This is a genomic window from Enterobacter cloacae complex sp. 2024EL-00227, from assembly GCF_043945315.1.
GTDB classification, from domain to species: domain Bacteria; phylum Pseudomonadota; class Gammaproteobacteria; order Enterobacterales; family Enterobacteriaceae; genus Enterobacter; species Enterobacter roggenkampii.
The window spans coordinates 1-56,917 of sequence record NZ_JBIMQP010000016.1 but is presented as its reverse complement, the minus strand read 5'-3'; the positions used below and the strand labels follow the sequence as shown (position 1 = coordinate 56,917).

Annotated in this window: 52 protein-coding genes and 6 tRNA genes (1 of these 58 cut by a window edge); 15 read left to right on the top strand and 43 right to left on the bottom strand. The window is 56.6% G+C overall.

The window, feature by feature from the left end:
- Positions 1-420, bottom strand: partial view of a sugar/pyridoxal phosphate phosphatase YigL gene (yigL, locus tag ACHH0Z_RS21510; RefSeq protein ID WP_045408961.1) — the 5' portion only. The gene continues 381 nt to the left of window position 1, outside the view; the window shows 420 of its 801 coding nt (coding positions 1-420); the start codon lies at positions 418-420; the stop codon falls past the left edge of the window.
- 31 nt (positions 421-451) lie between these two features.
- Complete coding sequence (pldB, locus tag ACHH0Z_RS21505; RefSeq protein WP_045408963.1) at positions 452-1,444, bottom strand: lysophospholipase L2; 993 nt, start codon at positions 1,442-1,444, stop codon at positions 452-454.
- A gap of 109 nt (positions 1,445-1,553) precedes the next feature.
- Here pldB and rhtB point away from each other — a divergent pair, with 109 nt between their 5' ends.
- Positions 1,554-2,174: a homoserine/homoserine lactone efflux protein gene (gene rhtB, locus ACHH0Z_RS21500; RefSeq protein WP_008501533.1), complete on the top strand. Its 621-nt coding sequence runs from the start codon at positions 1,554-1,556 to the stop codon at positions 2,172-2,174.
- Here the strand turns inward: rhtB and rhtC are convergent.
- The 3 genes from rhtC to pldA form a co-directional block, all read right to left on the bottom strand.
- Positions 2,171-2,791: a threonine export protein RhtC gene (gene rhtC / locus ACHH0Z_RS21495; protein ID WP_010426287.1), complete on the bottom strand. Its 621-nt coding sequence runs from the start codon at positions 2,789-2,791 to the stop codon at positions 2,171-2,173. The two genes, rhtB and rhtC, sit on opposite strands and share 4 nt — an antisense overlap.
- A 61-nt stretch (positions 2,792-2,852) precedes the next feature.
- Positions 2,853-4,682 carry an ATP-dependent DNA helicase RecQ gene (recQ, locus tag ACHH0Z_RS21490; protein WP_045408967.1) on the bottom strand — a complete coding sequence of 610 codons (1,830 nt, stop codon included), beginning with the start codon at positions 4,680-4,682 and terminating at the stop codon, positions 2,853-2,855.
- Between the two features lie 90 nt (positions 4,683-4,772).
- A complete protein-coding gene (gene pldA / locus ACHH0Z_RS21485; protein ID WP_008501537.1) occupies positions 4,773-5,642 on the bottom strand; it encodes a phospholipase A in 870 nt (289 codons plus the stop codon).
- A 163-nt stretch (positions 5,643-5,805) separates the two neighbouring features.
- On the opposite strand from pldA, the gene yigI reads away from it, so the two are divergent.
- Both yigI and rarD read left to right on the top strand, forming a co-directional pair.
- Positions 5,806-6,273, top strand: a complete 468-nt coding sequence (gene yigI / locus ACHH0Z_RS21480) for an acyl-CoA thioesterase YigI (protein WP_008501538.1) — start codon at positions 5,806-5,808, stop codon at positions 6,271-6,273.
- A gap of 51 nt (positions 6,274-6,324) precedes the next feature.
- Positions 6,325-7,221, top strand: a complete 897-nt coding sequence (rarD, locus tag ACHH0Z_RS21475) for an EamA family transporter RarD (protein ID WP_008501539.1) — start codon at positions 6,325-6,327, stop codon at positions 7,219-7,221.
- A gap of 84 nt (positions 7,222-7,305) precedes the next feature.
- Here the strand turns inward: rarD and corA are convergent, their stop codons facing one another.
- From corA to ACHH0Z_RS21435, 8 genes are all read right to left on the bottom strand, one after another.
- Complete coding sequence (gene corA / locus ACHH0Z_RS21470) at positions 7,306-8,256, bottom strand: magnesium/cobalt transporter CorA (protein ID WP_008501540.1); 951 nt, start codon at positions 8,254-8,256, stop codon at positions 7,306-7,308.
- A 150-nt stretch (positions 8,257-8,406) separates the two neighbouring features.
- Positions 8,407-8,463: a YsgD/CorL family protein gene (gene ysgD / locus ACHH0Z_RS21465; RefSeq protein ID WP_212743980.1), complete on the bottom strand. Its 57-nt coding sequence runs from the start codon at positions 8,461-8,463 to the stop codon at positions 8,407-8,409.
- Between the two features lie 149 nt (positions 8,464-8,612).
- Positions 8,613-10,775 carry a DNA helicase II gene (gene uvrD, locus ACHH0Z_RS21460; RefSeq protein WP_021242849.1) on the bottom strand — a complete coding sequence of 721 codons (2,163 nt, stop codon included), beginning with the start codon at positions 10,773-10,775 and terminating at the stop codon, positions 8,613-8,615.
- 107 nt (positions 10,776-10,882) lie between these two features.
- The gene (gene yigB / locus ACHH0Z_RS21455; RefSeq protein WP_008501542.1) at positions 10,883-11,599 is read right to left on the bottom strand and encodes a 5-amino-6-(5-phospho-D-ribitylamino)uracil phosphatase YigB; all 717 of its coding nucleotides are present in this window, start codon (positions 11,597-11,599) and stop codon (positions 10,883-10,885) included.
- Complete coding sequence (gene xerC / locus ACHH0Z_RS21450; RefSeq protein ID WP_008501543.1) at positions 11,599-12,501, bottom strand: tyrosine recombinase XerC; 903 nt, start codon at positions 12,499-12,501, stop codon at positions 11,599-11,601. Before xerC ends, yigB begins: the two co-directional genes overlap by 1 nt.
- Positions 12,498-13,205, bottom strand: coding sequence for a DUF484 domain-containing protein (locus ACHH0Z_RS21445; protein ID WP_008501544.1), 708 nt, complete (start codon positions 13,203-13,205; stop codon positions 12,498-12,500). Before ACHH0Z_RS21445 ends, xerC begins: the two co-directional genes overlap by 4 nt.
- Positions 13,202-14,026 (bottom strand): diaminopimelate epimerase, encoded by an 825-nt coding sequence (gene dapF / locus ACHH0Z_RS21440; protein WP_045408970.1) that lies wholly within the window; start codon positions 14,024-14,026, stop codon positions 13,202-13,204. Before dapF ends, ACHH0Z_RS21445 begins: the two co-directional genes overlap by 4 nt.
- Positions 14,027-14,061: 35 nt before the next feature.
- On the bottom strand, positions 14,062-14,265 hold the full coding sequence (locus tag ACHH0Z_RS21435; RefSeq protein WP_021242847.1) for a lipoprotein: 204 nt from the start codon (positions 14,263-14,265) through the stop codon (positions 14,062-14,064).
- Positions 14,266-14,400: 135 nt separating this feature from the next.
- Between ACHH0Z_RS21435 and cyaY the strand changes: the two genes are divergently transcribed.
- Positions 14,401-14,721, top strand: a complete 321-nt coding sequence (cyaY, locus tag ACHH0Z_RS21430) for an iron donor protein CyaY (RefSeq protein ID WP_032654016.1) — start codon at positions 14,401-14,403, stop codon at positions 14,719-14,721.
- 91 nt (positions 14,722-14,812) lie between these two features.
- On the opposite strand, the gene cyaA is transcribed toward cyaY, so the two are convergent.
- Positions 14,813-17,356, bottom strand: coding sequence for a class I adenylate cyclase (cyaA, locus tag ACHH0Z_RS21425; RefSeq protein ID WP_008501547.1), 2,544 nt, complete (start codon positions 17,354-17,356; stop codon positions 14,813-14,815).
- Between the two features lie 349 nt (positions 17,357-17,705).
- Between cyaA and hemC the strand changes: the two genes are divergently transcribed.
- From hemC to ACHH0Z_RS21400, 5 genes are all read left to right on the top strand, one after another.
- Positions 17,706-18,647: a hydroxymethylbilane synthase gene (gene hemC, locus ACHH0Z_RS21420; protein ID WP_045408972.1), complete on the top strand. Its 942-nt coding sequence runs from the start codon at positions 17,706-17,708 to the stop codon at positions 18,645-18,647.
- Positions 18,644-19,384 carry a uroporphyrinogen-III synthase gene (gene hemD / locus ACHH0Z_RS21415; RefSeq protein WP_021242845.1) on the top strand — a complete coding sequence of 247 codons (741 nt, stop codon included), beginning with the start codon at positions 18,644-18,646 and terminating at the stop codon, positions 19,382-19,384. Before hemC ends, hemD begins: the two co-directional genes overlap by 4 nt.
- 20 nt (positions 19,385-19,404) lie before the next feature.
- On the top strand, positions 19,405-20,601 hold the full coding sequence (gene hemX / locus ACHH0Z_RS21410; RefSeq protein ID WP_044597487.1) for a uroporphyrinogen-III C-methyltransferase: 1,197 nt from the start codon (positions 19,405-19,407) through the stop codon (positions 20,599-20,601).
- Between the two features lie 2 nt (positions 20,602-20,603).
- A complete protein-coding gene (hemY, locus tag ACHH0Z_RS21405) occupies positions 20,604-21,803 on the top strand; it encodes a protoheme IX biogenesis protein HemY (RefSeq protein ID WP_045408974.1) in 1,200 nt (399 codons plus the stop codon).
- Between the two features lie 172 nt (positions 21,804-21,975).
- On the top strand, positions 21,976-23,187 hold the full coding sequence (locus ACHH0Z_RS21400) for an MFS transporter (protein WP_045408975.1): 1,212 nt from the start codon (positions 21,976-21,978) through the stop codon (positions 23,185-23,187).
- 506 nt (positions 23,188-23,693) lie between these two features.
- Here ACHH0Z_RS21400 and ACHH0Z_RS21395 read toward each other — a convergent pair.
- From ACHH0Z_RS21395 to trxA, 17 genes are all read right to left on the bottom strand, one after another.
- Positions 23,694-23,770: transfer RNA gene (locus ACHH0Z_RS21395), tRNA-Pro, on the bottom strand.
- A 45-nt stretch (positions 23,771-23,815) separates the two neighbouring features.
- Positions 23,816-23,901 (bottom strand) — tRNA-Leu (locus ACHH0Z_RS21390).
- A gap of 21 nt (positions 23,902-23,922) precedes the next feature.
- Positions 23,923-23,998: transfer RNA gene (locus ACHH0Z_RS21385), tRNA-His, on the bottom strand.
- A 67-nt stretch (positions 23,999-24,065) separates the two neighbouring features.
- Positions 24,066-24,142: transfer RNA gene (locus ACHH0Z_RS21380), tRNA-Arg, on the bottom strand.
- A gap of 102 nt (positions 24,143-24,244) precedes the next feature.
- Positions 24,245-25,630: an amino acid permease gene (locus ACHH0Z_RS21375; RefSeq protein WP_008501553.1), complete on the bottom strand. Its 1,386-nt coding sequence runs from the start codon at positions 25,628-25,630 to the stop codon at positions 24,245-24,247.
- Between the two features lie 197 nt (positions 25,631-25,827).
- Positions 25,828-26,568, bottom strand: a complete 741-nt coding sequence (gene wecG, locus ACHH0Z_RS21370; protein WP_032675636.1) for a lipopolysaccharide N-acetylmannosaminouronosyltransferase — start codon at positions 26,566-26,568, stop codon at positions 25,828-25,830.
- 12 nt (positions 26,569-26,580) lie between these two features.
- Positions 26,581-27,933: an ECA oligosaccharide polymerase gene (gene wzyE, locus ACHH0Z_RS21365; protein ID WP_021242840.1), complete on the bottom strand. Its 1,353-nt coding sequence runs from the start codon at positions 27,931-27,933 to the stop codon at positions 26,581-26,583.
- Positions 27,930-29,009 carry a TDP-N-acetylfucosamine:lipid II N-acetylfucosaminyltransferase gene (locus ACHH0Z_RS21360; protein WP_045408977.1) on the bottom strand — a complete coding sequence of 360 codons (1,080 nt, stop codon included), beginning with the start codon at positions 29,007-29,009 and terminating at the stop codon, positions 27,930-27,932. Before ACHH0Z_RS21360 ends, wzyE begins: the two co-directional genes overlap by 4 nt.
- Complete coding sequence (gene wzxE, locus ACHH0Z_RS21355; protein WP_008501558.1) at positions 29,006-30,256, bottom strand: lipid III flippase WzxE; 1,251 nt, start codon at positions 30,254-30,256, stop codon at positions 29,006-29,008. The genes ACHH0Z_RS21360 and wzxE overlap by 4 nt, the downstream gene beginning before the upstream one ends.
- Position 30,257: 1 nt before the next feature.
- A complete protein-coding gene (gene rffA / locus ACHH0Z_RS21350) occupies positions 30,258-31,388 on the bottom strand; it encodes a dTDP-4-amino-4,6-dideoxygalactose transaminase (RefSeq protein ID WP_008501559.1) in 1,131 nt (376 codons plus the stop codon).
- A gap of 4 nt (positions 31,389-31,392) precedes the next feature.
- Complete coding sequence (rffC, locus tag ACHH0Z_RS21345; RefSeq protein WP_045408979.1) at positions 31,393-32,070, bottom strand: dTDP-4-amino-4,6-dideoxy-D-galactose acyltransferase; 678 nt, start codon at positions 32,068-32,070, stop codon at positions 31,393-31,395.
- Positions 32,067-33,329, bottom strand: coding sequence for a UDP-N-acetyl-D-mannosamine dehydrogenase (gene wecC / locus ACHH0Z_RS21340; RefSeq protein ID WP_045408981.1), 1,263 nt, complete (start codon positions 33,327-33,329; stop codon positions 32,067-32,069). Before wecC ends, rffC begins: the two co-directional genes overlap by 4 nt.
- Entirely contained in the window at positions 33,326-34,456 is a 1,131-nt protein-coding gene (gene wecB, locus ACHH0Z_RS21335; RefSeq protein ID WP_045408984.1) for a non-hydrolyzing UDP-N-acetylglucosamine 2-epimerase, read from the bottom strand. The genes wecC and wecB overlap by 4 nt, the downstream gene beginning before the upstream one ends.
- 56 nt (positions 34,457-34,512) lie before the next feature.
- Positions 34,513-35,559: an ECA polysaccharide chain length modulation protein gene (wzzE, locus tag ACHH0Z_RS21330; RefSeq protein WP_008501563.1), complete on the bottom strand. Its 1,047-nt coding sequence runs from the start codon at positions 35,557-35,559 to the stop codon at positions 34,513-34,515.
- Positions 35,560-35,572: 13 nt separating this feature from the next.
- Positions 35,573-36,676: a UDP-N-acetylglucosamine--undecaprenyl-phosphate N-acetylglucosaminephosphotransferase gene (wecA, locus tag ACHH0Z_RS21325; protein WP_032654049.1), complete on the bottom strand. Its 1,104-nt coding sequence runs from the start codon at positions 36,674-36,676 to the stop codon at positions 35,573-35,575.
- A gap of 242 nt (positions 36,677-36,918) precedes the next feature.
- Positions 36,919-38,178 (bottom strand): transcription termination factor Rho, encoded by a 1,260-nt coding sequence (rho, locus tag ACHH0Z_RS21320; protein WP_008501566.1) that lies wholly within the window; start codon positions 38,176-38,178, stop codon positions 36,919-36,921.
- Positions 38,179-38,523: 345 nt separating this feature from the next.
- Positions 38,524-38,853, bottom strand: coding sequence for a thioredoxin TrxA (trxA, locus tag ACHH0Z_RS21315; RefSeq protein WP_006179218.1), 330 nt, complete (start codon positions 38,851-38,853; stop codon positions 38,524-38,526).
- A gap of 144 nt (positions 38,854-38,997) precedes the next feature.
- Between trxA and rhlB the strand changes: the two genes are divergently transcribed.
- Entirely contained in the window at positions 38,998-40,266 is a 1,269-nt protein-coding gene (gene rhlB / locus ACHH0Z_RS21310; RefSeq protein ID WP_021242834.1) for an ATP-dependent RNA helicase RhlB, read from the top strand.
- Between the two features lie 6 nt (positions 40,267-40,272).
- Positions 40,273-41,757 carry a guanosine-5'-triphosphate,3'-diphosphate diphosphatase gene (gppA, locus tag ACHH0Z_RS21305; RefSeq protein WP_021242833.1) on the top strand — a complete coding sequence of 495 codons (1,485 nt, stop codon included), beginning with the start codon at positions 40,273-40,275 and terminating at the stop codon, positions 41,755-41,757.
- Between the two features lie 51 nt (positions 41,758-41,808).
- Here gppA and rep read toward each other — a convergent pair whose 3' ends face one another.
- Positions 41,809-43,833: a DNA helicase Rep gene (rep, locus tag ACHH0Z_RS21300; RefSeq protein WP_008501569.1), complete on the bottom strand. Its 2,025-nt coding sequence runs from the start codon at positions 43,831-43,833 to the stop codon at positions 41,809-41,811.
- An 85-nt stretch (positions 43,834-43,918) separates the two neighbouring features.
- Between rep and ppiC the strand changes: the two genes are divergently transcribed.
- Entirely contained in the window at positions 43,919-44,200 is a 282-nt protein-coding gene (ppiC, locus tag ACHH0Z_RS21295) for a peptidylprolyl isomerase PpiC (RefSeq protein WP_008501570.1), read from the top strand.
- A gap of 85 nt (positions 44,201-44,285) precedes the next feature.
- On the opposite strand, the gene ilvC is transcribed toward ppiC, so the two are convergent.
- Positions 44,286-45,761, bottom strand: a complete 1,476-nt coding sequence (gene ilvC, locus ACHH0Z_RS21290; protein ID WP_008501571.1) for a ketol-acid reductoisomerase — start codon at positions 45,759-45,761, stop codon at positions 44,286-44,288.
- A 152-nt stretch (positions 45,762-45,913) separates the two neighbouring features.
- Between ilvC and ilvY the strand changes: the two genes are divergently transcribed.
- Positions 45,914-46,804 carry an HTH-type transcriptional activator IlvY gene (gene ilvY, locus ACHH0Z_RS21285; RefSeq protein ID WP_023293577.1) on the top strand — a complete coding sequence of 297 codons (891 nt, stop codon included), beginning with the start codon at positions 45,914-45,916 and terminating at the stop codon, positions 46,802-46,804.
- Positions 46,805-46,849: 45 nt separating this feature from the next.
- Here the strand turns inward: ilvY and ilvA are convergent, their stop codons facing one another.
- From ilvA to ilvL, 7 genes are all read right to left on the bottom strand, one after another.
- Positions 46,850-48,394 (bottom strand): threonine ammonia-lyase, biosynthetic, encoded by a 1,545-nt coding sequence (gene ilvA / locus ACHH0Z_RS21280; protein WP_039267211.1) that lies wholly within the window; start codon positions 48,392-48,394, stop codon positions 46,850-46,852.
- 2 nt (positions 48,395-48,396) lie between these two features.
- On the bottom strand, positions 48,397-50,247 hold the full coding sequence (gene ilvD / locus ACHH0Z_RS21275) for a dihydroxy-acid dehydratase (RefSeq protein ID WP_044597480.1): 1,851 nt from the start codon (positions 50,245-50,247) through the stop codon (positions 48,397-48,399).
- 60 nt (positions 50,248-50,307) lie between these two features.
- Positions 50,308-51,237 carry a branched-chain-amino-acid transaminase gene (gene ilvE, locus ACHH0Z_RS21270; RefSeq protein ID WP_014885677.1) on the bottom strand — a complete coding sequence of 310 codons (930 nt, stop codon included), beginning with the start codon at positions 51,235-51,237 and terminating at the stop codon, positions 50,308-50,310.
- Between the two features lie 18 nt (positions 51,238-51,255).
- Positions 51,256-51,519 (bottom strand): acetolactate synthase 2 small subunit, encoded by a 264-nt coding sequence (gene ilvM / locus ACHH0Z_RS21265; RefSeq protein ID WP_003860184.1) that lies wholly within the window; start codon positions 51,517-51,519, stop codon positions 51,256-51,258.
- Positions 51,516-53,162, bottom strand: coding sequence for an acetolactate synthase 2 catalytic subunit (ilvG, locus tag ACHH0Z_RS21260; RefSeq protein WP_045408985.1), 1,647 nt, complete (start codon positions 53,160-53,162; stop codon positions 51,516-51,518). Before ilvG ends, ilvM begins: the two co-directional genes overlap by 4 nt.
- A 2-nt stretch (positions 53,163-53,164) precedes the next feature.
- The gene (gene ilvX, locus ACHH0Z_RS21255) at positions 53,165-53,215 is read right to left on the bottom strand and encodes a peptide IlvX (protein WP_192930497.1); all 51 of its coding nucleotides are present in this window, start codon (positions 53,213-53,215) and stop codon (positions 53,165-53,167) included.
- A gap of 86 nt (positions 53,216-53,301) precedes the next feature.
- Positions 53,302-53,400, bottom strand: coding sequence for an ilv operon leader peptide (gene ilvL, locus ACHH0Z_RS21250; protein WP_001311244.1), 99 nt, complete (start codon positions 53,398-53,400; stop codon positions 53,302-53,304).
- Positions 53,401-53,740: 340 nt separating this feature from the next.
- On the opposite strand from ilvL, the gene ACHH0Z_RS21245 reads away from it, so the two are divergent.
- Positions 53,741-55,261, top strand: coding sequence for a YifB family Mg chelatase-like AAA ATPase (locus ACHH0Z_RS21245; RefSeq protein WP_045408988.1), 1,521 nt, complete (start codon positions 53,741-53,743; stop codon positions 55,259-55,261).
- 30 nt (positions 55,262-55,291) lie between these two features.
- On the opposite strand, the gene ACHH0Z_RS21240 is transcribed toward ACHH0Z_RS21245, so the two are convergent.
- Positions 55,292-55,630, bottom strand: coding sequence for a DUF413 domain-containing protein (locus tag ACHH0Z_RS21240; protein WP_008501577.1), 339 nt, complete (start codon positions 55,628-55,630; stop codon positions 55,292-55,294).
- A 118-nt stretch (positions 55,631-55,748) separates the two neighbouring features.
- Between ACHH0Z_RS21240 and hdfR the strand changes: the two genes are divergently transcribed.
- Complete coding sequence (gene hdfR, locus ACHH0Z_RS21235; protein WP_021242824.1) at positions 55,749-56,570, top strand: HTH-type transcriptional regulator HdfR; 822 nt, start codon at positions 55,749-55,751, stop codon at positions 56,568-56,570.
- 99 nt (positions 56,571-56,669) lie between these two features.
- Here the strand turns inward: hdfR and ACHH0Z_RS21230 are convergent.
- Together ACHH0Z_RS21230 and ACHH0Z_RS21225 are read right to left on the bottom strand one after the other, a co-directional pair.
- Positions 56,670-56,745 (bottom strand) — tRNA-Trp (locus ACHH0Z_RS21230).
- A gap of 53 nt (positions 56,746-56,798) precedes the next feature.
- Positions 56,799-56,875 (bottom strand) — tRNA-Asp (locus ACHH0Z_RS21225).
- Positions 56,876-56,917: the final 42 nt, after the last annotated feature.

The following is a 56,917-nucleotide window of genomic DNA, read 5'->3' as shown; positions in this document are numbered from 1 at the left end:
CTCCAGCAGGCCTGGCTCGTACAGGGAGTAGTTGAATACGGCTTCCTTGAAGAAACGCATCTCATCCGGGTGGTGGCGGTTCATGAACCAGTCGTCGTCGCGGTAAACGTTCGTAACGATAGCCGGGTTGTTGTGCACCACGCCGAACAGATCGGCGGCAATATCGCGATCCAGGTTGTGGGTAAAAATCAGGTTGCCGTCGGTATCATGCACACGCGCACCGTTGGAGGTGATCATGTACGATTTGATCTCAAGATTATCGCGGATCTGCCCCACGTCGACGTGGTGGCGGCCGGTGGCAAATACGAAGTTCACGCCACGGGCGGTCAGAAGCTTCAGGGTCTCTTTCGCGTAAGGCGACAGGGTGTGGTCAGGGGAAAGCAGCGTGCCATCTAAATCAGATGCAACAACCTGGTACATAGGGATTTCAACCTCTGGTGGAAAACAAAAATCAATTATGCCTGTTGAAAAATTCAACAATGGCGATGAGCGCGACTGAGCGCATAGCGTCCTTTTCAAAAAGGATCTCATGGTACGCGCCGTTAATGACCAGCGGTTTTCCCCCTTCACAAGGGTGACCGGCGGCAGCGCGCAGTTCACAATAGCGGTCATGCATGCGGTTACCCACCACACGCTCTTCTTCCGCCTGAATCAGGAGTGTTGGCGTGTCGTCGTTGTCGACACCAGCCAGCACCTGCTCACCGGCAAGGATACCTTCCCGTACCCAGTGATATGTCGGGCCACCCACGCGCAGGCGGGGCTCATCGGCATAAAAACGCAGGTTACGACGATAGCGCTGGCGACTGTGCGTCAGCACGTTCATCGCGAACGGCAGCGCCCGCCAGCGTCCCGTCCCGATGGCATAGCCTTCCCGAATGCGCTGATGGCCCTCAGCCCAGTCGAGAATATGGCGTACCATCCAGTCAGGAAAGCGCATGACGATGCCATACATCGGCGCGGTGAGCGCAATGGCGTCGCACTGGTGAGCGTGGCGCTGTAAAAACAGCGTTGAAATCGCACCGCCCATTGAGTGCGCCAGAATATAGCGCTTCCGCCAGGGACCTGGCTCGACCTCCTGCTGCCAGAACGCGGCGAGATCGTCGACGTAATCGCTGAAGTTATCCACGTGGCCGCGATGGGTATCCGATAACAGGCGCCCTGACAGCCCCTGCCCGCGGTGATCGATAATCAGCACATCGAAGCCCAGATGGAACAGGTCATAGGCCAGTTCGGCGTATTTGATGTAGCTCTCAATACGTCCGGGGCAGACCACAATGACCCGGTCATTTTTCTTGTCGTGAAAACGCACAAAGCGTACTGGAATATCGCCGACGCCCGTAAACTCATCTTCCTCACGCTGGCGCCAGAAATCGGTCAGCGGCCCCATGGAGAAAGCAGCAAATGCGTTTTCTCGTGTTTCCCAGTCCTTTTTCTGCTGAAACATCGGGTTTCTACTCACCTAAGCCAAGGAATATCGTTTTTTCGTAACCGGTCACAAAATGACTCAACAATAGCGTATTGTGGCATAAAAACAGACAATTCGGGAGTTTCAAATGACCTTCGAGTGGTGGTTCGCTTACCTGCTGACATCCATCATCCTTAGCCTTTCACCGGGCTCGGGCGCCATTAACACCATGACCACCTCCATCAACCACGGCTATCGCGGCGCGGCGGCGTCCATTGCCGGTTTGCAGACCGGGCTGGGCATTCATATCGTGCTGGTCGGGATTGGTCTGGGCACCCTGTTCTCCCGCTCCGTACTGGCCTTTGAAGTGCTGAAATGGGCCGGGGCGGCCTATCTGATTTGGCTCGGCATCCAGCAGTGGCGCGCGGCAGGCTCCATTAACCTGAATACGCTCGCGCAGACGCAAAACCGCGGTCATCTGTTTAAGCGTGCAGTTTTCGTCAACCTGACCAACCCGAAGAGCATCGTTTTCCTCGCCGCGCTGTTCCCGCAGTTTATCGTGCCGCATCAGCCGCAGGTGATGCAGTACGTAGTGCTGGGCGCGACCACCATTATCGTCGATATTATCGTCATGATTGGTTACGCGACGCTGGCGCAGCGGATTGCGGCGTGGATTAAAGGGCCTAAGCAGATGAAGGCCCTGAATAAAGTCTTTGGTTCGCTGTTTATGCTGGTTGGCGCGCTGCTTGCGTCAGCCCGTCATGCTTAGCGAGAAATGATGAGATGAATGCCGAAGCCGGCGAACAGCGCGCCGGCGAAGCCGTCGATCCACTTCGCAATACGCTGGTAGCCGCGGCGCATCGCCGGTAAGGCGAACAGACTGGCCACGATGGTAAACCAGGCAAAGGTTTCAACGACGATCAGCAGGAAGATGCCCCAGCGTGCGCCCGCACCGACGCTATCACCCACAAACAGCGAGAACACGGAGCCGAAATAGATAATCGCTTTCGGGTTCGCCAGGTTGGTCAGCAGCCCTTTTACAAAGCTGCGGCCGCCCGTTGCCAGCTCGACCTTTGGCTCTTCCGGTTTTTTCTCTTCTTTTTTCAGCGCCCCGCGCAGCATCTGGTAACCCATCCAGCACAGGTACAGCCCGCCGCCGACCATAATGATGTTATGCAGCCAGGCCATCTTCGCCAGGATCAGGTTCAGACCGAGCAGCGCAACTGCCGCCCAGACCATAACGCCCATGGTGATACCGAGCACACCCATCATCGCCTCCTTGCGGGAGCGGCTGACGGCCGTTTGCGACACGAAGAAAAAGTCAGGTCCCGGGCTCATCAGCGCAACGATGTGCACTAACGCCACGGTGAGAAATAGCATTAACATAATTAGCTCGCGGGGAAATAATTCAGTGAGTCATCATCCTGGCACTTTTTCGCCCGGCTGACTACTCCTCATCATCACCATCAACGTGGGAACGGATGAGTGCCATAAACTCTTTACCGAAGCGCTCCAGCTTGCGCGTGCCGACGCCGTTGACGCTGAGCATTTCGCTGGCGCTGAGCGGCATCTGCTCGGCCATCTCAATGAGCGTGGCGTCGTTGAACACCACGTAAGGCGGGATATTCTCTTCATCGGCGATGGCTTTACGCAGCTTGCGCAGTTTGGCGAACAGCTTGCGGTCGTAGTTGCCGCCGTACGATTTTTGCATCACCCGCGGCTTGAGGGCGACCACACGCGGCACGGCGAGCTTCAGTTGAACGTCACCGCGCAGCACCGGACGCGCCGCTTCGGTCAGCTGTAGCGCAGAGTGCTGAGCAATGTTCTGCGTGGCAAAGCCGAGGTGGATCAGCTGACGAATGATGCTGACCCAGTGCTCGTGGCTCTGGTCCTTGCCAATACCGTAGACAGGCAGCTTGTCGTGGCCCATGTCGCGGATACGCTGGTTATTGGCACCGCGCAGCACTTCCACCACGTAGCCCATCCCGAAGCGCTGGTTCACGCGGTAAATGGTCGAGAGCGCCTTACGCGCGTCCATCAGGCCATCGTACTGTTTCGGGGGATCCAGGCAGATATCGCAGTTACCGCACGGCTCCTGCCGCCCTTCACCAAAGTAGTTGAGCAGCACCAGACGACGGCAGGTTTGCGCTTCGGCAAACGCGCCCATCGCGTTGAGCTTGTGGCGCTCGATATCCTGCAGCTGGCCCTGCGGCTTCTCTTCCAGACAGCGGCGCAGCCACGCCATATCGGCCGGATCGTAAAACAGCATCGCTTCCGCAGGCAAGCCGTCACGCCCGGCGCGACCGGTTTCCTGATAGTAGGATTCGATATTGCGCGGAATGTCGAAGTGCACCACAAAGCGCACGTTGGGCTTGTTGATCCCCATCCCGAACGCCACCGTCGCGACGACGATTTGCAGGTCGTCGCGCTGGAATTTTTCCTGCACGTCGGCGCGGATGTGGTTCTCTAACCCGGCATGGTATGCCGCCGCGCTAAAGCCACGGTTTTGCAGACGCGCAGCGGTGTCTTCCACCTTTGCGCGGCTGTTGCAGTAGATGATGCCGGACTTGCCGCGCTGCTCCTGGACGTAGCGCAGGAGCTGATCCAGCGGCTTGAATTTTTCCATCAGCATGTAGCGGATGTTCGGGCGGTCGAAGCTGCTGACCTGAATATACGGGTCGTTCAACCCCAGCAGGCGAACGATATCCAGGCGCGTGGTGTCATCCGCCGTGGCGGTAAGCGCCATAAACGGCAGCTCGGGGAAGCGCTGACGCAGCTGGCCGAGGGCGGCGTATTCCGGGCGGAAATCGTGCCCCCACTGGGAGATACAGTGCGCTTCATCCACCGCCAGCAGAACCGGATTCCAGTGCGCGAGATGGTCGAGGAAGTTATCCAGCATCAGGCGTTCCGGCGCGATATACAGCAGGCGGATCTGCCCGGTGCGGCACCCGGCCATCACCTCTTGCTGCTGCTCCCGGGTTTGCGTCGAGTTCAGACAGGCCGCCGCGACACCGTTGGCGAGCAGCTGATCAACCTGGTCTTTCATTAGCGAAATGAGCGGGGATACCACGACCGTCAGGCCGTTAAGCACCAGCGCAGGCACCTGATAACAGAGGGACTTACCGCCGCCGGTCGGCATCACCACCAGGCAGTCACGGCCTTGCAGCACCGTTTCAATGATGGTTTCCTGGCCAGGGCGGAACTGCTGGTAGCCAAAGGTTTCATGCAAAACCTGTTTAGCCAGCGACTCCTGATTCAATACTTCCGCCTGCGCCACATTAACCCCATATGCGAAAAATAAAACAGGCGCTATTTTCAGCGCCTGAGAGAGAAACTTCAACGTTTAACGCAAAAACATTCGAGCAACCTAGAGAATATCGTTCAGCATCACGCCCACGCCGACGCGGGTCTGGTTGAAGTTGTAATCGATAAGCGACTCGCCGTAACCGCTGTAGACCTGCGTATAGATGCGAACGTGCTTCGTCATAGGATAGCTTAAGCCCACTTCCGCGCCGCCGTAACCGGTATTCCAGTTATACTGCCCCTTCGCGCTCAGTACGGCATCGCCCAACTGATAGCCGACTTTGAGCTGGTAGTAGCCCATGTATTTGGTGATGTCCGGGTTGTCATCAGTGCTGCCGACCACATACCACGGCTTCACCTCCACCATCCAGTTACCGTTCTGCGCCATCAGGCGCGTATAGGCGCGGTTCCAGCTACGGGATGTCGGATCGGAACGTCCGTTAGAATCATGGTTAAAGCCCACTTCGACGTCACGCAGCGTCCAGCCGGCGAATTCATAATCCGTTGCGAAGCCGAGGAACAGCTGCGGCTCGTAGTTGGTTTCGCGGAACGGCGAGGATTCCCCGCTGTTAGAGAGCTGCCACCAGGACTTCTGCGTGTAAGACGCACCAAGCACCGAGTTCGGCCCCAGAATGCCGCGCCAGAACGGGAACGCGAGGCTGAGCTGGAACTTCACCTCATCTTTACGCGCATTATCAGACCAGTTATAGGAGCTTATCGCCTCTTTGTTGAGGTCGCTGGTCTGGGTGTAAATCACGTAGTTGGTGTCGTACGGATAGAGCGTGAACGGATTGTCATGCTCCTGAAGAAGGTTCGCGATAATGCTACCGTGCACGGCAGGCTTATCATGCACCTCTTTAATTGTCGCTTCCTGCGCATAGGCTGTGAGGGGCAGCGAAATCGCCGCCAGTAACCAGGCCAGATACGTCCGCATCGGTGGTGTTCTCCTGCAAAAGAGTAAAATTACCTGAATAGTTATGTGGCGAACATTCTACAGACTTCTGCGACAACTGCTGCATCCTCGTTTCTGAAAGTAGCATTCCTTGTTGCTGAGGCATAAAATCAACATTTCGTTAACAATAAGGATGTGATGCCTCATGTCAGCCATGCTTACCGCCGAAGAAGTGTTAAAACTCGTGGGCGAGATATTTGTTTACCATATGCCGTTTAACCGTGCGCTGGGACTGGAGCTGGAGCGTTACGAGAAAGACTTTGCCCAGCTGAGTTTCAATAACCAGCCGATGATGGTCGGGAACTGGGCGCAAAGTATTCTGCATGGCGGGGTGATTGCCTCCGCGCTGGACGTGGCGGCAGGACTGGTCTGCGTGGGCAGTACGCTGACGCGCCATGACACCATCAACGAAGACGAACTTCGCCAGCGTCTGGCGCGCATGGGCACCATTGATTTGCGCGTCGACTATCTTCGCCCAGGGCGCGGAAACCGCTTCACCTGTACCAGCAGCCTGCTGCGCGCCGGGAATAAAGTTGCCGTGGCGCGCGTGGAATTACACAACGAAGAACAGGTTTATATCGCCAGCGCAACCGCCACTTATATGGTGGGTTGAGGCGGCAAAATCGGGTAAAATTGATTCACTTTTTTGTAACGGATTTTCCCGATGGATGCTAAACAGACGCGGCAGGGCGTTTTACTCGCCCTTGCCGCTTATTTTATTTGGGGTATCGCCCCGGCGTACTTCAAGCTAATCGCCTACGTTCCGGCTGATGAGATCCTCACTCACCGCGTCATCTGGTCGTTTTTCTTTATGATTGCGCTGATGAGCCTCAGCCGTCAGTGGTCGGGCGTCAAAACGCTGCTGCAGACCCCGAAGAAGATCTTCCTGCTGGCGCTCTCTGCCGTGCTGATTGGCGGTAACTGGCTGCTGTTTATCTGGGCAGTGAATAACCATCACATGCTCGAAGCGAGCCTGGGGTACTTCATCAATCCGCTGGTGAACATCGTGCTGGGGATGATTTTCCTCGGTGAGCGCTTCCGCCGGATGCAGTGGGTGGCGGTGATTCTGGCCTTCTGCGGCGTGCTGGTGCAGCTGTGGACGTTCGGCTCGCTGCCGATTATCGCCCTCGGTCTGGCGTTCAGCTTTGCCTTCTACGGCCTGGTGCGTAAGAAGATTGCGGTGGAAGCGCAGACGGGGATGCTGTTTGAAACCCTGTGGCTGCTGCCGGTGGCGGCGATTTATCTCTTCGGCATTGCCGACAGCCCAACCAGCCACATGGGCAGCAATCCGTGGTCGCTGAACCTGATGCTGATGGCGGCGGGCGTAGTAACCACCATTCCACTGCTGTGCTTCACCGGTGCAGCGACGCGCCTGCGTCTCTCCACGCTGGGCTTCTTCCAGTACATTGGCCCGACGCTGATGTTCCTGCTGGCAGTGGTGTTTTACGGCGAAGTGCCGGGTGCGGATAAGATGGTGACGTTCGCCTTTATCTGGGTGGCATTGGCGATCTTTGTTGCGGATGCGATTTATACCCAGCGCAGGGGGCGCAAAGGGCTGTAGTGCCTTTTTGCCGGATGGCGGCTGCGCCTTATCCGGCCTACAAGATCTGTAGGCCCGGTAAGCGTAGCGCCACCGGGCGGATTCTCAAAGCCAGTTACGACGCTTAAAGTACAGATACGGTGCCAGCCCGGCGAGGATCATAAAGATAATCGCCCCCGGGTAGCCAAAGCTCCACTTCAGCTCAGGCATAAACTCAAAGTTCATCCCGTAGCTGGACGCCACCAGCGTCGGCGGCAGGAACACCACGGACACCACCGAGAAGATCTTGATGATGCGGTTCTGCTCGATGTTGATAAAGCCCATCGCCGCCTGCATCAGGAAGTTCACTTTCTGGAACAGGGATTCGTTGTGCGGCAGCAGGGATTCGATATCGCGCAGGATCTCACGCGCCTGCTCCAGCTGACCGCCAGGCAGACGCGCCTTGCGCACCAGGAAGTTCAGCGCGCGCTGGGTATCCATCAGACACAAGCGCACCTTCCAGCCGATATCTTCCAGCTCCGCCAGCGTTGAGAGCGCTTCGTCGTACTCATCGCCCTGATGGCCTTCCATGATCACCCGGCTCAGCTTTTCCAGATCGCTGTAGATGTTTTCAATCTCGTCTGCCAGCTGTTCAATTTTGGTCTCGAACAGATCGAGCAGCAGTTCATAGGCGTTGCCGTCCACCATCGCCTGGCTGCGGGCGCGCATGCGGTAGAGGCGGAATGCCGGTAGCTCACGCTCGCGCAGGGTAAACAGGCGGCCGTCGCGAATGGTAAATGCCACGGTGGAGTTGCCCGCGTGGTCTTCGGCATCTTCGAAGAAGAAGAAGGAGTGAATGTGCAGGCCGTCTTCGTCTTCAAAAAAACGGGCGGATGCTTCGATGTCTTCCAGTTCCGGGCGCGTTGCCAGGCTTTGCCCCAGCTCAGATTGTACGCGAAGGCGCTCATCGTCGTCCGGCTCGACCAGATCCACCCATACGGCATCAATGAGGGGCTGTGACTCTTCGGCTTCAAGCCGAGTCAGTCGGTTATTTTCGAGTTGAAATGCGCTCAACATGACCGGGACTCCCAATGCAAAAAATATCGGACAGTTCGGTGGGCACACAGAAACAAATTGGGTTTCAGACCATTAAACAGCCTGACTCAGCGCGACGGGAATAATGCAGTCGCTGACAACCACTAAGGCCATCAGCAAGAGGAGATAGCCTTAGGAGTTGTTCCTGGATGACAGGGAATTGAGCCAGTATCTACTGGGTGTGTCCAAGGCGAATGTCCTCTTAGCGTAATCGTGCGCGCATGTTACGCCAGCTATAACTGTGGCGTCAACACGCAACGAAACGCTGAAGGGCATTAATTGACCTTCAACGTATAAGGCTAGCAGATTATTACAAAATAATGATATTTTTCTGAAAGTTAGACTGTTTCCAGCTTCGCGTAGGCGGCCACCAGCCATTTGATCCCCTGCCCCTGGAACGCCACCTGCAGGCGGCTGTGCTCGCCGCTGCCTTCCAGATTCACAATGGTGCCTTCGCCAAACTTCGAATGGCGCACGCGCTGGCCCAGCTTGTAGCCGGTGTCGGTTTCCGCAATCGGCGAGCCCATGCGCTGATGGCTGACCGGACGGCTGATGCTCGCCCGCAGACGTACCTCTTCGACACACTCTTCCGGCAGTTCACCGATAAAGCGCGACGGACGGTGGTAGACCTCTTTACCATAGAGACGTCGGGTTTCAGCGTAGGTCAGCGTCAGCTTCTGCATCGCTCGCGTCACGCCCACGTAGGCCAGACGGCGCTCCTCTTCCAGACGGCCGCCCTCATCCAGCGACATCTGGCTCGGGAACATCCCCTCTTCCATCCCGACAATAAACACCTGCGGGAACTCCAGACCTTTGGCGGAGTGCAGGGTCATGAGCTGAACCGCATCCTGCCAGGTGTCCGCCTGCCCTTCCCCCGCTTCCAGCGCGGCGTGGGAGAGGAATGCCTGCAGCGGCATCAGGTCCTCGTCTTCTTCGTTGTAGCTGAACTGGCGCGTTGCCGTGACCAGTTCCTCTAAGTTCTCAATACGGGTCTGGCCCTTCTCGCCTTTTTCCTGCTCGTACATGGTGCGCAGGCCGGAGTCTTTAATCACCCGGTCGGTCTGCACATGCAGCGGCATGTCGGCGGTTTCCTGCGCCAGGGCGTCAATCAGTTCAAGGAAGCGCTGCAGGGCGCTGGCCGCGCGTCCGGCAAGGGCCTTTTCCTGCAGCAGCTCGCGGCACGCCTGCCACAGCGTCAGCTGACGGTCGCGCGAGGCCTGACGCACCACGTCCAGCGTACGGTCGCCAATCCCGCGGGTCGGCGTGTTGACCACGCGTTCAAACGCCGCGTCGTCGTTACGGTTGGCAATCAGACGCAGATACGAGAGCGCATCTTTGATTTCCTGACGTTCGAAGAAGCGCATACCGCCGTAAATGCGGTACGGCATCCCCACCTGCAGCAGCGCCTCTTCCAGCACGCGCGACTGGGCGTTGCTGCGATAGAGAATGGCGCACTGCTCCAGCGCGCCGCCGTTGTCCTGCCAGGTTTTGATGCGGTTGACCACGAAGCGCGCTTCGTCGAGCTCGTTGAAGGCGCAGTAAATCGAAATCGGTTCGCCGTCGACGCCGTCGGTCCACAGTTTTTTACCCAGACGCCCGTTGTTGTTTTCAATCAGGGCGTTGGCCGCGCTGAGGATATTGCTGGTCGAGCGGTAGTTCTGCTCCAGACGGATGGTTTCGGCGCCGGGGAAGTCGTTAAGGAAGCGCTGAATGTTTTCCACCTGCGCGCCTCGCCAGCCGTAGATGGACTGATCGTCATCGCCCACGATCATCACCTTGCCGGTATCGCCGGCCAGCAGGCGGATCCATGCGTACTGGATGTTGTTGGTATCCTGGAATTCGTCCACCAGAATGTTGGTGAAGCGTTCGCGGTAGTGCTGCAGGATGTGCGGCTTGTTGAGCCACAGCTCGTGAGCGCGCAGCAGCAGCTCGGCGAAATCCACCAGGCCGGCGCGATCGCACGCTTCCTGATAGGCCTTGTAGACGTTCTGCCAGGTCTGCTCGACCGGGTTGCCGAAGCTCTGAATGTGGTGCGGGCGCAGCCCCTCGTCTTTCTGACCGTTGATGTACCACATCGCCTGACGCGGCGGCCACTGCTTCTCGTCGAGGTTCATCGCCTTGATCAGGCGCTTCAGCAAACGGAGCTGATCTTCGCTGTCGAGGATCTGGAAATCCTGCGGCAGGTTGGCGTCCATGTGGTGCGCGCGCAGCAGGCGGTGCGCCAGACCGTGGAAGGTACCGACCCACATGCCGCCCTGGCTGGTGCCCATCAGCTGCGCGATGCGGTGGCGCATCTCCGCCGCCGCCTTGTTGGTGAACGTGACCGCCATGATGGAGTACGGCGAGCAGTTTTCCACGCTCTGCAGCCAGGCGATACGGTGAACCAGCACGCGCGTCTTACCACTGCCCGCTCCAGCCAGCACCAGCAGGTTGGTGCGCGAGGCGGCAACCGCATCACGCTGTTTGTCATTAAGGCTGTCGAGCAGGTAAGAAACGTCCATTGGCACCGTCACATAGTATTCAGGAACAGAGCAAAACGCCCGGTGGCGCTTCGCTTACCGGGCCTACAACAGCAAAACCCTGGTAATTTATACAATATTACTGGTGATTATATCAGCGTCGTGAGGGATGCCAACCGCGAAATTTCCACGTGCGGCAGAAGACGGCTATCGGAGGCGATCATCAGGTCAGCATTTTCCGGCTTGATCCAGCAGGCCTGCATGCCGCAGCGGATGGCGCCCGCCACGTCTGTGGTCAGGTCATCCCCCACGTGCAGGATCTCACCCAGCGGCAGGTTAAGCTTATCCGCCGCCAGATGGTACATGTCGCTGAACGGCTTCGCGCGCCCGTGAGGACCCGCACGCAGCACGAACTCAAAGTAATCGCTGAGGCCGAACAGCTCCGGCTGGGCATTGCCGTTGGTGATGGCCACCAGCGGCCACTTTTCGGCAAGCGTCGCCAGCGTGTCGTGGGTTTCCTGCGGCACGTCGATACGGCTGCGCCATTTGGCGAAGTTTTCCATGGCCGCTTCTGCCCCAATCGCGGCATCCTGCGCGCTCAAACCCACGTTGAGCATCGCCTGCTCAACCGCGCGACGACGCCATTCGGTCACGTCGTGGTAAATGTCCGGCTCGGTCTCCCGCAGGGACTGACGCAGCTTCTGGAAGTCCTTGTTCTGCATCGTCTTCAGCGCGGGATGATAGTTCTGCACAAACGCCAGCGACTCCTGCTCGGTACGCAGGATCACCTCGCGGTTGTCATAAAGAGTGTCATCAAGGTCAAACGTCAGGGCTGAGATCTGACCGAGTGGGCGGTAAAAACGCATTATTTCCCCCGTTTGGCGCGTGGATGCGCCGCGTCATACACCGAGGCAAGGTGTTGGAAGTCTAAGTGGGTATAAATTTGAGTCGTCGACAGGTTCGCGTGGCCAAGCAGTTCCTGCACGCCGCGCAGATCGCCGCTCGACTCAAGCATGTGTGTTGCAAAGGAGTGGCGCAGCTTGTGCGGATGCACGTGGCTGTTTAGCCCCTGCTTAATGCCCCACTCCGCAAAGCGCTTCTGCACGTTACGCGCCGAGATCCGCTTGCCGAGTTTCGACAGGAACAGCGCATCTTCGTCGGTGCCAAACAGCCCGCGCAGGTCAAGCCAGTGCTCAATCCAGGAGACCGCATTGCGGCCAATCGGCAGGCGGCGCTCTTTGCTGCCCTTCCCCATTACCCACACTTCGCCCGATTCCAGGTCGAGATGCTTGAGATCAAGGTTGACGAGTTCAGACAGACGCAGCCCGGCACCGTACATCACCTCCAGCATCGCGCGATCGCGGACGGCCAGCGGATCGTTCAGATCGATATCCAGCAGGCGGTTTACGTCGTCAACGTCAATATTTTTAGGCAGATGGCGCGGCGCTTTCGGCGTAGCGATCCCTTTTGCCGGGTTGGCTTTTATGCCGCCCTGGCTGACCAGCCAGTCGAAGAAGCTGCGCAGCGCAGAGAGCCTGAGCGCCAGGCTTGCCGGGCTGAGGTTTTTTTTGCGGCTACGCACGACGAACGCGCGTACCGTCGCAGCATCACATTGTTGCCAGCTTTTCAGGCCGATCTCGTCGGCGATCTGCATGATGGCATCAAGCTGACGCTGATAGTTAAGCAGCGTAATGGGGCTAAGCTGGCGTTCCACGCCGAGATAGCGTAGAAAGCGTGAGACGTCAGTGGCGAGCAGTCCGTCCGTCATACGCGCTCAATCCAGCGCTCCAGCAGCTCAGGCAGCATCAGGGCGATCTCCTGCAGCAGGTGCGTGGCTTGCCCCTGCTCATAGTGATGCGCGTCGCGGCTGGTAAATAAGATGACGCCCAGATCGCCATCGCGCCCCATCAGCGACATCGCCACCGAGCCAATCGCTTTGGCCTCCGGTAACACCACCAGCAGCTCAGGTCCGTTAAGCGGCCCCAGATAGTGGTGCTCATGGCCCAGACGCTGAATGCGCAGCGGTTCAAACGCCTGACGGCTCAGTGCCAGATGGGTAAATCCCGACGGTGCGCCGATGCGCCAGCGGTCAGGGAAAAGACGAATCGTTGCACCCGCCAGCCCCAGCTCGCGGGCCCAGCGGTGGAAGCGGCTGAGGAACTCGTCAAGACTGTGCGCCGACGCCAGACGCGCCTGCAGATGCAGCAGACGATAGAACAGGCTTTCATTGGTGCTGGCCTGCTCCATCAGCAGCGTCATGTTCTCTTCAAGCTGGCTGATGTGGTTGCGCGCGCGCGCCATGTGCCATTCCACCAGCGACACGGTTCCGCGAACCGGATGCGGCACGCGCATCTCTTCGACGACGCGTGCATTGCGAATAAAAAACTCAGGATTGCGCAGCAGATAATCAACAACAGCTCTGTCGTCCAGTTCCGTCACTGTTTCCTGCAGTTCTTCCCCTGGTTGTTTCATAGATGGATAAACCCGTCATAGACATGTGCCGCCGGGCCCGTCATATACAGTGGATGACCCGGTCCTTTCCAGGCGATATCAAGCCGACCGCCCGGTAATTCCACGCGAACCTCTTCAGCCAGTAACCCCTGGGAGATGCCCACGGCCACTGCCGCACAGGCTCCGCTTCCGCAGGCCTGCGTCTCGCCCGCACCGCGCTCGTAAACCCGCAGACGAATGTGCTCGCGCTTCACCACCTGCATAAAACCGATGTTCGCGCGCTCCGGGAAACGTTCGTGGCTTTCCAGCACCGGGCCGAGCGTTTCGACCGCCGCGGTTTCCACATCATCAACCTGAATCACGCAGTGTGGGTTACCCATTGAGACGACGCCGCACAATACTGTCTGCTCGGCCGCCCGCATAATATAGGTCTTTTCCGCTTTGTTTGCGCGAAACGGCACGACGGAAGGCTCGAAGTTAGGCTCGCCCATGTTCACGCGCACCAGCTCATCATCGGTGACGCTGAGCACCATGCGACCATTGGCCGTGCTGACGCGAATATCACGCTTGTTAGTCAGCCCTTTCAGGCGGACAAAGCGGGCGAAACAGCGCGCGCCGTTGCCGCACTGGTTCACTTCGCTGCCGTCCGAGTTAAAAATACGGTAGTGGAAATCGAGGTCGGGATCGTACGGCGGCTCAACCACCAGCAGCTGATCGAACCCCACGCCCAGATGCCGATCCGCCAGACGACGGATCAGTTCCGGTGAGAAAAACACATTCTGCGTTACCGCGTCGACGACCATAAAATCGTTGCCAAGGCCATGCATTTTAGAGAACTGCATCATTTGCTCCATTGCGCGGGTACAGAACGTTGTCGTCAGAGATTAACCTGAGTCGGGCCGCCGTTGTCGCCACGGTCGTTAGTATCTGGCGTGGAAGACTCAATGCCGCTGTTAACCGGTTTCGTCGGCGGCGGTGCGGTTTTATCCGCAGGCGGAAAGTACAGTGGTCCCTTCAGTCCGCAGCCAGTCAGGCTAAACAGCGTGATGAGAACGGCAAGCGTTCGGAAAGCGTTTTTCATTATAAAATTGCCCGTAAGTTCAAATCTGTTTCTATCATCGCAGGAGAAGACACAAAAGCAAGAGTTTGCCGCTTTCCTGCAATGGGAATTATTTAGGGTTATACTGCCGGCATCACGAAAAACAGGAACAAAACCATGAACGACAGTGAATTCCATCGCCTTGCCGACAACCTGTGGATGACCATCGAAGAGCGTCTTGACGACTGGGACGGCGAAAGCGATATCGATTGTGAAATCAACGGCGGTATTCTGACCCTGAGCTTCGAAAATGGCAGCAAAATTATTATTAACCGTCAGGAGCCGCTTCACCAGGTGTGGCTGGCGGCCAAACAGGGCGGCTATCACTTCGATCTGAAGGGTGATGAGTGGGTGTGCGACCGTAGCGGCGTACCGTTCTGGGATCTGCTGGAACAGGCCGCGACCGCGCAGGCGGGTGAGGAAGTGCGTTTCAGGTAGTTTTGTTGCCCGGTGGCGGCTGCGCCTTACCGGGCCTACAACGGCTCGAACCGTAGACCGGGTAAGCGTAAGCGCCACCCGGCGAAAAGGCTCAGGAGAAATACTGCTGCAACAGCGGCGCGGTGTCCTGATTGGCAGGCGCGGCAGGCGTGACGGCCTGAGTGCGGAACGGGATCACCTGCGCACGGCCATCGACGTTCACAATCTGGTAGAACTGCGGCAGGTTAAAGTTGATAAAGCTTGAGCCGTAGGTAAAGCGGTCATGCGAAGAGGAGTAGAAGCGGCTGACGTCGCGCACCAGCTCCTCTTTACTACCTTCACAATGGTGATACACCTCGGCGCGGTTGGTCTCATCCAGAATGTAGATGTTGAACCCGGCATCGTCGCCCGACTCTTCAAAGAAGAACTGAATAATCCCTTCACTGGCAAAGCCGTCCACCACCTGCGGGAGCTTAACGTGGTTGGTTTCCACCTGCACCGACAGGCCATGCAGCTTGTTATGCGAAATCGCGCCGTAGAATTCAATGGCGTTTTCCAGCTTCTGTACCGAGACGTTGAGACGTTCAAAGAACAGGCCCCAGGTCTGGCCGGAGACGCGCAGCGCTTTAAAGCGCCCGGTTTCCTGACGGGTACTGGAGAGACGCAGCTCGATACACTCGGAGACCAGCTGCTGCACGCGGGTACGAATCAATCCACGCAGGTGCTGGCTGTAGCAGAACACTTCCACGCTGTCCGGCGGCGCGGCATCCTGGTGCATCTTGCCGAGAATGGTTTTCAGCGCTTCGATCATCGCCTGCTCGCCGTTGAAGTGCAGGGTACGCACTTCGTTCCACGAGTTGCGGTACAGCAGGTCCACGCTGCCCACCAGGCAGTTTTGCTGCTCGCCAAAGCTAAAGACGTCCAGCTTGCGGAAGTCAAAATGGACCACCTGATTGCGGAAGGCCGCCGTCGGGTCGTATTCCAGGTTGACGATGATCGCCAGATGGCGAATCTCGCACGGGCTGTAGAGCGCTTTTGGCGTCGGCGCAGGCAGACGCAGCGGGAAGTGGTGCGACACATCCGCGACCATCTCCTGCAGCTTAGCGAGATCGACCACCTCGTTGCCTTTGATAAACAGGCGCGTGCGCGAGGTCAGCAGGCCGTTAAACCAGGCCCAGGCCACCAGCTTGTTCAGATAGCGGTTATATTCCAGCGGCTGATGGCTGATGATGGAATCCATGCTTGGCGCACGGTTGTACAGATACCACCCGGTGCGGTTCGCGCGGCCCGGCGGCACGTAGATAAAGGTCAGGTTCGGTTCTGACAGGTCAGGAGAAATCTGCGGGTTAACCAGCGTGACTTTACCCGGCAGCGCTTCAAACGCGGCGTACAGCTTACGGGTCAATACCCCGATGTCCTGCGGGCTGGCGGAAACGCTGAGGTTGTTGCGGCGCGCAAAGCGAATCAGATTACGGTAGCTTTGCATCATCGCATCGAGCAGTTCGTTGTGCGCTTCACGCACCTGATCGATTTTCCAGTTGGCCCGGTTGTCGAGCATGGACAGACGCGCGTCGTCCCATCCCCACTCTTTGACTAACTGGCTGACCACTTCACGACGCCAGCCCACGCAGGCGCGTTCGCGGCTCAACTTCTCACAGACTTTGAGATAGAAACATCGACGTACCAGGTCCAGACGCGTGGTGTCATCAATGGCTTTCAGGTATTCGGTCACGCGCTCCAGCATCATGCAGTAAGCGTCCAGCCCGAAGGAGACGATCTCCCCGTCGTGCAGGCGCTGCTTGATGTCTTTTGCCAGCAGGCGCGGCGTCGGGTATTCCCAGGAGTAGGCTTCAAGCAGCAGCGTTTTCAGCACCGCTTTGTACGGTGAGTCGATACTCTTATAGAGCTGCCAGAGGCTTGCGCCGAAATACTCTTCCGCAGACAGTGAGCTGAGACCGCCGAGGTCCAGCCATTCGTTTGGCGTCAGTACGCCCTGCGCATAAAGCGACATGACGTAATCGTCGTAATGCTCTTCTTCTTCGCACGGGACCATATTCCACAGAATACGTTTCCCGGCCAGGCGAACGGCAGTACGGTAGAATTCATCCAGCAATAAGATGTGCTGGGTCGAGCCGCAGTCCTCACCACCCAGACTGCCGCTTTCGTTATGGCGGAAACGGTTTTCATCAATCAGGAAGAAGCTCACTTCCACGCCGAGCGAGGCCGCCCAGCTCTCCAGCAGGCTGCATTTACGCTGCAGCAGCTGACGCTCTTCGTTATCGAGCCAGGACTGATGACAGACCCAGATGTCCAGGTCAGAAGAACAGCTTTGCCCTACCGATGAGGTGCTCCCCATAGAGTAAACGCCGGTAATCGGCAGTTCACCTTTCGGGGACTCCTGTGGCGGCATGCCCCGGTAGAGTTCCAGCTCGTTCAAATAATGCTGTTGGGTTTCATCAGGCGTGAAAAGGCAAATGCCCTGGGGAACGTTACCATCAAGGTAGCCAGGCATCAGCGGGTGGTGATAGTGCAATAATGTCGGCAGCAGACTGTATACCTGCTGGAAAGCAGGGCCCATAGCAGCAAGCGCGCGATCCACACGCAGTTGATTTATGGCATCCAGTCTCTGTTTCAGAGTCTCAATATAGAGGTACAAGACGTATCGCCTGATGTTTCCGGGTGTCGCAGCTATTCAAAACACGAGTAACAGCGGACCCGCAGTATTTCAAAAAGATAACCGTTACCCTTTTTCGCCCTTATCATTTTTGGTGGTACCGACGAAAAAATGGTCTAAAACGTGATCAATTTAACACCTTGCCGATTGACCGTAAAGAAAGATGCGCTACATACAAGTGTAGCACCGTTCTGTACGTGTAAATTCCTGAATACGGCTATGGCTGACGAATACGCCGCCTTGTCCCTCTCACGCTTCATCAACCGTAAAACTGCCATCCCAGAGTCAACAATGTTAGGATGGTTAGCGATTGATAATGACGGTAACAAGCATGTTAGACAATGTTTTGAGAATTGCCACACGCCAAAGCCCTCTCGCGCTCTGGCAGGCACATTATGTGAAGCAGCGCCTGGAAGCCTGCCACAGTGGATTGCGCGTCGAGCTGGTGCCGATGGTCACGCGCGGTGACGTGATCCTCGATACGCCGCTGGCGAAAGTGGGCGGCAAGGGCCTGTTTGTCAAAGAACTGGAACTGGCATTGCTTGAGAACCGCGCCGATATCGCCGTACATTCGATGAAAGATGTGCCCGTCGAGTTCCCGGAAGGGCTGGGGCTAGTGACCATCTGCGAGCGCGAAGACCCGCGCGATGCGTTTGTCTCTAACCGCTATGACTCGCTCGACGCGCTGCCAGCGGGTAGCGTGGTTGGTACGTCGAGTTTACGCCGTCAGTGTCAGCTGGCGGAGCGTCGTCCTGACCTGATCATCCGCTCGCTGCGCGGTAACGTCGGCACGCGTCTGGGCAAGCTGGATAATGGCGATTACGATGCCATTATCCTCGCCGTTGCCGGCCTGAAGCGTCTGGGGCTGGAAGAACGTATTCGCGTAGCGCTGCCGCCAGAGCTCTCACTGCCCGCTGTTGGCCAGGGTGCCGTCGGCATCGAGTGCCGTCTGGACGATGCGCGTACCCGCGAGCTGCTTGCCCCACTGAATCATGACGAAACCGCTACGCGCGTAAAAGCGGAGCGGGCGATGAATACCCGCCTCGAAGGCGGGTGCCAGGTGCCAATTGGCAGCTATGCTGAATTGACGAATGGCGAACTGTGGCTGCGCGCGCTGGTAGGCGCCCCGGACGGTTCGCAGATGGTGCGCGGCGAACGTCGCGGTAACGCGCAAGATGCCGAAAAGCTTGGCGTGTCGCTGGCGGAAGAGTTACTGGATAACGGCGCCCGCGAGATCCTGGCTGACGTATATAATGGAGAGCCCCCTGCATGAGTATTCTCGTCACCCGCCCTTCTCCCGCAGGAGAGCAGTTAGTGAGCCGTCTGCGCGCACTGGGGCAGGTGGCCTGGAGTTTTCCGCTCATTGAATTCTCCCCCGGTCGCGAGCTCTCTGCGCTCGCCGACCAGATGAATACCCTTCAGGACGGTGACCTGCTGTTTGCGCTGTCGCAGCATGCCGTGGAATTTGCCCACGCACAGCTGCAGCAGCAGGACATGGCCTGGCCAACCGCCCCCGGCTATTTCGCGATTGGCCGCACAACGGCACTGGCGCTGCATACCGTAAGCGGCGCGGACGTTCGTTACCCGTTAGATCGGGAAATCACTGAAGTCTTGCTACAATTACCTGAATTACAAACTGTTGCCGGAAAGCGTGCGCTCATTTTGCGCGGCAATGGGGGGCGCGAGCTGCTGGGCGAAACGCTGCGTGAACGTGGTGCGAACGTGACGTTCGTTGAGTGCTATCAGCGCTGTGCAAAACACTACGATGGCGCGGAAGAGGCGATGCGCTGGCACGCGCGAGGCATCAATACACTGGTGGTCACCAGCGGTGAAATGTTACAACAGCTTTGGACGCTGATACCGCTTTGGTATCGCGAAAACTGGTTACTCCGCTGTCGGCTTCTGGTCGTCAGTGAGCGTCTGGCGAACCAGGCCCGGGAACTGGGCTGGCAGGATATTCGGATCGCTGATAACGCCGACAACGATGCGCTGCTGCGCGCATTACAATAACTCTCAAATGGGAAGCCATAATGACGGAACACGACAAATCCTCCGCCGTGGTTGAAGAGACCAGGGAGACTGTGGAGACGACGCCACAGCCAGAGACGACTGAGAAAACCGCTGAGAAGAAAAACGGCAGCAACAAAACAAGCCTCACGCTGAGCGCGATTGCCATCGCCATTGCGCTGGCAGCGGGAGTTGGCCTGTACGGGCTGGTGAAGCAACAGAGCGCTAACCAGACGTCCACCAGCGATGCGCTGGTGAATCAGCTCACTGCCCTGCAAAAAGAGCAGGAGACGCAGAAAACCGAGCTGGAAGCCGTGATTAAGCAGCAGGCCGCCGCGCTTGCCGAAGCGAACAGCAAACAGGAAGAGCTGACCAAACAGCTGGGTGAAGTACAGCAGAAAGTCGCCACGATTTCCGGCACCGATGCCAAAACCTGGCTGCTCTCGCAGGCTGACTTCCTGGTGAAGCTCGCCGGACGTAAGCTCTGGAGCGATCAGGACGTCACCACTGCCGCCGCGCTGCTGAAAAGCGCCGATGCGAGCCTGGCAGACATGAACGACCCGAGCCTCATTACCGCCCGTCGCGCGATTACCGAAGACATCGCCAGCCTCTCCGCCGTTTCGCAGGTGGATTACGACGGCATTATCCTTAAAGTGAATCAGCTGTCGAATCAGATTGATAACCTGCAGCTGGCGGATAACAACGACGACGACTCCCCGATGGATTCCGACGGTACGGAGCTTTCCAGCTCGCTGAGCGAATGGCGCATAAACCTGCAGAAAAGCTGGCAGAACTTTATGGACAGCTTTATCACTATCCGCCGTCGCGACGAAACTGCCGTACCGCTGCTCGCGCCGAACCAGGACATCTATCTGCGCGAGAACATTCGTTCCCGCCTGCTGGTGGCGGCCCAGGCCGTGCCGCGTCATCAGGAAGAGACCTATAAACAGGCGCTGGATAACGTCTCAACGTGGGTACGCGCTTACTACAACACCGATGATGCGACGACCACCGCCTTCCTCGAAGACATTGATAAGCTGAGTCAGCAGAACATCACCATGAACGTGCCGGACAAGCTGACCAGCCAGCCGATTCTGGAGAAACTGATGCAGACGCGCGTGCGTAACCTGCTGGCGCAGCCGGGCGTGCCGGCTGAGCAAACGGGCGGAGCGGCACCTGCTCCGGCTCCTGCGCCTGAAAGCGCACCGCAGGGAGAGTAACGATGCTAAAAGTCCTCTTACTCTTTATCCTGCTGATCGCCGGGATCGTCCTGGGACCTATGCTTGCGGGTCATCAGGGTTATGTCCTGATCCAGACCGATAACTACAACATTGAAACCAGCGTAACGGGTCTGACGATCATTCTGATCCTCGGCGTGGTGGTGCTGTTTGCGATCGAGTGGATCCTGCGCCGTATTTTCCGTACCGGTGCCCATACCCGCGGCTGGTTCGTTGGCCGTAAGCGCCGTCACGCCCGTAAACAGACCGAGCAGGCGCTGCTTAAGCTCGCAGAGGGTGACTATCAGCAGGTTGAAAAGCTGATGTCGAAAAACGCCGACCATGCCGAACAGCCGGTGGTGAACTATCTGCTGGCGGCCGAAGCGGCGCAGCAGCGCGGTGATGAAGCCCGCGCTAATCAGCATCTGGAGCGAGCGGCTGAGCTGGCTCACGGCGACCCGATTCCGGTGGAAATCACGCGCGTTCGTCTGCAGCTGGCACGCAATGAGAATCACGCGGCTCGCCACGGTATCGACCGTCTGCTGGAAGTCGCGCCGCGTCATCCGGAAGTGCTGCGCCTTGCCGAGCAGGCCTATATTCGTACCGGCGCCTGGGGCTCACTGCTGGACATCATTCCGTCGATGGCGAAGGCCGAGGTGGGCGACGATGAACATCGTGATGAGCTTCAGCGTCTGGCGTGGATTGGCCTGATGGATCAGGCGCGCGCAGACCTGGGCAGCGACGGTCTGAAAACGTGGTGGAAGAATCAGAGCCGTAAAACGCGTCAGCAGGTTCCTCTGCAGGTGGCGATGGCGGAACATCTCATCGAGTGTGACGATCACGACACGGCTCAGGCGATCCTCCTCGACGGTCTGAAGCGTCAGTACGACGATCGTCTGGCGATGGTGATCCCGCGCCTGAAAACCAACAATCCTGAGCAAATCGAAAAAGTGCTGCGTCAGCAGATTAAAACCGTCGGCGATCGACCGCTGCTGTGGAGCACGCTCGGCCAGTCGTTGATGAAGCACGGCGAATGGCAGGAGGCGAGCCTCGCCTTCCGTGCAGCGCTGAAGCAGCGTCCGGACGCCTTCGACTACGCCTGGCTTGCCGATACGCTGGACAAGCAGCATAAGCCGGAAGAGGCCGCCGCCATGCGCCGTGACGGACTGTTGCTGACCCTGCAAAACAACGGTACCCAGCAATAATCAAAAAGGAGGCCAGACGGCCTCCTTTTTTTATCGCCTTTCTGCTGCTACATTCTTTACACCTATATCCGCTAACGAAAACGCCAATGTAACGATCTCTTTTCATTAACTTTTTCTCACACACGCGCACATTCTGCAGCGTGGATTAAATCGTTTTTGAAAGGAAATCGTCATGAACTCGCTTCTGTATGCGCTGGTTGAAGCGCTGCGCTGCCACCGCTGGCTGCGCCTCCTTGCTTGTGCTTTTATCTTTTCTTCGCTGGGGAATGGCTTAACCCAGGTCGTGGTCTTCGGCTTGCTGTTAGCATGGTCAGCCCCGCTCGCACTGCTCACCCTCGCTTTTCTTTTCGCTACGGTGCCGGGGTTTATCGGGAGTACGATCGGCGAAAAGCTGTGCTCCCGATGTTCTCCGATCGCCCTGCTGATACTGACCGAGGCACTGGGATTGCTCGCCCTGCTCTTTCCCCTCCTTGGTGTGGGTTATCACAGCGTTACCGCGTTACTCGCCGTGCAATCCACCGAAGCGCTGCTCAGCGGGATGAGCTGGCCCGCGCTGACGTTGCTCTTCAAGCGCGGTCTCAGCGAAGCGGAGCTGCCTGCTGCGACCTGTCTGGAAAATGTGATTTTTGCTTCTCAGGTTTTGCTGGGGACCGGCCTGGGCGTGATGCTGTTTCAGAAGATATCCGTATTTACCCTGCTAGCCATTGATGCCGCCAGCTTTCTCGGGTCACTGCTCATGCTATGGCTGGCTGGACGCCGGTTTTCTGCGCCATCACTCCCGTCCCTCGAGGAAGAGGAAGCCCCTGCGGCATTACGCTGGCGGACGTTGACCGTTCGGCAGAAACGCAGTCTGCTCATCCTGCCAGCGCTGGCGGCCGTCGGCTCGCCGGCCATGGCACTGCTTCCGGCACTGGCACAGCAAATCCATCCTCAGGATGCGGCGGGCCTTGCTCTGCCGCTGCTTTTCGCCAGGAGCCTGGGACAGCTTTGCGGCCCCATGTTGCTAAAAAAAGAGAGCCTGACGCGCTTTGCCGCTCGCACGCCACGCATCATCGTTTGTCTCGGCATCTTTCTGGCCGCTTATGGAATGCTGCCGTTGTTGTCCGGGTGGATGGCATGTGCGCTGGGGATGATCTTTATCGCGCATCTGGCTTCGAATGTTCTGTTCGCGGCCGGGACGTTTAGCGTTCTCAGTAGTTTTCATATTACGCAAACCGCTTCGGCCAGTGGTAAAGCCTGGCGCTGGCAAACGCTCAGCGCCTCTCTCTTCACCGGCATCGCAGCGGCAGTGGCTGCCGGGTTTGGCTCAGTAGCCGCACTCTATGCTGTCTCGTCAGCGGCCCTGGTGATGGTTGCCCTGATCGTGCGCCGGTATCGGGAATAAGGCATAAAAAAACGCCTGCTATAAAAGCAGGCGTTAAAACAGGTCTGTAAGACAACATATTTGGTGCTTCACTCAACGTTATGTCCATGGTGTCTGATGAGGCCGAAGCGACATCTGTCAGTGGACGATAAGCACCGTAAATGGCTCTGCGTCATTCCGGAGTTTATGAGGCACGAAGGCGAACATAAGAGATGGAATGAGCATCTACACGCATATTATTGCACGTAACGTGCCAACATGACACGCAGAACTTTTACATGACGCAACATTTTAAGATAAAAGGAAATTATGCTGTTAAGCGTCGTCTTAATCGCTACAACATATCGGTCAACGCAGAAATATGTCGCCAGGAGGAGACAGCAAAACCTATGGATAGTAAATATGTTTATTTTCAATGCATTATATGTCGCTGAATCGCGACAATGAAACAGGGCGCTGTCGGGGAATCACTACAGGGGTGAAAAGTGGCACAAAACAAAAAACCCCGCCGAAGCGGGGTTCAAAATTGGTCGGCGAGAGAGGATTCGAACCTCCGACCCACTGGTCCCAAACCAGTTGCGCTACCAAGCTGCGCTACTCGCCGATGTACTGCTTTTTGAATTTTTAGTTCAATTCATTTAAAAAGTCGTGGTGCGAGGGGGGGGACTCGAACCCCCACATCCTAAGGACACTAACACCTGAAGCTAGCGCGTCTACCAATTCCGCCACCTTCGCAATTCACAACTCTTTCAATAATGGGGTGGCTAATGGGATTCGAACCCACGACAACTGGAATCACAATCCAGGGCTCTACCAACTGAGCTATAGCCACCACTGTATTCTTTCACGCGGTACTGACTACTTCTCAGACCACCGCAGCTCTAGCGCCGGGACTAAAATGGCGCGCCCGACAGGATTCGAACCTGAGACCTCTGCCTCCGGAGGGCAGCGCTCTATCCAGCTGAGCTACGGGCGCTTAGCGCCGTTGCGGGGCTGGATATTACGTACCTCCGTCCCCGCTGTCTAGTGCTTTTTTGAAAAAAATGCGCGTTTGGTTATCGTTTGCACATTTTGCCGCTTATTCCTCCACTTTCTGCGTGGTGGCACGGCGACCGAGACCAAAAAGCTTATAGGCAGCCGTTACAGCGGCCAGGAAGATCATCCCGACAAACAGCGACATGCGGGTATCTTCATTAAAGTACATTCCGATTAATACGCAAATCAGGAACGCCATCGTTAAATAGTTCGCATACGGGAACAGAATTGAACGGAACGGATGGCTTTCAATCGCCTTTTTATGCGCATGACGGAAACGCAGCTGGCTGATGAGGATAACAAACCACGGCACCATGCCCGGCAGGACGCTGGCGCTGTAGACGTAAACGAACACCCGCTGCGGATTGGGAATGATGTAATTCAGGCAAGAGCCAATCAGCAGGATCGCAATCGAAACCGCCACGCCCGCCACCGGCACGCCAGCACGTGACACTTTGCTCATCGCCGCAGGCAGCTGGTTATTCTTCGAGAGCGCATAGAGCATACGCCCACAGCTGTACATCCCGCTGTTACACCCTGACAGCGCTGCCGTCAGGACCACAAAGTTAATGATGCCCGCCGCCGCCGTGATACCAATTTTGGCAAAGGTTAAAACAAACGGGCTACCCGTCGTGCCAATTTCGTTCCACGGGAAGATGGTTACGATAACGAAGATCGCGCCCACATAGAAAATCAGGATGCGCCACAGCACTTTGCCCACCGCGCTACGCAGCGTGACCTGAGGATTTTTCGCTTCACCGGCAGTAATACCGATCAGCTCCACGCCCTGATACGAAGCCACAACGATACACAGCGCCGTCAGGAAACCCTTCCAGCCACCGGCAAAGAAGCCGCCGTTTTCGGTCAGGTTACCGAAACCGATAGCGTGTCCACCGTTGCCAAAGCCGAAGAAAATCACGCCCAGGCCAACAACAATCATCACGATGATGGTGGTGACTTTAATCATCGCGAACCAGAACTCGATCTCACCATAAAGACGCACGGCGGCCAGGTTTGCCAGCGCCACCAGCCCCACGGCAATAAGCGCGGGTATCCACTGGGCCATGTCCGGGAACCAGAACTGGACGTAGACCCCTATCGCGGTGATCTCGGAGATGCCCACCGCCATCCACATGAACCAGTATGACCAGGCTGTCAGGTAGCCGAAAAAGGGGCTCATATACCGGTGCGCGTAAACGGCGAAGGAGCCGGTTACCGGCTCCAGGAAGAGCATTTCGCCCATGGAACGCATGATGAAGAAAACAAACAGCCCGGCAATAATGTACGCCAGTAATACGGAAGGGCCTGCCCACTTGAGCGTGCTTGCGGAGCCCATAAACAGGCCCACGCCGATAGTGCCGCCCAGCGCTATCAGTTCAATATGACGAGCTTCCAGCCCACGCTGTAGCTCCGGTTTTTTCTCTGCCATAGATCCTCGATTGTGTTTGCTGTTTCCCGACTTAAGACCGGGTATTGTTTTTTAGGGGGACTAAAATACGGAGCGAATGGTTTCTTAAAATGTGCCAAATGGCAAACGATGCATAAAAAAAATGAATGCATTGCACAGATTATCAGCAGTTTTGCAGGCGAGTTGCAGCGCGAATAGCATATCGCGCTACATTTTGATTACATTTTCCCGGTGTAATGCCAGGCGAGGTAGCGAAGCAGACGGATCTGTCGTTTAATGCGTGTCGGCTGCGATAGCAGGCGGTACAGCCACTCCAGCCCCAGATTTTGCCAGATCTTCGGCGCACGCTTAACGTGGCCGGTAAAGACGTCGTACGTGCCGCCGACGCCCATGTAGAGAGCATCCGGGCAGACCAGACGACAGTCACGCATCAGGATCTCCTGGCGCGGGGACCCCATCGCCACGGTGACAATCTTCGCCCCGCTGTCACGAACGCGCTCAAACAGCGCCTGCCGATCTTCCGGTTTGAAGTAACCATCCTGGCTGCCGACAATATTAACATTCCATTGACGACGCAGTTTCTCTTCCGTCTGGGCCAGTATCTCCGGCTTCCCGCCAATCAGGAACACGGGCGTTCCCTGCGCGCCTGCACGGGCCATAAGCTGCTCCCAGAGATCGGCACCCGCCACGCGGGAAACATTAGCGTCAGGATACTTTTTACGGATAGAGCGAACCACGCTGATCCCGTCCGCGTATTTAAATTCGGCCGCGTCTATCAGGCTTTTGACTTCCGCGTTATCCTCAACCGCCAGCATCTTTTCCGCGTTGATGGCCACCAGCGTACCGGATTTCATCTGGCCGTCGGCGAACAGAAAATCCAGCGCGTGCTGCATGTCGCGCCAGCCAATCAGCTGCAGACCACGTAGCGCATAGCGCGGTGCAGAAATTCTATCAGTCATTACTATCCTTACTCAGACTTGCGACAGCGTTGTGCTGCCCTGCCGCTCGCGCCTGTGCACAAGCCCGGCGCTGTCAAACAGCCAGTACAACAGTTTGGCCAGTAACAGGCAGATGCCGAAAACGACCATGAAGAACACCACGCGCGAAACGAACGAGTCCAGACCTTCGCGCGCCAGAACGATCATATTGAAAATGGCACCAAAGCAGAAACTGTGCAAAATGGCCGCTTTATAGCGGTTGGTCTCTTCATTGCCACGCAGGTAAAGCCAGTCGAACCACTTGATAATCAGCCCTACGGCAACCGCTCCGGGGAGAATGAACCATGCCCCGCCCATCACCACCAGGGAACCGAGCAGTGTGGGTGAAATTGCCAGACCGGAATGGTTGTTCAGCACTTCCCAGGTGAAGTAATTCGCCGTATTCAGCACCACGCCAGGACGGTCCGGCCAGAGCCAGGAAGGGATAAAGACGTAGAAGTCGCGAACAATCGGCGCCAGCCCCTGGAAATCAATCTTGTCGTAATTTTGCAGCAGCAGTGCCAGGTTTTCCCATGGCGAGAACGTATCGCGCGTGAGGTAAAGGAACGTGTAAAACGCCTCATCACCCGCCACGTTCATCCCGTAGCGCTTTAGCGCCAGCCAGAACATTCCCACAATGCCAAACACGCCTGCTGCAACCAGCATCCAGAGCGAGATCCAGCCGCGGATAATGCCGATAAACAGGAAGATCGCGAAGGCGATGATGATGTTCGCGCGCGTACCGCCCACAATCATGTAGGTCAGGATGCCAAATGCGACGGTACTGACCAGGAAGAACAGCCACGCTTTGCTGTCCTGGCGCAGGAAGAAGATCACCAGCATCGCCGGGATGAAGAAGTAGAAGAAACGCTTAAGCGCCACGCCCGAGACTTCTGCCGAAAAAATCTGGCTGTAGGAGTGGAGTTTAAAAAGCAGGAAGCCGTTATGCATGAAGAAGATGCCAACGCTGACCAGGGCGATAGTCATCAGCATCACCCATGTCAGGTGGGTTTCCACCCGATTCATGGTAAAGAGCGCCCGGCGTGGGGCAGCTGTCTGCGCTGAACGCAGACGCGTTTTATAGGTGACGTAGTAAACCGCATAGAAGCAGGTCGCCGCCAGAAGCGCCTGGAGCAGAATGTCCGGCGGCGCGACGCTCACGTCAAAACGGAAGACCAGTATGCTGGTCAACGGGAAGCCGAAAAAGAACGTTAGCAGAAACAGTAACGAGAAGAAGACGTTAAAGTTGAAGCGCACGCGCCGGAATTCAAACCAGGTGAGCGTGGCGATGAACAGGCTGCTCAGAAGCCACACAACCAGTAAGCCGCTGAATTGCAACTGACTCATGCTTTGTCTCCTGCAGCGATACGCAGCGCGCGGTGCCACGGCGTGAGATAATTCGGGCTGAAAAAATCGATGCTGTTTTTATCCACCAGCGTGAGCTGACGTTGAGCTTCACGTACCACCTCGACATTCAGCGTGTCTGAGGTAAACAGCACCGGAATATGCTGCTCGGCCATGTCCTGCCAGAACGGGTTGTCGCGGTTGAGCACGCACGGTACACCTGCCTGAATCAGCAGGCACAGCGTGCCAATCCCCTGCTGCCGGGCAAAGATGAAATAACCGAGATCGCATTTTCTCAGCAGCGCAAGATATTCATCAAATTCCAGCTTATCGCTGAGGATGTGCAGATTTTCAGCGCTAAACAGCGCCAGCCCCTGCTGACGAACCTCGTCGATATAGGCGCTGTTGTTGGCGGGATAGCCCATCGGCACCACCACGTTCACCGTGTCGCCAAACTGCTGATGTACCGCCCTGAGCGCCGCGACATGTTCGTTACTGCGATCGCCGGAATTCCCCACCAGAATCGTCAGCTTGCCTTCACGCATCGCGTCATTCGCCATGGCGTTCAGCGCCGGATCCATGCGGGTGGGGAAATAGAGCAACTCGCCGCGCACGTTCGGGTGCTGTTTAGCAAAATAGTTGAGATCGCCGCGGGTAGCAAAAACGCAGCCTACGCGCCCCTGAGCCATGCGGCGCAGGGGATAAAAAAGACGGAATTTCCAGCCGCGGGAGACTTCATAAAGATCGGCTCCCCAGATATGCCAGCTGCACTGGGAGGGTTTAATCCCTCCGCTGAGAAGCGCCAGCCACAGGCCGGTATTGAACTGCCCGTGGAAAAAGAAACGTTGCTTACGATCCGCTTTGGCTTTGGCAACCACCGCCTTCGCCAGTGAGGCCTTATCCGGCCAGAAGCGAATCGTCAGTGCCGGAAACGCCTCGCTCAGGCCCTTATCCTGACCTGCAACCATAAACTCACGCGCATCAGGATCGCCCGATGCCAGCTCGTCGTTAAAGAACCGCAAAACGGTCTGGTTATGGTGTGGGATATCCGATCCCAGGATGTGAATCAGTGCAGTCATGCGCGTTTACGCCACAATAAAAATACACCGCAACAGGCGGCGAAATAAACGATATAGGTTGCCATGTAGGCCTGGGCCGCCCCCAGCGCACCGTGCGTGGGTATCAGCCAGTGTGAAAATGCCGTCAGTAAAACAAACTGGCTAATTTCCGCCAGGATATAGAGCCGAAGGGACGCTTTCGCGATCACCAGATAGCCGAAAACGTAAGCCCCCACTTTCAGTACATCACCCACCAGCTGCCAGGCAAAGAGATCGCGCATGGCGGTGAACTTCGCCGAGAACAGCAGCCAGATGGCGACATCGCGCAATAACCAGACGGTAAAGCTGGCAGCCGCGACGGCCGGCAATACAAAGCGCAGCGATCGGAAAATCTCGCGCGTTATGTCCTGTCTGGACGTCAGACGCGACAGGGTTGGCAGCAGGTAAACGCTAAAGGAAGCCGTAATAAACTGAAGATAGGCATCGGAAATACTGCTTACGCCCTGCCAGATCCCGACCTCATCCCAGCTATAGTGCGCCGCCAGCAGGTTTCGCATCATCACGTAGGCCACCGGCAGCGTGACGGAGGTGATGAGCGCCATCAGGGTAAATTTACCCAGTTGGCTGGCAAGCATCGAGTCCCATTGCGGTTTCAGGTAGCTCAGCGGAATGACGCCCCGACGCATCAGCATAAATGCCGCAGGCACAACCACCAGCGCCGGAACCAGCGCCAGCCCCAGCAGTGCGCCTTCATAGCCACCCAGGCGATAGCAGAAATAATAGGCAATCACGCCGATGACGCTGCCCAGGATCAACGCAAGCGCGTTCCCGGCAGCATCACGAAACCCTTTCATCAGCGCCAGCAGCAGGTTAGCCCAGGCAATCCCCATCTGCACCAATGCGACCAGACGCACCAGCCCCTGATAGTGGGTGTGACCGAATAATCCCTGGCTGATGGGCGCCGCCGCCAGCAGAAAGATGATCGCCATCAGGGTCGAAAAACCCGTGACCATCGCCGACGAGGTGCCCACCACCCTGCGGAGCTGGGCCGCATCATCATGATACTGAGCAACGTATTTGGTGACGCCGTTGAAGATACCGGCACCGGCCAGCACGCCAAGGACGGTGACAAGCTGACGGAAATTACCCGCCAGCCCCACTCCTGACGGGCCAAATGAGACGGCCAGGAGCTTGACGACCAACAGCCCGGCCCCAATTTTTACAAGCGTGGACGCGGCGGTCCACACCGATGCTTTTGCCAGAGACATATCAGCCGAAATAACTCAGGAGGGTATTAATCACCGTACGCTGGTTAACTGGCGCGAGGTTGTAGAACAGTGGCAGACGAAGCAAACGCTCACTTTCTTTGGTGGTGTAACGGTCTTCACCCGCGAATGTTCCAAACGCTTCGCCCGCCGGACTGGAGTGCAGCGGGATATAGTGGAACACCGCCATAATTTCGGCTTCTTTCAGCCAGGCGATGAGCTCGCTGCGGTCGTCGTTATCGCGCAGCTTGATGTAGAACATGTGTGCGTTGTGGACGCAATCCGCCGGAATCGTTGGCAGTGCAATACGCCCAGCTTTTGCCAGAGGTTCCAGCGCATCGTAATAGGTTTGCCACAGGGAGAGACGCTGCAGGTTGATGCGATCCGCGGCTTCCAGCTGCGCCCACAGGTACGCGGCCTGCAGATCCGCCATCAGATAGCTGGAGCCAATATCGCGCCAGGTGTATTTGTCTACCTGGCCGCGGAAGAACTGGCTGCGGTTGGTGCCTTTTTCGCGGATCACTTCCGCACGCTCCACGAGTGCCCGGTCGTTAATCAGCGTCGCGCCACCCTCTCCGCCTGCCGTGTAGTTTTTGGTTTCGTGGAAGCTAAAGCAGCCGATGTGGCCGATGGTGCCCAGCGCGCGTCCCTTGTAGGTCGACATCACGCCCTGCGCGGCATCTTCCACCACAAACAGGTTATGTTTTTTGGCGATGGCCATGATGGTGTCCATTTCACAGGCCACACCTGCGTAGTGAACCGGCACGATCGCGCGCGTTTTGTCGGTGATCGCCGCTTCAATCAGCGTCTCATCAATGTTCATGGTATCCGGGCGGATATCCACAAAGACGATTTTCGCCCCGCGCAGGACAAACGCATTCGCCGTGGAAACGAAGGTGTAGCTCGGCATGATCACTTCATCGCCGGGCTGGATATCCAGCAGCAGTGCGGCCATTTCCAGCGATGCCGTACAGGACGGGGTCAGCAGTACTTTGGCGCTGCGAAAACGCTGTTCCATCCACTGCTGACAGCGACGGGTGAAACCGCCGTCACCGCAGAGTTTGCCGCTGCCCATGGCAGACTGCATATAGTCGAGTTCCGTTCCGACGACGGGTGGTGCGTTAAATGGAATCATCTTGTCACCTGTATAACCAGTAGGCGGTGGCGTCGATGTTGGCACCACTCGCAATATAACGTTTAAGCGCGGCGGTGTTGCCCACCTGGGTCGCCACCCGCAGCGTCTCAACCTGCTGCTGCTGCGCCCAGTGCAGCGCCGCCTGCATAAGTTTCTCACCCATGCCGCGCCCGGCTAATAAGCCAATACGCGCCTCGCGCACGTTGAGCTTGCGAAGCGAGACGAACCCCTGGAGTTGACCGTCCCCTGCGCGGAAAACCAGGCAGACGTGGTCAAAGGTGCCTTTAACCGCATTCTCTATCCACTGGGCATAGAAACGGCCGCTATCGTCAGGTGCGTACCAGGGCGCACGAAAGCGGCTCTGCGCAAACGCCTGAGCCGCCATCTGACGCAGCACGGGAATATCCTGTTCGGTTGCGATTTCAGCGCCGGGTGCATCATGCCGGGTGAGGGTTATGGAAAGGTCTGCCTCACCTTCCACCAGCTGAAAGCCGCGTTGCTGGAGCGCATCAAGCAGGTCGGTACGGTCCGCCGGGATCTTCGCCTGAATGCGTTGCCAGGCGATGAAATCCGATTCAGCCAGTACCGGCGCATCATCGCGCAGACGCACAATGGCCGACGGCAGGCCGAAAAAGGCACTCTCCCACTGCAGGGGCTCAAATACCCCGTTCAGGCTGTTCAACGCCAGACACCTTTGGTATCAACGACATACTTCTGACGCACCGCATCACCGGACGTCGCTTTAAACTCTTGATGATCCACCAGCAGCACCAGCACGTCCGCCGTCGCCAGCGCCTCATCCAGCGCTGCCAGCGTGCAGTGCCCCGCCAGTTTTGCCGGCAACTCATGGATATTCGGCTCAACCACCAGCGTTTCACCCTTGTGCCATTCGGCAATCATCTGAGCAATTTCCATTGCCGGGCTTTCGCGCAGGTCGTCAATGTTGGGTTTGAATGCCAGACCAAAGCAGGCAATTTTCAGCTCGCTGGCGCGCTTTCCGCTCTCTGCCAGACAATCCGCTACCGTGGTTTTGACATGATTGAGCACCCAGTGAGGTTTGCTGTCGTTCACTTCACGCGCGGTGCGAATCAGGCGCGCCTGCGCCGGATTCTGAGCCACAATAAACCACGGATCGACGGCGATGCAGTGTCCACCCACGCCCGGGCCTGGCTGGAGAATGTTTACACGCGGATGGCGATTCGCCAGGCTAATCAACTCCCAGACGTTAATCCCCTGATCGGCGCAAATCAGCGACAGTTCGTTCGCAAAGGCGATATTAACGTCACGGAAGCTGTTCTCCGTCAGCTTGCACATCTCGGCGGTGCGGGAGTTTGTCACCACGCACTCGCCTTCCAGGAAAATCTTGTACAGCGCGCTGGCACGCTCGGAACAGACGGGCGTCATACCGCCAATGACGCGGTCGTTTTTAATCAGTTCGACCATGACCTGGCCCGGGAGGACGCGCTCCGGGCAGTAGGCGATGTTGATATCCGCCTGCTCCCCCGCCTGTTGCGGGAAGCTTAAATCAGGGCGCGCGTCGGCCAGCCACTGCGCCATCTGCTCGGTAGCACCGACCGGAGAGGTTGATTCCAGAATCACCAGCGCCCCTTTCTTCAGCACAGGGGCAATGGACTTTGCCGCCGCCTCGACGTAGACCATGTCGGGCTCGTGGTCGCCTTTAAAGGGCGTTGGAACGGCAATCAGGTAGGCATCCGCTTCAACCGGCGTGGTACTGGCGCGCAGGAAGCCGCCCTCCACCGCCTCTTTCACTACGCGATCCAAATCGGGCTCGACAATATGAATCTCGCCACGGTTAATGGTTTCCACCGCACGGGCGTTGATATCCACACCGACAACCTGTTTCTGACGAGAGGCAAACGCCGCCGCGGTAGGCAAGCCAATGTAGCCAAGACCAATGACAGAGATGGTAGTAAAACTCATAGCGATACCCGATTGTTTTTAAGTGCATGCAAAATACGGCCACAAGCCTGCCCGTCTCCATACGGATTATGGGCCCGGCTCATCGCCTGATACGTTTCGTCGTCATGCAGAAGGCGCGTGACCTCTTCGACGATGAGTTCCGCGTTGGTGCCGACCAGACGCACCGTACCGGCTTTGACCGCTTCCGGACGTTCGGTGGTTTCACGCATCACCAGCACCGGTTTGCCAAGAGAAGGCGCTTCTTCCTGAATGCCGCCGGAATCGGTAAGGATCAGCCAGGCATGGTTCATCAGCCAGACAAACGGCAGATAGTCCTGAGGTTCAATCAGAAGGACATTTTCGATATGGCCCAGGATGCGGTTAACCGGCTCGCTGACGTTAGGATTGAGATGGACCGGATAGACGATCTGCACGTCGTCGTTCTGCGCCGCGATTTCAGCCAGCGCGTGACAGATTTGCTCAAAACCCCGGCCAAAGCTTTCGCGACGATGGCCGGTGACCAGAATGGTTTTTTTGCCGTTGTGCAGGAATGGATAGCGGGCAGCGAGTTCTTTCTTAAGCTCGTCATTTGCGAGGACGCGATCGCGTACCCAAATCAACGCATCGATGACCGTATTGCCGGTCACAAAGATTTTGTTATCGGCGATATTTTCACGCAGCAGGTTCTGACGCGAGTTTTCCGTTGGGGCAAAGTGGTACATCGCCAAATGGCCGGTAAGCGTGCGGTTGGCCTCCTCCGGCCACGGCGAATAGAGATTGCCGGTACGCAGACCCGCCTCAACATGCCCCACGGGAATTCGCTGGTAAAACGCGGCCAGGCTGGTCGCCACGGTCGTGGTAGTGTCGCCGTGTACCAGCACCACGTCAGGCTTGAATGACTCCAGGATAGGCTTCAGCTCTTGCAGAATGCGACAGGTTATCTCCGTCAATCCTTGCCCCGGTTTCATAATATTGAGGTCGTAATCCGGGACGATGGAAAAGAGCGTTAACACCTGATCGAGCATCTCACGGTGCTGGGCCGTGACGCACACTTTCGCTTCAATATCAGGATCGCTGGCCAGCGCATGAACCAGAGGTGCCATCTTAATGGCCTCCGGCCTGGTGCCAAATACGGTTAGTACTTTCACATCGATTCTCTTCGATTAGGCGATGAAGGCCGCAGCCTTCATCGTAGACGGCATTCTTAGTTTGTGCGACGACGCGTTAACGCCACGCCAGCGCCCGTCAGTGCGCCTACAATCCCCCACATGATCATCAGGAATGCACGACGCGGACTATCGCGTTTTACAGGTTCTTCAGGCGTTCGCAAATAACGATAGGTCTGAAAACGCGGGTCCAGAGATGGACCGACATTAAGCGTATTGAGCATCGCGCGATTTTGATCGTAATCGAGGTCAAAATCAGGACCGACGGCCTGAAGGTTTTCCAGACGTGCCTGCAACATGGGGCGGCCAAGGAGGAACATCTCTGAATCAGGCAGTTCATCAGCCGGCACGTCCGTTTCAGTACGGGAAATATTGTGCTGTTCCGCAATTTTCAGCGCCTGCTCAATATTGTGTACACGGCGAGCGAAAATCGCTTTAGCCACCTCTTCCTGACGTTTCACCTGCGCTTTCATCTGGATGGTGCGAGCCGACCAGGCGCCTTTAAGCTCTTCGTTAAGATGGCTTGCGGCACGCTGGCTGGCAAACGCGACATACTGACGCAGCAGGTTGTTGGCGTCCGGCGCGGTTTCTGCAATCAGCTTGACGCTGTCATTCACGTTACGCAGGGCGTCGCCCGGCATAAATTGTATATTGTTAATCAGATCGTCCAGCAGAGCGGCATCGGCTTTGGTGTTATCAACCCGACGCTGCTTGTAGTAATCCGTCTGGGACCAGAAGTCGCGGCGCGTATCCCACGAAGCCAGTTGCATCACAAACTCTTTATAGGCCTCATCCATAACGGAGACCTGATCCGGCGTGGCGAGGTTAGCTTTGATATCCAGGTTTCGCAGGAATTGCTGTTGGGAATAGAACCCCCCAAGCATGTTAACCGTTGGTTTGTCAGTGATTGCCGTGGCGCTCCACTCTTGTTTTGCAAAGAACGTATAGGCCAGCGCTAACAGTGCAAACCCCAGCGCGATCCCCGCAATCCAAAGTTTGCCTGCCCATAACACGCGAAACAAACCCCGAATATCCAGTTCATTCTCAGTTACCACTGATTTCGCTCCCGCCAACGGTTGAGTCATCATAGTCCCGGTTTTACTTAGTTAATGTTGTGTTTTTGCCACTGTTACGACGCATCCTGCGTTTAATACGTTTAATGAACCGCGCTACTTTCCATGCGCGCTTAATGCAGTAGCCGTACAGGAAAAATGCGAGCAAGAACAATGCCAACATAACCCACTCAGGAATAATATGAGAATATTCTGCAGCCACACCAATCGCGGCCAAAATAGCGGCGGCCAGTGTAATAAGCACAAACGCCTGACGGGACGTAAAACCCGCACGCATGATGAGATGATGAATGTGTTGGCGGTCGGGAGAGAAAGGACTCATCCCTTTGCGCAGGCGGCGATACATAATCGCCACCATATCCATTAATGGAATGGCAATAATCCACAGCGCTGTTACAGGACTTATCGGATGGGTTTGACCCTGCGTAGTTTCAAGCAGGATCCAGATAACCGTAAAACCAATCAGCGTACTGCCTGCGTCTCCCATAAAGACTTTATAGCGACGACCCAGCACACCGAGGTTTAAGAGGATATAAGGCAGAATGGCAGCAATCATGGCAAAACACCACATTGCCAGGCTGTACTGACCATCAAACCATAAAATAATGCCGATAGCGGCGAACGAGACGGATGACAATCCACCGAGCAGGCCGTCAATGCCATCCACCATGTTGAAAGCATTGATTGCTGCCCAGACAGCAAAGAGTGTCAGGAAGAAGCCAAATGGCCCCAGGACTAACTCCCAGGGGCCAAACACATACCCGAGGCTTCTCAGATACAGTCCGCCCACTACCATCATCACCACGCCAATGGCCGCCTGAACGGTAGCGCGTATTTTCACCGCGATATCAAACCGGTCATCAAGAGCCCCGACTAACACCAGGACACCGGCGCAGGCGACATAAAGGGCGGCATGCGGGATATAATAATCGGCAATCCCAAACGTGAAGCAAATCCCTGCGTAAACAGAAATTCCGCCGACTAGAGGAATAAGTCCCTGATGGCGTTTACGAAAATTTGGCTTATCCACTAACCCTATTCGTTTTGCCACCTTACGTGCGATGAACAAAAAACAGGTTGTGAATAAAAAAATACTGATCAATTCAGTAACGGCGGTGAATAGATTCACAATGGATTGCTCTCAACAAATGTTAGTCCCGGAAGTATAACCATGAAGCCATTACCTCAGAAGTAATAAAGATGGCTTCTTACAACTCCCTTTGTATATTTTTCAAACAATTATTACTTTGACTGTGCAAACGGTCTTATTGTCGCACCGACAGGTCAAAATTGGGAGTAGGTGGTACTAGCGTATAGTCCATAAAAGAAAAACGCCACGTAAAAACGTGGCGTTCGCTGGCTTTATTTGCGTTACGAGCGTTTCATCATGTCGAAGAAATCGTCGTTGGTTTTGGTCATCGCCAGTTTGTTAATGAGGAACTCCATCGCGTCGATTTCACCCATTGGATGAATGATTTTGCGCAGGATCCACATTTTCTGCAGCTCTTCCTGGGTGGTGAGCAGCTCTTCTTTACGGGTACCGGAACGGTTGTAGTCGATAGCCGGGAAGACGCGTTTTTCAGCGATCTTACGAGAGAGGTGCAGTTCCATGTTGCCTGTCCCTTTAAACTCTTCGTAGATAACTTCGTCCATCTTAGAGCCGGTATCGATCAGCGCGGTCGCGATGATGGTCAGGCTGCCGCCCTCTTCGACGTTACGTGCAGCACCGAAGAAACGTTTTGGACGATGCAGGGCGTTAGCATCCACACCACCGGTCAGGACTTTACCAGACGCCGGGACCACGGTGTTGTAGGCACGCGCCAGACGGGTGATGGAGTCGAGCAGGATGATCACGTCTTTCTTGTGCTCAACCAGGCGTTTTGCCTTCTCGATAACCATTTCCGCAACCTGAACGTGGCGAGATGCTGGTTCGTCGAAGGTAGAAGCAACCACTTCACCTTTAACCAGACGCTGCATCTCGGTCACTTCTTCCGGACGTTCGTCAATCAGCAGCACCATCAGCACGCAGTCAGGGTGGTTGTAAGCAATGCTCTGCGCGATGTTCTGCAGCAGCATGGTTTTACCCGCTTTTGGCGGCGCCACAATCAGACCACGCTGACCACGACCGATTGGTGAGGCCAGATCCAGAACGCGCGCGGTTAAGTCTTCGGTAGAACCGTTACCACGCTCCATACGCAGGCGAGAGTTCGCGTGCAGCGGCGTTAAGTTCTCAAAGAGGATCTTATTACGCGAGTTTTCTGGTTTGTCGAAGTTAACTTCATTGACTTTCAACAGCGCAAAGTAGCGTTCACCCTCTTTAGGAGGACGAATCTTACCTGAAATGGTGTCACCAGTGCGGAGGTTGAAACGGCGGATTTGGCTGGGGGATACGTAGATGTCGTCAGGGCCGGCGAGGTAGGAGCTGTCTGCAGAGCGGAGGAAACCAAATCCGTCTTGCAATATCTCCAGCACACCGTCGCCAAAGATATCTTCGCCACTCTTAGCGTGCTGCTTCAGGATGGCGAAAATGATGTCCTGCTTGCGCATACGAGCCTGGTTTTCCAGCCCCATATTTTCGCCGAGAGTGATCAGCTCAGAAACCGGCGTATTCTTTAATTCGGTAAGATTCATAATGGTGTGGGTTCTTAAACTCGGGGTGATTCTCGAACTTAATGTTGTGAATGGTATGGCAGGGTCATCCATGCCTGTTTAGCGGCCATCAACTCATGTCTGTTCGCTGTCTGGTCACAGGGAAAGAACGCAGAACTGAAACGACAAGACGGATTGAGTGACAAGCCCGGAATTTAGCCACTTCACGCACTGTTCATGTTAACAACGGGAAGTATCGGGTAAAACAAGATTCAAACAACAAGATATGTTTAAAACGAAGTCATAGCTAACTTAGCACGACTTCAGCCGGGCGTCCAGAGTTCCGAATCATTTAGCCGGGGGCTCTGAACGCACAGCGGAGAAACCTTACGCCAGGTTAGCGTCGAGGAACTCTTTCAGTTGACCTTTGGACAGCGCGCCCACTTTGGTCGCCGCCACTTCGCCGTTTTTGAACAGCAGCAGGGTCGGAATACCACGGATACCGTATTTTGGTGCGGTGCCCGGGTTCTGGTCGATGTTCAGCTTGGCAACGGTCAGTTTGCCCTGATATTCGTCGGCGATCTCATCCAGAATCGGGGCGATCATTTTGCAAGGACCACACCATTCAGCCCAGAAATCGACGAGGATCAGCCCGTCAGCCTTAAGTACGTCCGTGTCAAAACTGTCGTCAGTCAGGTGAATAATTTTATCGCTCATATATAACTCCACAGGAATAAGCCTGGTACGTTGGTTTTGTCTCCACCAACGACGCGTTGATGTCGCATTAACCAACTAAAGGTTGACTTTATTTCACCGGATACGCTTTCGTAAAGCAATAGTAAGCTGATATTCTACCACACTATGAGCAAAACACATTTAACAGAACAGAAGTTTTCCGACTTCGCGCTGCACCCGAAGGTGATTGAAGCCCTTGAAAATAAAGGGTTTCATAACTGCACGCCCATTCAGGCCCTCGCGCTGCCGCTGACGCTGGCCGGTCGCGATGTTGCCGGGCAGGCGCAAACCGGTACCGGCAAAACGATGGCGTTTTTAACGTCAACGTTTCATTATTTACTTTCTCACCCAGCGATTGCAGACCGCAAAGTTAACCAGCCGCGCGCGCTAATTATGGCCCCGACGCGAGAACTGGCGGTACAGATCCACGCAGACGCTGAACCCCTGGCGCAGGCTACCGGCCTGAAGCTGGGCTTGGCCTATGGCGGCGACGGCTACGATAAGCAGCTGAAAGTGCTGGAAAGCGGTGTGGATATCCTGATCGGTACCACCGGCCGTCTTATCGATTACGCCAAACAGAACCACATTAACCTCGGTGCCATCCAGGTTGTGGTGCTCGATGAAGCTGACCGCATGTACGATCTGGGCTTCATTAAAGACATCCGCTGGCTGTTCCGCCGTATGCCTCCGGCTAATCAGCGCCTGAATATGCTGTTCTCTGCAACCCTCTCCTACCGCGTTCGCGAGCTGGCGTTCGAACAGATGAACAACGCCGAATACGTAGAAGTGGAACCGGAGCAGAAAACGGGTCACCGCATTAAAGAAGAGCTCTTCTATCCTTCTAATGAAGAGAAAATGCGCCTGCTGCAAACGCTGATTGAAGAAGAGTGGCCAGATCGCGCCATCATCTTTGCCAACACCAAACACCGTTGTGAAGACATCTGGGGCCACCTGGCTGCCGATGGTCACCGTGTTGGCCTGTTGACCGGCGACGTGGCGCAGAAAAAACGCCTGCGAATTCTTGAAGAATTCACCCGTGGCGATCTCGATATTCTGGTCGCCACCGACGTGGCTGCACGTGGTTTACACATTCCAGCCGTAACGCACGTCTTTAACTACGATCTGCCAGACGACTGTGAAGACTACGTACACCGTATCGGTCGTACCGGTCGCGCGGGCGCAAGCGGTCACTCTATTAGCCTTGCGTGTGAAGAGTATGCGCTGAACCTTCCGGCCATTGAGACCTACATCGGTCACTCTATTCCGCAGAGCAAATACAATCCGGAAGCGCTGTTAAGCGAACTGCCGCCGCCTAAGCGTCTTACCCGCCCACGCTCCGGCAATGGTCCGCGTCGTTCAGGCGGCGCACCGCGTAATCGTCGTCGTTCAGGTTAAGAAAATATGCTCAGCTCCACCTCGCTTTATGCGGCAATTGATCTCGGTTCGAATAGTTTTCATATGCTGGTTGTGCGCGAGGTGGCGGGAAGCATACAAACGCTGACGCGCATTAAGCGCAAGGTCCGCCTCGCGGCGGGCCTGAGCAGCGACAATCACCTCTCGCCTGAAGCCATGGAACGTGGCTGGCAGTGCCTGCGACTCTTTGCCGAGCGTCTGCAGGATATCCCGCACGCCCAAATCACCGTTGTCGCCACTGCGACACTTCGCCTGGCGGTTAACGCCGTGGATTTTATTGCCAGAGCGCAGGAGATTCTCGGTTGCCCGGTTCAGGTTATCAGCGGTGAAGAAGAAGCTCGTCTGATTTATCAGGGTGTTGCACACACCACGGGGGGTGACGATCGCCGCCTGGTGGTGGATATCGGCGGAGCCAGTACCGAGCTGGTGACCGGCACCGGCGCGCAGGCTACGTCGCTGTTCAGCCTGTCGATGGGCTGCGTGACCTGGCTTGAGCGCTATTTTACCGATCGTAATCTGGGTAAAGAGAACTTCGACGAGGCAGAAAATGCCGCGCGCGAGGTATTACGTCCCGTGATGGACGAACTGCGCTATCACGGCTGGAAAGTGTGCGTGGGTGCGTCGGGGACCGTGCAGGCCCTGCAGGAAATCATGATGGCGCAGGGAATGGACGAGCGGATTACGCTTGCCAAACTTCAGCAGCTAAAACAGCGCGCCATCCAGTGCGGACGCCTGGAAGAACTGGAAATTGAAGGCCTGACGCTGGAACGCGCGCTGGTCTTCCCGAGCGGGCTGGCCATTCTGATCGCCATTTTCACCGAGCTCAACATCCAGTGTATGACCCTTGCCGGCGGCGCGCTGCGCGAAGGCCTGGTCTACGGGATGCTGCATCTGTCGGTCGATCAGGATATCCGTAGCCGAACCCTGCGCAACGTACAGCGTCGTTTTCTGGTTGATATCGATCAGGCAGGACGCGTATCGCAGCTGGCGTCTCGCTTCGCCGATCAGGTCGCTAACGTCTGGGATCTTGATCATCTGAGCCGCGATTTATTGCTGAGCGCCTGTGCGCTGCATGAAGTGGGGCTGAGCATTGATTTTAAGCAGGCCCCCGCTCACGCAGCGTATCTGGTTCGCAACCTGGATTTACCGGGCTACACGCCCGCACAGAAAAAGCTGCTGGCAACGCTGCTGCTGAACCAGACCAACGCCGTTGATCTCTCATCATTGCATCAGCAAAACGCCGTACCGCCGCGCGTAGCCGAGCATCTGTGCCGCCTGCTGCGTCTGGCGATTCTCTTTGCCAGCCGCCGTCGCGATGATTTGCTGCCTGCAATCAATCTGGTGGCCGATGACGAAAAACTGTCGCTGACGCTGCCGGAAAACTGGATTGAACGTCACCCGCTTGGGGCAGAGATGATCGAGCAGGAGTGCCAGTGGCAGAGCTATGTGCACTGGGTGCTGGAAGTGAAGTAATACGCTGAACATTGCCGGGTGGCGGCTTCGCCTTATCCGGCCTGCTCATCATTATCCTTTCTCTTTGGCTTTTGCCAGCATGGCGCGAATGTTCGCCACGTTAGCCTGCCCCTTATGCATCCGCTCTTCTGCGGTAATCACTTTGCGTTCCTGTTCCCAGATCAGGTCGTCCTGCGGCAGCTCCAGCAGGAAACGGCTCGGCTCCGGGCGGACGAGTTCGCCATACTGACGGCGCTCTTTACACAGCGTGAACGTCAGCTCTTTCTGCGCACGGGTGATCCCCACGTAGGCCAGACGGCGCTCCTCGTCGACGTTATCTTCGTCAATGCTGCTCTGGTGCGGTAACAACCCCTCTTCCATACCAACCAGATAGACATACGGGAACTCCAGACCTTTTGACGCGTGCAGCGTCATCAGCTGTACCTGATCGGCCTCTTCTTCGCTCTCGCCGCGCTCCATCATGTCGCGCAGGGTAAAGCGGGTGACGACCTGCGTCAGGGTCATCGGCTCGTCGATTTCAGAGCCTTCCAGCATTTCGGTCATCCAGCTGAAGAGCTGGTTAACGTTTTTCATGCGCATCTCAGCCGCTTTCGGGCTGGCCGAGGTTTCGTACAGCCAGGACTCATAGTCGATGCCGTGAATAAGATCGCGCACCGCCGCCACCGGCTCGCGCTCCGCAAGACGCTGCACTTCGCCGAGCCAGTGGGTGAATCGTGTTAACGAATCGTAACCGCGGCCGGTTAACGTCTGGCTCAGCCCCATGTCGAAGCTGGCGGTAAACAGGCTTTTATTGCGAGTCATTGCCCACTCGCCCAGCTTTTGCAGCGTCGCAGGGCCAATCTCGCGCTTCGGCGTATTCACGATGCGCAGAAACGCGCTGTCGTCATCCGGGTTCGTGAGGACGCGCAGATAGGCCAGCAGATCTTTAATCTCTGGCCGTGAGAAGAACGACGTACCGCCCGAAATTTTGTACGGGATGCGGTTCTGCATCAGCATCTTTTCAAAGACGCGCGACTGGTGATTGCCGCGATAGAGGATCGCGTAATCCTTATATTCGGTTTTATTGACGAAGTGGTGGGCAATCAGTTCGCCCGTCACGCGCTCCGCCTCATGCTCTTCATTATTGGCGCTGAGCACCTTCAATTCAGTACCGTAACCCAGCTCGGAGAAGAGACGCTTCTCAAACACGTGCGGGTTATTGGCAATCAGGATGTTTGCTGCCTTCAGGATACGCCCGGAGGAGCGGTAGTTTTGCTCCAGCTTAATCACCTGCAGGGCGGGGAAATCTTTGCTCAGCAGCACCAGGTTTTGCGGACGCGCGCCGCGCCAGGAGTAAATTGACTGGTCGTCGTCGCCGACAACGGTGAAACGCGCGCGCTGCCCCACCAGCAGCTTCACCAGCTCGTACTGGCTGGTGTTGGTGTCCTGATACTCATCCACCAGCAGGTAACGGATTTTGTTCTGCCAGCGCTCGCGAACCTCTTCGTTCCGCTGCAGCAGCAGCGTGGGCAGCAGAATCAGGTCGTCAAAGTCCAGCACGTTGCACGCTTTCATGTGCGCATCGTACAGACCGTAGCAGTGGGCGAAGATCCGATCCCGTTCGCCTTTGGCGATCGCCGCGGCCTGGGCCGGGGTCATCAGATCGTTTTTCCAGTTTGAGATCGTTGAGATCAGCTGCTGCAACAGCACCTTGTCATCTTCGATCAGCCCCTCGGTGAGCTCTTTGAGCAACGCCACCTGGTCGGTATCATCGAAGAGCGAGAAGTTGGACTTCATTCCCAGCGCCGCATACTCGCGTTTGATGATATCCAGCCCCAGCGTGTGGAAGGTGGAGATCATCAGGCCGCGCGCCTCTTTACGCCCCAGGGTCTGGCCGACACGCTCTTTCATCTCACGCGCCGCTTTATTGGTAAAGGTTACCGCCGCAATGTGCCGGGCCTGATAGCCACAGCCGCGGATCAGGTGCGCAATCTTATTGGTGATAACGCGCGTTTTGCCGGATCCTGCACCCGCCAGCACCAGACACGGTCCGGTGACAAATTCGACGGCTTGTTGTTGTCCGGGGTTTAAACGCATAAATGATCACTCAATGAAAGTCAGGAGGGGAGAATAACAGCGTGGTAGTATAGCGAGCCTAATCCATACCACTCAAGGCACGATCATGGCAAAAACAGCAGCAGCACTGCATATTCTTGTTAAAGAAGAGAAACTGGCTCTGGATCTTCTGGAGCAGATCAAAAACGGCGCCGACTTCGGCAAGCTGGCGAAGAAGCACTCTATCTGTCCGTCAGGCAAACGCGGCGGCGATCTGGGTGAATTCCGCCAGGGTCAGATGGTACCGGCATTCGATAAAGTGGTCTTCTCCTGCCCGGTGCTGGAGCCAACCGGCCCGCTGCACACGCAGTTCGGCTACCACGTAATTAAAGTACTGTACCGCAAATAAACAAGCCGGGTGGCGACTGCGCCTACCCGGCCTACATCTTACGGTTTTGTAGGTCGGGTAAGCAAAGCGCCACCCGACAAGCTTGTTAACCCGCTACCGCGATACGCTTCATGTCGGTCATGTAGCCACGCAGTTTGTGACCCACTTTCTCGATCTGGTGGCTGCGAATGGCTTCGTTCACGTCGCGCAGCTGCGCGTTGTCCACGGCACCTTCTGCAATCGCTTTACCCAGATCGCCCGGCTGCAGAGTGGTCATAAACTCTTTCAGCAGCGGTACGCAGGCGTAAGAGAACAGGTAGTTACCGTATTCTGCGGTATCCGAGATAACCACGTTCATTTCGTACAGACGCTTACGGGCGATGGTGTTCGCGATCAGCGGCAGCTCGTGCAGTGATTCGTAGTACGCAGACTCTTCAATGATGCCGGAATCCACCATGGTTTCGAACGCCAGCTCAACGCCTGCTTTCACCATCGCGATCATCAGCACGCCTTTATCGAAGTACTCCTGTTCGCCGATTTTACCTTCGTACTGTGGCGCGGTTTCGAACGCGGTCTTACCGGTCTCTTCACGCCAGGTCAGCAGTTTCTTATCGTCGTTCGCCCAGTCAGCCATCATGCCGGAAGAGAACTCGCCGGAAATGATGTCGTCCATATGTTTCTGGAACAGTGGCGCCATGATGGTTTTCAGCTGTTCAGACAGCGCGTAAGCACGCAGTTTTGCCGGGTTGGACAGACGGTCCATCATCAGCGTAATACCGCCCTGCTTCAGCGCTTCGGTGATGGTTTCCCAGCCGAACTGAATCAGTTTTTCCGCGTATGCCGGGTCGGTGCCCTCTTCAACCAGCTTATCGAAGCACAGCAGAGAACCGGCCTGCAGCATGCCGCACAGAATGGTCTGCTCGCCCATCAGGTCGGATTTCACTTCGGCAACGAAGGACGATTCCAGCACGCCCGCACGGTGGCCGCCGGTCGCCGCTGCCCATGCCTTGGCAATCGCCATGCCTTCGCCTTTCGGATCGTTTTCCGGGTGAACCGCGATCAGCGTCGGCACGCCGAAGCCACGTTTGTACTCTTCACGGACTTCGGTACCCGGGCACTTCGGTGCCACCATCACTACGGTGATGTCTTTACGGATCTGCTCGCCCACTTCAACGATGTTGAAGCCGTGGGAGTAACCCAGCGCCGCGCCGTCTTTCATCAGCGGCTGTACGGAACGCACAACGTCTGAGTGCTGCTTGTCCGGCGTCAGGTTAACCACCAGATCCGCCTGCGGGATCAGCTCTTCGTAGGTACCCACTTTGAAGCCATTTTCGGTCGCTTTGCGCCAGGAGGCACGCTTCTCGGCAATCGCTTCTTTGCGCAGGGCGTAGGAGATATCCAGACCGGAGTCACGCATGTTCAGGCCCTGGTTCAGACCCTGTGCGCCACAGCCGACGATGACCACTTTTTTACCCTGAAGGTAGCTCGCGCCATCGGCAAATTCATCGCGCGCCATGAAGCGGCATTTGCCCAGCTGCGCCAGCTGCTGGCGCAAGTTCAGTGTATTAAAGTAGTTAGCCATGGGTGATACCTCGTGATGTTGTGTGTCTTATTGTTCGGTTCGCGTTTCAGCGAGAATGTACCCACATTACAACAGGAAATTTATTGCGGAAATTGATATATTCACAACGTCACATTGCAATTTATGCAATGTAAAAAGAGGGAGTGGAATCGGTGGATTTACGCGATCTGAAAATGTTCCTGCACCTGGCGGAAAGCCGTCACTTTGGCCGCAGCGCCCGGGCGATGCACGTCAGCCCCTCCACGCTTTCGCGCCAGATCCAGCGCCTTGAGGAAGACCTCGGCCAGCCGCTGTTCGTGCGCGATAACCGCACCGTCACCCTCACGGAAGCGGGCGAAGAGCTGCGTATTTTTGCCCAGCAGACGCTGTTGCAGTACCAGCAGCTGCGGCACTCTATCGATCAGCAGGGGCCGTCACTCTCCGGTGAGCTGCATATTTTCTGCTCCGTGACCGCCGCCTACAGCCATCTGCCGCCCATCCTTGACCGCTTTCGCGCGGCGCATCCGTCGGTTGAAATTAAGCTCACTACCGGCGACGCTGCCGACGCGATGGAAAAAGTGGTGACAGGCGAAGCGGATCTCGCCATTGCCGGGAAGCCGGAAACCCTGCCGGGCGCGGTAGCGTTCTCGATGCTGGAAAATCTGGCGGTGGTGTTGATTGCCCCGGCGCTGCCCTGCCCGGTGCGTAACCAGGTATCGGTGGAAAAACCGGACTGGTCCACGGTGCCGTTTATCATGGCCGATCAGGGCCCGGTTCGCCGCCGCATTGAGCTGTGGTTCCGCCGTCAGAAAATCAGCAACCCGTCGATTTACGCCACCGTCAGCGGCCATGAGGCGATGGTGTCGATGGTGGCGCTGGGCTGCGGCGTGGCGCTGCTGCCGGAAGTGGTGCTGGACAACAGCCCGGAGCCGGTGCGCAATCGCGTGATGATTTTAGAGCGCAGCGACGAGAAAACGCCGTTTGAGCTTGGCGTGTGCGCACAAAAAAAGCGGCTGCATGAGCCGCTTATTGATGCGTTCTGGACGATATTGCCGAACCACTAAAGCCGGGTGGCGCTGCGCTTACCCGGCCTACTTGCCGCTCAACCCTTAGCCTGCCAGGAAGAAGCGGAACGCCGGGTTGTGGGTTTCATCGTGACACTCATAGCCCAGCTCGTTCAACCGCGTTTCGAAATCCGGCTCGTGCTCGCCCAGTTCAAACGCCGCCAGCACGCGGCCGTAGTCGGTACCGTGGCTGCGGTAGTGGAACAGGGAGATGTTCCAGTGCGTGCCCAGCGTGTGCAGGAACTTGAGCAACGCGCCCGGCGATTCAGGGAACTCAAAGCTGAACAGGCGTTCCCTGAGCGGCTTCGAAGGACGGCCGCCGACCATGTAACGCACGTGCAGCTTCGCCATCTCGTCGTCGGAGAGATCGACCACGCTATAGCCGCCCTCATGCAGCAGGTTGAGGATCTCTTTGCGCTCCTCCACGCCGCGGCTCAGACGCACGCCGACAAAAATACAGGCGTCTTTAGCATCGGCAAAACGGTAGTTAAACTCCGTCACCGAACGACCGCCCAGCAGCTGACAGAACTTCAGGAAGCTGCCCTTCTCTTCCGGAATGGTCACCGCCAGCAGCGCTTCACGCTGTTCGCCCAGCTCGCAGCGCTCGGACACGTAGCGAAGACCGTGGAAGTTCACGTTGGCCCCGGAAAGCACGTGCGCCAGACGCTCGCCGCGGATGTTGTGCTGCGCGATGTATTTTTTCATCCCCGCCAGCGCCAGCGCGCCGGACGGTTCCGCCACCGCACGCACGTCTTCGAACAGATCTTTCATCGCCGCGCAGATGGCATCGCTGTCCACCGTGACGATATCGTCGAGATATTCCCGGCACAGGCGGAAGGTTTCGTCGCCAATGCGCTTCACCGCCACGCCCTCGGCAAACAGCCCGACGCGCGGCAGGTCGACCGGATGCCCGGCATCCAGCGCCGCTTTCAGGCAGGCGGAGTCTTCCGCTTCCACGGCAATGACTTTAATCTGCGGCATCAGCTGTTTGATCAGCACCGCCACGCCTGCGGCTAAACCGCCGCCGCCCACCGGGACAAAGACCCGGTCGAGATGGGCATCCTGCTGCAGCAGCTCCAGCGCCAGCGTGCCCTGCCCGGCAATCACCATCGGGTGGTCGAACGGCGGCACCCAGGTGAACCCCTGCTGCTGAGCCAGCTCAATCGCTTTGGCTTTTGCTTCGTCAAAGTTGGCCCCGTGGAGCAAGACTTCGCCGCCGAAACCGCGCACCGCGTCGACCTTGATGTCGGCGGTAGCAACCGGCATCACGATCAGCGCCTTCAGCCCCAGACGAGCAGACGAGAACGCCACGCCCTGGGCGTGGTTGCCCGCCGAGGCGGTAATCACGCCCCGCGCTTTTTGCTCGTCGGTCAGCCCGGCCATCATCGCGTAGGCGCCGCGAAGCTTGAAGCTGTGCACCGGCTGGCGGTCTTCGCGCTTCACCAGAATAACGTTGTCCAGGCGCGAAGAGAGTTTTTCCATTTTCTGCAGGGGCGTGACCTGAACGGCTTCATAGACCGGTGCGCGCAGCACCGCCCTGAGATATTCCGCCCCCTCGGGGGCGGCGGATAAGGGTTGTGACTCGGCCATCATTAGCCCCCAAGTTTAGATTTATCGCGCACCGCGCCTTTATCTGCACTGGTGGCAAGGCTCGCGTAGGCGCGCAGGGCAAAGGAGACTTCGCGCTGGCGGTCTTTCGGCGTCCAGGCTTTGTCGCCGCGCGCTTCCTGCGCTTCACGACGGGCCGCAATTTCCCGATCGCTCAGCTTGAGCTGAATGCCGCGATTCGGAATGTCGATTTCGATCAGATCGCCGTCTTCGATGATGGCAATGTTGCCGCCGCTTGCCGCTTCCGGGGAAACGTGGCCGATAGAGAGGCCGGAAGTGCCGCCGGAGAAACGACCGTCGGTGATCAGCGCACAGGCTTTACCGAGGCCCATGGATTTCAGGAAGGTGGTCGGGTAGAGCATCTCCTGCATGCCCGGCCCGCCTTTTGGCCCTTCGTAGCGAATGACAACCACGTCGCCTTCCACCACTTTGCCGCCGAGGATGGCGTCTACCGCTTCATCCTGGCTTTCGTACACCTTCGCCGGACCGGTGAATTTCAGGATGCTGTCGTCCACGCCAGCGGTCTTCACGATGCAGCCATTTTCCGCAAAGTTACCGTACAGCACGGCCAGGCCGCCGTCTTTGCTATAGGCATGCTCCAGCGAGCGGATGCAGCCTTCAGCGCGGTCATCGTCCAGGGTATCCCAGCGGCAGTCCTGCGAGAACGCCTGGGTAGTACGAATACCAGCAGGGCCCGCGCGGAACATCTTTTTCACCGCGTCGTCTTTGGTCAGCATCACGTCGTACTGGTTCAGCGACTCCGGCAGCGTCAGGCCAAGCACGTTTTTCACGTCACGGTTCAGCAGCCCGGCGCGATCCAGTTCGCCGAGGATACCGATGACGCCACCCGCGCGATGCACGTCTTCCATATGGTACTTCTGGGTACTCGGTGCGACCTTACACAGCTGCGGCACTTTACGGGAGAGCCTGTCGATGTCGCTCATGGTGAAGTCGATTTCGGCTTCCTGCGCGGCGGCCAGCAGGTGCAGAACGGTGTTGGTGGAACCGCCCATGGCGATGTCCAGGGTCATGGCGTTCTCGAACGCCGCTTTGCTGGCGATGCTGCGCGGCAGCGCGCTGGTGTCGTCCTGCTCGTAGTAGCGCTTAGTCAGTTCAACGATGCGTTTACCGGCGTTGAGGAACAGCTGCTTACGGTCGGCATGGGTCGCCAGCAGCGAGCCGTTGCCCGGCTGAGACAGACCCAGCGCTTCGGTCAGGCAGTTCATGGAGTTCGCCGTGAACATACCGGAACAGGAGCCGCAGGTCGGGCACGCGGAGCGCTCCACCTGGTCACTCTGCTCGTCAGAGACTTTCGGGTCCGCGCCCTGAATCATCGCATCGACCAGGTCGAGCTTGATGATTTTGTCGGAGAGCTTGGTTTTCCCCGCTTCCATCGGGCCACCGGAGACGAAGATCACCGGAATGTTCAGGCGCAGGGAGGCCATCAGCATCCCCGGGGTGATTTTGTCGCAGTTGGAGATACAGACCATCGCATCGGCGCAGTGGGCGTTAACCATGTACTCTACCGAGTCGGCGATCAGCTCGCGCGACGGGAGTGAATAGAGCATGCCCCCGTGGCCCATCGCGATACCGTCATCCACCGCAATGGTGTTGAACTCTTTCGCCACGCCGCCGGAGGCTTCGATTTGCTCGGCAACCAGCTTACCGAGATCGCGCAGGTGCACGTGGCCCGGTACGAACTGGGTGAAGGAGTTCACCACGGCGATAATTGGCTTGCCGAAATCGGCGTCGGTCATTCCGGTGGCGCGCCACAGTGCGCGGGCACCGGCCATGTTACGGCCGTGGGTGGTGGTGGCTGAACGATACTTAGGCATGCTTTATTTACTCCCGTCTGACTATGTAATGGGACGGTGCGTGCCGTCCCAAATTTATATTTAGTGATTAACCTGATCCAACCAGCCGTATTTATCTTCTGTCTCGCCGGTGAAGAGGCCAAAGAACGCTTGCTGAATGCGTTTGGTGACCGGGCCACAGCGGCCTTCGCCCACCTGAATGCCGTCTACGCTGCGTACCGGCGTGATTTCAGCCGCGGTACCGGACATAAACACTTCATCGGCCAGGTACAGGGATTCGCGGGACAGCACCTGCTCGCGCACTTCGATACCCAGATCTTTCGCCAGCTTGATGATGGCATCACGGGTGATGCCCGGCAGCGCGGACGAGGTGAATGGCGGCGTAAACAGAATGCCGTCTTTCACTTCAAACAGGTTTTCACCTGCGCCTTCGGAGATGTAGCCATTCACGTCGAGCGCGATACCTTCCTGGTAGCCGTGACGGCGCGCTTCGCTGCCGACCAGCAGGGAAGAAAGGTAGTTACCGCCCGCTTTAGCCGCGGTCGGGATGGTGTTGGGTGCAACGCGATTCCAGGAAGAGACCATTGCGTCGATCCCCTGCTCAAGGGCTTCAGCACCCAGGTAGGCACCCCATGGGAACGCGGCAATGATCACATCGGTGTTGTAACCGGCTGGCGGGTTCACGCCCATGCCGACGTCGCCCACGAAGACCAGCGGACGAATATAGGCGCTGGTGAGGTTGTTCTTACGGATCACCTCGCGGCAGGCTTCCATCAGCTCATCCACACTCTGAGAAACCGGGAAACGATAAATTTTGGCTGAGTCATGCAGACGCTGCATGTGTTCGCGATGGCGGAACACCACTGGCCCTTTGTGAGAATCGTAGCAGCGGATGCCTTCAAACACGGAGGTACCGTAATGCAGCGCGTGGGACATCACGTGGACCTTCGCGTCCTCCCAGCGAACCATCTCACCGTTGAACCAAATGTAATCAGCTTTTTTTGTCGTCATTTTTTCGTCCTGTCACGCTTAAGCGCGGATTTGTTGTGATGTGGTTGTGCTCTGGCAGATGGCAACATGGGCAACGTCTACCAGCTTTGATAACTGACTAAACAGTAAGTCGACCGGCCGCGGGCTGGCAACGGTTAATTCGATACTGATGTTTTGCGCGTCGGTGGCCGTCTCCATATTCATAGAGCAAATCTGAAAACCACGATGACGCACCACGCGCAAAACGCGTTCTAATGTTTCCGGGTTGAAGCGAGCCTGCACGGCGACCTGATGTTGCATCATGATAATTTCTCCAGCATTTGTGAGTTACTGGCACCGGGCGGTACCAACGGCCAGACGTTCTCAAGCTCGTCGATTGAGACATGAAGCAGGTATGGCCCTTCGCTTGACAGCATGGTGTCGAGTGCCGCTTCAACCTGGTCTTTACAGGTGATGTGCTGACCAGGAATGCCGAAGGCGCTGGCCAGGGTGAGGAAATCGGGGTTATCGGTCAGGGTGGTTTCACTGTAACGTTCCTGGAAGAACAGCTGTTGCCACTGGCGAACCATCCCTAAACGCTGGTTATCGAGCAACACGATCTTCAGCGGTAACTGCTTGCGCTTCACGGTGCCGAGCTCCTGAACGTTCATCATGAAGGAGCCGTCACCGGAGATACAGATAACGGTATCGTTCGGGCGGGCAACCTGTGCGCCAACCGCGGCTGGCAGACCGAAGCCCATCGTCCCTAACCCGCTGGAAGTGATGAAGTTTTCCGGACGGGTGTAGGTCATGTGCTGGGCGGACCACATCTGATGCTGGCCGACATCGGTCGTCACCACGCTGTCGGCGGGCTTACGGTCGGACAACTGCTTCAACAGCAGCGGCGCGTAGATGGCCTCGCCGGGATGGTCGTAACGCCAGGCGTGCTCGGCGCGCATGTCGGCGGTATGCTGACGCCATGCGTTGATATCCAGCGGCTGCTGCAATGCCGGTAACAGCGCGTTAAGATCGCCCTGCAGCGCGACGTGCGCCTGACGCAGCTTGTTCATCTCCGCCGGGTCGATATCCATATGGATAACTTTGGCGTTCGGCGCAAAGGTATTCAGCTTACCGGTGACGCGGTCGTCAAAACGGGCACCGACGGCGATGAGCAGATCGCACGCCTGCACCGCCAAGTTTGCCGCTTTGGTGCCGTGCATCCCCAGCATGCCCAGATAGTAGGGGTAATCGGCATCTACCGCACCCAACCCTTTCAGCGTGCAGGTGGCAGGCATTTGCGTTGCCGCGATAAATTCGCGCAGGGCAGGAACCGCCTGCGCCATACCTACGCCACCACCAACGTACAGCATCGGCTGTTTCGCCTGCGCCAGCATCTGACGGGCCTCTTCGACTTCCGCATGCGGAAACGCGTCGTCGTGTCCAACGGTGGAGAAGTGCGGCTCCAGTTCGCCGTGTGCGACCTGGATATCTTTCGGGATATCGACCAGAACCGGACCAGGGCGGCCGGAGCTGGCAACCTCGAATGCTTCTGCCATTACGCGCGGCAGCTCTTCCAGAGACTGAACGAGAAAACTGTGTTTGGTGCAGGCCAGCGATAAACCGAGTACATCGACTTCCTGGAACGCGTCGGTGCCGATGAACGGAGAGGCAACCTGTCCAGTGATGGCAACAACGGGAACGGAATCCAGCAGCGCGTCTGCCAGACCGGTGATGAGGTTCGTTGCGCCCGGACCTGAGGTCGCCATACAGACACCGGTTTTACCGGTGGCACGGGCATAACCGATGGCGGCCATCGCTGCGCCCTGCTCGTGTCGGCACAACAGGTGCTCCACGCCGCCGTCATACAGTGCATCGTAAATCGGCATAATTGCGCCACCCGGATAACCGAATACTGTCTCGACTCCCTGCGCGCGCAACGCATGTACTACCCACTGTGCCCCATTCATAGTTAGTTCCCCGTCATAAATCGGGAGAAACAGAATTTTGTGCTACTTGTCATTCTCTGCTCCTCATTTACGTTTTTTAGTCATAAAAAAACCCCCGGACCTTTCGGTGCGGGGGTCTTAGTTCGTTAAGGCTTGATTTCTAAGCCTTTCCTCGTCCAAGTGCAGCCCCGCACGGTGGGATAATAATCACCACCACGCTAATCACGACCAGGCTAATCACTCGTAGAAGGGCTGTCATTTTCAGTTCTTTTTGCATCTTGTTCGAAGGAATACCTAAAGAGTTATCACAGTTTTTAAATCAAACACAAGATTTATTTATGACGGATTTGGTTAGCCCGCGAATCATATTTCTTAAAATCGTTGTTTTATATACGGAAATTAGAAAATGAATATTTTTCACTTTTTTACTCCTCCGCTAACCGTCAAAACAGGTTTTTTTCGCTTTGCGAGGAGGGTTCCACGATTGTGCAATAGTTTCAGTGTGCTTTTAAAATCCCTGAACAGGCAGCGTAAATTCGCTAAATAGCGCTAAACAGGCATAACGCGTACTGGCATAGTCACACCAGGAGGTAGTGCAAATGTCACTGTCAGTTGTTTATACGCGTGCGGCTCTCGGGGTAAAGGCACCGCTTGTTTCCGTAGAGGTTCATTTGAGTAATGGGCTGCCCGGACTCACGCTTGTCGGGTTACCTGAAACGACGGTTAAAGAGGCCAGAGATCGCGTTCGCAGCGCAATAATAAATAGCGGTTATACCTTCCCCGCGAAGAAGATCACCATCAACCTTGCCCCCGCCGATCTGCCCAAAGAGGGCGGGCGATACGATTTACCTATCGCCATTGCGCTTCTCGCGGCTTCTGAGCAGCTTACTACGACCAGGCTAGGCTCGTACGAGTTCGTGGGTGAACTCGCGCTCACAGGCGCATTGAGAGGCGTTCCCGGTGCGATATCGGGAGCGCTGGAAGCCATTCGTGCAGGGCGGCAAATCATTGTCGCCAATGAAAACGCATCAGAAGTGAGTCTTATTGCCGAAAAGGGGTGTCTCATCGCCGGGCATCTTCAGGAAGTGTGTGCCTGGCTGGAAGGCCGACATGAACTGTCCGAGCCGGAGGAGTGCGACGAGGCTGTAGTAGATGCGCCAGAAGATCTCAGTGAGATCATGGGACAGGAGCAAGGTAAACGGGCGCTGGAGATTACGGCTGCAGGTGGACACAATCTCCTGCTGATTGGCCCGCCTGGTACAGGTAAAACGATGCTGGCGAGCAGGCTGAGCGGGTTGCTCCCGCCGCTCAATAACCATGAAGCGCTGGAAAGCGCTGCCATATATAGCCTCATCAGTTCGGCATCGTTGCAAAAACAGTGGCGCCGTCGCCCTTTTCGTTCCCCACATCATAGCGCTTCACTGACGGCAATGGTCGGCGGTGGGTCTATCCCCGGACCGGGTGAGATTTCACTGGCACACAATGGCATTCTGTTTCTTGATGAGTTGCCTGAGTTTGAGCGTCGCGTGCTGGATGCATTGAGAGAACCTATTGAATCTGGTGAGATACATATCTCGCGCACGCGGGCCAAAATAAGCTATCCCGCGCAGTTTCAACTGGTCGCTGCGATGAATCCCAGCCCGACGGGGCATTATCAGGGCAACCATAACCGCTGTACGCCAGAGCAGACGCTGCGCTATCTGGGAAAGCTTTCCGGCCCATTCCTCGACCGTTTCGATTTATCTCTCGAAATCCCCCTTCCGCCGCCGGGCCTGCTCAGGCAGACGGGCATAACGGGTGAGAGCTCAGCAAAAGTGCGCGAGCGGGTGATCGCTGCCCAGGCACGACAATACGCCCGTCAAAACAGGCTGAATGCTCGGCTTGATAATGCCGGGATCCGGCAGTTTTGTTCGCTTAACAGTGAGGATGCAGGATGGCTGGAGGAGACGTTGACGCGCTTTGGGCTGTCTATACGTGCGTGGCAACGTTTGCTGAAAGTAGCCAGAACCATTGCTGACGTGGAGGGATGTACTGACATTGAGAGGAAACACTTGCAGGAGGCGCTGAGTTACCGCGCTATCGATCGTTTGCTGCTGCACCTGCAGAAGTTGCTGGCATAAAAAAAGGGGCCGTAGCCCCTTCTTATCATCTTAGTCATCAGACTCGGTGTAGTCTTCTGCACCTTCCATCTGCGGCTTACCGCCAGACAGCGTATGGAAGCGCTTTGGACGCTTAATGCGTGCCATATACTTGATCCATACACGTTCCGCTTCAGACTGCGGCTCACGCTCACCACGGCAAACAGAAACAAACTGTTTTTCGTCTTCGGTAGCAGGCTCACGCTTGCCCAGATCCAGCTCGTTAAAGGCATAACCATGGCGCTCAAGCAGTTGAGCTTCTTTGATGGTGAAATCGCCGTGACGAGAGAACCCGCGCGGATAATGTTTATTGTCGAAAAAACGATTAGTCGTCGTAAAGCTTTCCGCCATCCTACACGCTCCTAATTCTTTGGCCGAGCTATTTATGGCGCGGAGTATTAGTTACGCTTGACAGAGTGTAAAACAAAACATTTAAATCATAACGACAAATAATTTTGCGGAGAAAGATGTGGATACGGAATTGCTTAAAACTTTCCTTGAAGTGAGCAGAACACGCCACTTTGGGCGAGCAGCTGAAGCCCTTTACCTGACGCAGTCAGCAGTCAGTTTTCGTATTCGACAGCTGGAAAATCAACTGGGTGTGAATCTTTTTACCCGCCATCGCAACAATATCCGCCTCACGCCCGCTGGCGAAAAACTACTGCCGTACGCAGAAACGCTGATGAATACCTGGCAGGCGGCACGCAAAGAGGTTGCACATACTTCGAGGCATAATGAGTTCTCAATAGGGGCCAGCGCTTCCCTGTGGGAATGTATGCTCAGTCAGTGGCTTACCCGGCTTTATCAATCTCATAGCCACTTGCAATTTGAAGCCAGGATTGCGCAACGGCAGTCGCTAGTTAAGCAACTTCATGAGCGCCAGCTTGATCTTCTTATCACAACCGAAGCCCCCAAGATGGACGAATTTAGCAGCCAGATTGTGGGCCAGTTTGGCCTGGCGCTGTATGCCTCTGAACCGTCGATGATGAAGGCAGACCTGACCTATTTGCGCCTGGAATGGGGGCCTGATTTTCAGCAGCATGAGACGGGCTTGATTGCACCTGATGACGTCCCACAGTTAACGACCAGCTCTGCAGAGATCGCCTGTCAGCAACTACCCTTACTGAGAGGTTGTACCTGGTTACCTGTTCGCTGGGCAGACACTAAAGCTGGGCTGCATACCGTAATGGATTCCACCACGCTTACCAGACCGCTGTATGCGATTTGGCTGCAAAACAGTGATAAGCAGTCGCAGATAAAAGATCTGTTAAAAATCAATGTAATGGATTGATACATCAGCCAGCATTCCTGCTGGCTGAATAGTAAGAAAAGGCGTTTTTACAGTCTTTCAGGCAAAAAAAAATCCTTTGCCGAAGCAAAGGATTCTATATGGCAGGGGCGGAGAGACTCGAACTCGCGACACCCGGTTTTGGAGACCGGTGCTCTACCAACTGAGCTACGCCCCTAAAGTTTTTTGCCATTAAGCCTGCCAGTAAGGCAGGCTTAATGTCTTAATAAGTGGCGGAACGGACGGGACTCGAACCCGCGACCCCCTGCGTGACAGGCAGGTATTCTAACCGACTGAACTACCGCTCCACCGAAGACTGCTTGTAACCACCGGATTAATGCACCGGCTTA

Bases quoted from the DNA above. Each gene is read 5' to 3' on its own strand.
- pldB (WP_045408963.1), bottom strand. From the start codon at position 1,444: ATGTTTCAGCAGAAAAAGGACTGGGAAACACGAGAAAACGCATTTGCT.
- rhtB (WP_008501533.1), top strand. From the start codon at position 1,554: ATGACCTTCGAGTGGTGGTTCGCTTACCTGCTGACATCCATCATCCTT.
- rhtC (WP_010426287.1), bottom strand. From the start codon at position 2,791: ATGTTAATGCTATTTCTCACCGTGGCGTTAGTGCACATCGTTGCGCTG.
- pldA (WP_008501537.1), bottom strand. From the start codon at position 5,642: ATGCGGACGTATCTGGCCTGGTTACTGGCGGCGATTTCGCTGCCCCTC.
- yigI (WP_008501538.1), top strand. From the start codon at position 5,806: ATGTCAGCCATGCTTACCGCCGAAGAAGTGTTAAAACTCGTGGGCGAG.
- rarD (WP_008501539.1), top strand. From the start codon at position 6,325: ATGGATGCTAAACAGACGCGGCAGGGCGTTTTACTCGCCCTTGCCGCT.
- corA (WP_008501540.1), bottom strand. From the start codon at position 8,256: ATGTTGAGCGCATTTCAACTCGAAAATAACCGACTGACTCGGCTTGAA.
- uvrD (WP_021242849.1), bottom strand. From the start codon at position 10,775: ATGGACGTTTCTTACCTGCTCGACAGCCTTAATGACAAACAGCGTGAT.
- yigB (WP_008501542.1), bottom strand. From the start codon at position 11,599: ATGCGTTTTTACCGCCCACTCGGTCAGATCTCAGCCCTGACGTTTGAC.
- xerC (WP_008501543.1), bottom strand. From the start codon at position 12,501: ATGACGGACGGACTGCTCGCCACTGACGTCTCACGCTTTCTACGCTAT.
- ACHH0Z_RS21445 (WP_008501544.1), bottom strand. From the start codon at position 13,205: ATGAAACAACCAGGGGAAGAACTGCAGGAAACAGTGACGGAACTGGAC.
- dapF (WP_045408970.1), bottom strand. From the start codon at position 14,026: ATGCAGTTCTCTAAAATGCATGGCCTTGGCAACGATTTTATGGTCGTC.
- ACHH0Z_RS21435 (WP_021242847.1), bottom strand. From the start codon at position 14,265: ATGAAAAACGCTTTCCGAACGCTTGCCGTTCTCATCACGCTGTTTAGC.
- cyaY (WP_032654016.1), top strand. From the start codon at position 14,401: ATGAACGACAGTGAATTCCATCGCCTTGCCGACAACCTGTGGATGACC.
- hemC (WP_045408972.1), top strand. From the start codon at position 17,706: ATGTTAGACAATGTTTTGAGAATTGCCACACGCCAAAGCCCTCTCGCG.
- hemD (WP_021242845.1), top strand. From the start codon at position 18,644: ATGAGTATTCTCGTCACCCGCCCTTCTCCCGCAGGAGAGCAGTTAGTG.
- hemX (WP_044597487.1), top strand. From the start codon at position 19,405: ATGACGGAACACGACAAATCCTCCGCCGTGGTTGAAGAGACCAGGGAG.
- hemY (WP_045408974.1), top strand. From the start codon at position 20,604: ATGCTAAAAGTCCTCTTACTCTTTATCCTGCTGATCGCCGGGATCGTC.
- ACHH0Z_RS21400 (WP_045408975.1), top strand. From the start codon at position 21,976: ATGAACTCGCTTCTGTATGCGCTGGTTGAAGCGCTGCGCTGCCACCGC.
- ACHH0Z_RS21375 (WP_008501553.1), bottom strand. From the start codon at position 25,630: ATGGCAGAGAAAAAACCGGAGCTACAGCGTGGGCTGGAAGCTCGTCAT.
- wecG (WP_032675636.1), bottom strand. From the start codon at position 26,568: ATGACTGATAGAATTTCTGCACCGCGCTATGCGCTACGTGGTCTGCAG.
- wzyE (WP_021242840.1), bottom strand. From the start codon at position 27,933: ATGAGTCAGTTGCAATTCAGCGGCTTACTGGTTGTGTGGCTTCTGAGC.
- ACHH0Z_RS21360 (WP_045408977.1), bottom strand. From the start codon at position 29,009: ATGACTGCACTGATTCACATCCTGGGATCGGATATCCCACACCATAAC.
- wzxE (WP_008501558.1), bottom strand. From the start codon at position 30,256: ATGTCTCTGGCAAAAGCATCGGTGTGGACCGCCGCGTCCACGCTTGTA.
- rffA (WP_008501559.1), bottom strand. From the start codon at position 31,388: ATGATTCCATTTAACGCACCACCCGTCGTCGGAACGGAACTCGACTAT.
- wecC (WP_045408981.1), bottom strand. From the start codon at position 33,329: ATGAGTTTTACTACCATCTCTGTCATTGGTCTTGGCTACATTGGCTTG.
- wzzE (WP_008501563.1), bottom strand. From the start codon at position 35,559: ATGACTCAACCGTTGGCGGGAGCGAAATCAGTGGTAACTGAGAATGAA.
- rho (WP_008501566.1), bottom strand. From the start codon at position 38,178: ATGAATCTTACCGAATTAAAGAATACGCCGGTTTCTGAGCTGATCACT.
- trxA (WP_006179218.1), bottom strand. From the start codon at position 38,853: ATGAGCGATAAAATTATTCACCTGACTGACGACAGTTTTGACACGGAC.
- rhlB (WP_021242834.1), top strand. From the start codon at position 38,998: ATGAGCAAAACACATTTAACAGAACAGAAGTTTTCCGACTTCGCGCTG.
- gppA (WP_021242833.1), top strand. From the start codon at position 40,273: ATGCTCAGCTCCACCTCGCTTTATGCGGCAATTGATCTCGGTTCGAAT.
- rep (WP_008501569.1), bottom strand. From the start codon at position 43,833: ATGCGTTTAAACCCCGGACAACAACAAGCCGTCGAATTTGTCACCGGA.
- ppiC (WP_008501570.1), top strand. From the start codon at position 43,919: ATGGCAAAAACAGCAGCAGCACTGCATATTCTTGTTAAAGAAGAGAAA.
- ilvC (WP_008501571.1), bottom strand. From the start codon at position 45,761: ATGGCTAACTACTTTAATACACTGAACTTGCGCCAGCAGCTGGCGCAG.
- ilvA (WP_039267211.1), bottom strand. From the start codon at position 48,394: ATGGCCGAGTCACAACCCTTATCCGCCGCCCCCGAGGGGGCGGAATAT.
- ilvD (WP_044597480.1), bottom strand. From the start codon at position 50,247: ATGCCTAAGTATCGTTCAGCCACCACCACCCACGGCCGTAACATGGCC.
- ilvE (WP_014885677.1), bottom strand. From the start codon at position 51,237: ATGACGACAAAAAAAGCTGATTACATTTGGTTCAACGGTGAGATGGTT.
- ilvM (WP_003860184.1), bottom strand. From the start codon at position 51,519: ATGATGCAACATCAGGTCGCCGTGCAGGCTCGCTTCAACCCGGAAACA.
- ilvG (WP_045408985.1), bottom strand. From the start codon at position 53,162: ATGAATGGGGCACAGTGGGTAGTACATGCGTTGCGCGCGCAGGGAGTC.
- ilvL (WP_001311244.1), bottom strand. From the start codon at position 53,400: ATGACAGCCCTTCTACGAGTGATTAGCCTGGTCGTGATTAGCGTGGTG.
- ACHH0Z_RS21245 (WP_045408988.1), top strand. From the start codon at position 53,741: ATGTCACTGTCAGTTGTTTATACGCGTGCGGCTCTCGGGGTAAAGGCA.
- ACHH0Z_RS21240 (WP_008501577.1), bottom strand. From the start codon at position 55,630: ATGGCGGAAAGCTTTACGACGACTAATCGTTTTTTCGACAATAAACAT.